General features: G+C 40.4%; 45 protein-coding genes and 1 other RNA gene. 13 read left to right on the forward strand and 33 right to left on the reverse strand.

Annotated features, from left to right (window positions below):
- Window positions 1-488: 488 nt before the first annotated feature.
- The 6 genes from nagP to H5203_RS08420 all read right to left on the reverse strand — a co-directional run bounded on the left by nagP (window position 489) and on the right by H5203_RS08420 (window position 11,059).
- The gene (gene nagP, locus H5203_RS08395; protein WP_182819585.1) at window positions 489-1,796 is read right to left on the reverse strand and encodes an N-acetylglucosamine MFS transporter NagP; all 1,308 of its coding nucleotides are present in this window, start codon (window positions 1,794-1,796) and stop codon (window positions 489-491) included.
- A 208-nt stretch (window positions 1,797-2,004) separates the two neighbouring features.
- Window positions 2,005-4,548 (reverse strand): family 20 glycosylhydrolase, encoded by a 2,544-nt coding sequence (locus H5203_RS08400; protein ID WP_182819586.1) that lies wholly within the window; start codon window positions 4,546-4,548, stop codon window positions 2,005-2,007.
- Entirely contained in the window at window positions 4,541-5,419 is an 879-nt protein-coding gene (locus H5203_RS08405; protein WP_182819587.1) for an ROK family protein, read from the reverse strand. The genes H5203_RS08400 and H5203_RS08405 overlap by 8 nt, the downstream gene beginning before the upstream one ends.
- A gap of 17 nt (window positions 5,420-5,436) precedes the next feature.
- A complete protein-coding gene (locus tag H5203_RS08410) occupies window positions 5,437-6,696 on the reverse strand; it encodes an MFS transporter (RefSeq protein ID WP_182758429.1) in 1,260 nt (419 codons plus the stop codon).
- 184 nt (window positions 6,697-6,880) lie between these two features.
- Window positions 6,881-8,389, reverse strand: a complete 1,509-nt coding sequence (locus H5203_RS08415) for a tryptophan halogenase family protein (protein WP_182758430.1) — start codon at window positions 8,387-8,389, stop codon at window positions 6,881-6,883.
- 36 nt (window positions 8,390-8,425) lie between these two features.
- On the reverse strand, window positions 8,426-11,059 hold the full coding sequence (locus H5203_RS08420) for a TonB-dependent receptor (protein ID WP_220495294.1): 2,634 nt from the start codon (window positions 11,057-11,059) through the stop codon (window positions 8,426-8,428).
- Between the two features lie 251 nt (window positions 11,060-11,310).
- On the opposite strand from H5203_RS08420, the gene H5203_RS08425 reads away from it, so the two are divergent.
- Window positions 11,311-12,180 carry an AraC family transcriptional regulator gene (locus H5203_RS08425; RefSeq protein WP_145241883.1) on the forward strand — a complete coding sequence of 290 codons (870 nt, stop codon included), beginning with the start codon at window positions 11,311-11,313 and terminating at the stop codon, window positions 12,178-12,180.
- Window positions 12,181-12,221: 41 nt separating this feature from the next.
- On the opposite strand, the gene H5203_RS08430 is transcribed toward H5203_RS08425, so the two are convergent.
- The 5 genes from H5203_RS08430 to H5203_RS08450 all read right to left on the reverse strand — a co-directional run bounded on the left by H5203_RS08430 (window position 12,222) and on the right by H5203_RS08450 (window position 17,738).
- On the reverse strand, window positions 12,222-13,349 hold the full coding sequence (locus H5203_RS08430) for a polysaccharide deacetylase family protein (RefSeq protein ID WP_182819588.1): 1,128 nt from the start codon (window positions 13,347-13,349) through the stop codon (window positions 12,222-12,224).
- 105 nt (window positions 13,350-13,454) lie between these two features.
- Window positions 13,455-14,621: an FAD-dependent monooxygenase gene (locus H5203_RS08435; RefSeq protein WP_182719172.1), complete on the reverse strand. Its 1,167-nt coding sequence runs from the start codon at window positions 14,619-14,621 to the stop codon at window positions 13,455-13,457.
- Window positions 14,618-15,802 (reverse strand): 2-octaprenyl-6-methoxyphenyl hydroxylase, encoded by a 1,185-nt coding sequence (gene ubiH / locus H5203_RS08440; RefSeq protein WP_182819589.1) that lies wholly within the window; start codon window positions 15,800-15,802, stop codon window positions 14,618-14,620. The genes H5203_RS08435 and ubiH overlap by 4 nt, the downstream gene beginning before the upstream one ends.
- 9 nt (window positions 15,803-15,811) lie before the next feature.
- Entirely contained in the window at window positions 15,812-17,143 is a 1,332-nt protein-coding gene (gene pepP / locus H5203_RS08445; RefSeq protein ID WP_145241892.1) for a Xaa-Pro aminopeptidase, read from the reverse strand.
- Between the two features lie 31 nt (window positions 17,144-17,174).
- On the reverse strand, window positions 17,175-17,738 hold the full coding sequence (locus H5203_RS08450) for a UPF0149 family protein (RefSeq protein ID WP_145241895.1): 564 nt from the start codon (window positions 17,736-17,738) through the stop codon (window positions 17,175-17,177).
- 194 nt (window positions 17,739-17,932) lie between these two features.
- Between H5203_RS08450 and ssrS the strand changes: the two genes are divergently transcribed.
- A non-coding RNA gene (gene ssrS / locus H5203_RS08455) (6S RNA) lies at window positions 17,933-18,116 on the forward strand.
- 15 nt (window positions 18,117-18,131) lie between these two features.
- Here ssrS and H5203_RS08460 read toward each other — a convergent pair.
- Complete coding sequence (locus H5203_RS08460; RefSeq protein WP_149983224.1) at window positions 18,132-19,055, reverse strand: DMT family transporter; 924 nt, start codon at window positions 19,053-19,055, stop codon at window positions 18,132-18,134.
- A gap of 149 nt (window positions 19,056-19,204) precedes the next feature.
- Between H5203_RS08460 and H5203_RS08465 the strand changes: the two genes are divergently transcribed.
- Window positions 19,205-20,107 carry a LysR family transcriptional regulator gene (locus tag H5203_RS08465; protein ID WP_182819590.1) on the forward strand — a complete coding sequence of 301 codons (903 nt, stop codon included), beginning with the start codon at window positions 19,205-19,207 and terminating at the stop codon, window positions 20,105-20,107.
- A gap of 29 nt (window positions 20,108-20,136) precedes the next feature.
- Here H5203_RS08465 and H5203_RS08470 read toward each other — a convergent pair whose 3' ends face one another.
- The 9 genes from H5203_RS08470 to H5203_RS22860 form a co-directional block, all read right to left on the reverse strand.
- Window positions 20,137-20,328, reverse strand: coding sequence for a DUF3185 family protein (locus H5203_RS08470; RefSeq protein WP_149983225.1), 192 nt, complete (start codon window positions 20,326-20,328; stop codon window positions 20,137-20,139).
- 100 nt (window positions 20,329-20,428) lie between these two features.
- The gene (locus H5203_RS08475; protein ID WP_182819591.1) at window positions 20,429-20,896 is read right to left on the reverse strand and encodes a nuclear transport factor 2 family protein; all 468 of its coding nucleotides are present in this window, start codon (window positions 20,894-20,896) and stop codon (window positions 20,429-20,431) included.
- A 446-nt stretch (window positions 20,897-21,342) separates the two neighbouring features.
- Window positions 21,343-21,705 (reverse strand): outer membrane protein assembly factor BamE, encoded by a 363-nt coding sequence (gene bamE, locus H5203_RS08480; protein ID WP_145241390.1) that lies wholly within the window; start codon window positions 21,703-21,705, stop codon window positions 21,343-21,345.
- 416 nt (window positions 21,706-22,121) lie between these two features.
- Entirely contained in the window at window positions 22,122-22,535 is a 414-nt protein-coding gene (locus tag H5203_RS08485) for a DUF4019 domain-containing protein (protein ID WP_145241388.1), read from the reverse strand.
- A 120-nt stretch (window positions 22,536-22,655) separates the two neighbouring features.
- Complete coding sequence (locus H5203_RS08490) at window positions 22,656-23,000, reverse strand: 5-carboxymethyl-2-hydroxymuconate Delta-isomerase (protein ID WP_182731460.1); 345 nt, start codon at window positions 22,998-23,000, stop codon at window positions 22,656-22,658.
- A gap of 114 nt (window positions 23,001-23,114) precedes the next feature.
- On the reverse strand, window positions 23,115-25,538 hold the full coding sequence (gene hrpB / locus H5203_RS08495) for an ATP-dependent helicase HrpB (protein ID WP_182819592.1): 2,424 nt from the start codon (window positions 25,536-25,538) through the stop codon (window positions 23,115-23,117).
- A gap of 175 nt (window positions 25,539-25,713) precedes the next feature.
- Window positions 25,714-26,208: a LuxR C-terminal-related transcriptional regulator gene (locus H5203_RS08500; RefSeq protein ID WP_257324018.1), complete on the reverse strand. Its 495-nt coding sequence runs from the start codon at window positions 26,206-26,208 to the stop codon at window positions 25,714-25,716.
- A gap of 59 nt (window positions 26,209-26,267) precedes the next feature.
- The gene (locus tag H5203_RS22855; RefSeq protein WP_310736549.1) at window positions 26,268-27,407 is read right to left on the reverse strand and encodes a DUF5666 domain-containing protein; all 1,140 of its coding nucleotides are present in this window, start codon (window positions 27,405-27,407) and stop codon (window positions 26,268-26,270) included.
- 6 nt (window positions 27,408-27,413) lie between these two features.
- Window positions 27,414-28,019: a DUF5666 domain-containing protein gene (locus H5203_RS22860; protein WP_259401925.1), complete on the reverse strand. Its 606-nt coding sequence runs from the start codon at window positions 28,017-28,019 to the stop codon at window positions 27,414-27,416.
- Window positions 28,020-28,410: 391 nt separating this feature from the next.
- Here H5203_RS22860 and H5203_RS08510 point away from each other — a divergent pair, with 391 nt between their 5' ends.
- Together H5203_RS08510 and H5203_RS08515 are read left to right on the forward strand one after the other, a co-directional pair.
- Window positions 28,411-29,043 carry an RpiB/LacA/LacB family sugar-phosphate isomerase gene (locus H5203_RS08510; protein WP_182731463.1) on the forward strand — a complete coding sequence of 211 codons (633 nt, stop codon included), beginning with the start codon at window positions 28,411-28,413 and terminating at the stop codon, window positions 29,041-29,043.
- A 332-nt stretch (window positions 29,044-29,375) separates the two neighbouring features.
- Entirely contained in the window at window positions 29,376-29,573 is a 198-nt protein-coding gene (locus tag H5203_RS08515; protein ID WP_145241378.1) for a CsbD family protein, read from the forward strand.
- Between the two features lie 64 nt (window positions 29,574-29,637).
- On the opposite strand, the gene H5203_RS08520 is transcribed toward H5203_RS08515, so the two are convergent.
- Entirely contained in the window at window positions 29,638-32,745 is a 3,108-nt protein-coding gene (locus H5203_RS08520; protein ID WP_182819593.1) for a VCBS repeat-containing protein, read from the reverse strand.
- Between the two features lie 211 nt (window positions 32,746-32,956).
- On the opposite strand from H5203_RS08520, the gene H5203_RS08525 reads away from it, so the two are divergent.
- Window positions 32,957-33,124: a hypothetical protein gene (locus H5203_RS08525; RefSeq protein WP_310736440.1), complete on the forward strand. Its 168-nt coding sequence runs from the start codon at window positions 32,957-32,959 to the stop codon at window positions 33,122-33,124.
- 64 nt (window positions 33,125-33,188) lie between these two features.
- Here H5203_RS08525 and H5203_RS08530 read toward each other — a convergent pair whose 3' ends face one another.
- From H5203_RS08530 to metA, 4 genes are all read right to left on the reverse strand, one after another.
- A complete protein-coding gene (locus H5203_RS08530) occupies window positions 33,189-33,947 on the reverse strand; it encodes a hypothetical protein (protein WP_182819594.1) in 759 nt (252 codons plus the stop codon).
- Window positions 33,948-34,273: 326 nt separating this feature from the next.
- Window positions 34,274-36,904 carry a methionine synthase gene (gene metH / locus H5203_RS08535; protein WP_145241372.1) on the reverse strand — a complete coding sequence of 877 codons (2,631 nt, stop codon included), beginning with the start codon at window positions 36,902-36,904 and terminating at the stop codon, window positions 34,274-34,276.
- 10 nt (window positions 36,905-36,914) lie between these two features.
- Entirely contained in the window at window positions 36,915-37,982 is a 1,068-nt protein-coding gene (locus H5203_RS08540) for a homocysteine S-methyltransferase family protein (RefSeq protein ID WP_145241370.1), read from the reverse strand.
- Complete coding sequence (gene metA / locus H5203_RS08545) at window positions 37,972-38,919, reverse strand: homoserine O-succinyltransferase (protein ID WP_149982020.1); 948 nt, start codon at window positions 38,917-38,919, stop codon at window positions 37,972-37,974. The genes H5203_RS08540 and metA overlap by 11 nt, the downstream gene beginning before the upstream one ends.
- A gap of 167 nt (window positions 38,920-39,086) precedes the next feature.
- On the opposite strand from metA, the gene H5203_RS23120 reads away from it, so the two are divergent.
- From H5203_RS23120 to H5203_RS08570, 5 genes are all read left to right on the forward strand, one after another.
- Window positions 39,087-39,986, forward strand: coding sequence for a DMT family transporter (locus H5203_RS23120; protein ID WP_145241366.1), 900 nt, complete (start codon window positions 39,087-39,089; stop codon window positions 39,984-39,986).
- Window positions 39,987-40,079: 93 nt separating this feature from the next.
- A complete protein-coding gene (gene ettA, locus H5203_RS08555) occupies window positions 40,080-41,753 on the forward strand; it encodes an energy-dependent translational throttle protein EttA (protein ID WP_145241364.1) in 1,674 nt (557 codons plus the stop codon).
- A gap of 325 nt (window positions 41,754-42,078) precedes the next feature.
- A complete protein-coding gene (locus H5203_RS08560) occupies window positions 42,079-42,441 on the forward strand; it encodes a PilZ domain-containing protein (RefSeq protein WP_145241396.1) in 363 nt (120 codons plus the stop codon).
- 66 nt (window positions 42,442-42,507) lie between these two features.
- Entirely contained in the window at window positions 42,508-43,416 is a 909-nt protein-coding gene (locus H5203_RS08565; RefSeq protein ID WP_145241362.1) for a histone deacetylase, read from the forward strand.
- A gap of 71 nt (window positions 43,417-43,487) precedes the next feature.
- Window positions 43,488-44,156, forward strand: a complete 669-nt coding sequence (locus H5203_RS08570) for a hypothetical protein (RefSeq protein ID WP_145241360.1) — start codon at window positions 43,488-43,490, stop codon at window positions 44,154-44,156.
- A gap of 4 nt (window positions 44,157-44,160) precedes the next feature.
- Here the strand turns inward: H5203_RS08570 and H5203_RS08575 are convergent, their stop codons facing one another.
- Entirely contained in the window at window positions 44,161-45,630 is a 1,470-nt protein-coding gene (locus H5203_RS08575) for a PLP-dependent aminotransferase family protein (protein ID WP_182819595.1), read from the reverse strand.
- A 115-nt stretch (window positions 45,631-45,745) separates the two neighbouring features.
- Between H5203_RS08575 and H5203_RS08580 the strand changes: the two genes are divergently transcribed.
- Both H5203_RS08580 and H5203_RS08585 read left to right on the forward strand, forming a co-directional pair.
- Window positions 45,746-46,321 (forward strand): GNAT family N-acetyltransferase, encoded by a 576-nt coding sequence (locus H5203_RS08580; protein WP_145241356.1) that lies wholly within the window; start codon window positions 45,746-45,748, stop codon window positions 46,319-46,321.
- Window positions 46,321-46,923, forward strand: a complete 603-nt coding sequence (locus H5203_RS08585) for an FMN-binding negative transcriptional regulator (protein WP_145241354.1) — start codon at window positions 46,321-46,323, stop codon at window positions 46,921-46,923. Before H5203_RS08580 ends, H5203_RS08585 begins: the two co-directional genes overlap by 1 nt.
- A gap of 79 nt (window positions 46,924-47,002) precedes the next feature.
- Here the strand turns inward: H5203_RS08585 and cyoE are convergent, their stop codons facing one another.
- The 6 genes from cyoE to H5203_RS08615 form a co-directional block, all read right to left on the reverse strand.
- A complete protein-coding gene (gene cyoE / locus H5203_RS08590) occupies window positions 47,003-47,887 on the reverse strand; it encodes a heme o synthase (protein ID WP_182819596.1) in 885 nt (294 codons plus the stop codon).
- A 46-nt stretch (window positions 47,888-47,933) separates the two neighbouring features.
- Window positions 47,934-48,293 carry a cytochrome o ubiquinol oxidase subunit IV gene (cyoD, locus tag H5203_RS08595; protein WP_145241350.1) on the reverse strand — a complete coding sequence of 120 codons (360 nt, stop codon included), beginning with the start codon at window positions 48,291-48,293 and terminating at the stop codon, window positions 47,934-47,936.
- On the reverse strand, window positions 48,293-48,913 hold the full coding sequence (gene cyoC / locus H5203_RS08600) for a cytochrome o ubiquinol oxidase subunit III (protein WP_182819597.1): 621 nt from the start codon (window positions 48,911-48,913) through the stop codon (window positions 48,293-48,295). The genes cyoD and cyoC overlap by 1 nt, the downstream gene beginning before the upstream one ends.
- The gene (gene cyoB / locus H5203_RS08605) at window positions 48,910-50,913 is read right to left on the reverse strand and encodes a cytochrome o ubiquinol oxidase subunit I (protein ID WP_145241346.1); all 2,004 of its coding nucleotides are present in this window, start codon (window positions 50,911-50,913) and stop codon (window positions 48,910-48,912) included. The genes cyoC and cyoB overlap by 4 nt, the downstream gene beginning before the upstream one ends.
- A gap of 2 nt (window positions 50,914-50,915) precedes the next feature.
- Entirely contained in the window at window positions 50,916-51,839 is a 924-nt protein-coding gene (gene cyoA / locus H5203_RS08610; RefSeq protein WP_145241343.1) for a ubiquinol oxidase subunit II, read from the reverse strand.
- A gap of 246 nt (window positions 51,840-52,085) precedes the next feature.
- Window positions 52,086-52,499, reverse strand: a complete 414-nt coding sequence (locus tag H5203_RS08615) for a hypothetical protein (RefSeq protein WP_145241341.1) — start codon at window positions 52,497-52,499, stop codon at window positions 52,086-52,088.
- Window positions 52,500-52,907 lie beyond the last annotated feature (408 nt).

Genomic DNA, 52,907 nt, shown 5'->3' on the forward strand with positions numbered 1-52,907 from the left:
AAGGCTAAAGGCTAAAGGCTAAAAAATTATAAAAGCCGTGTTTGATAAATCAAGCACGGCTTTATTATTGGTGGTGATTAATCACAAAAATGGCGCTTTAATAAAACAGATGAGTAAGCTCAAACCGCAGTGATTTTTCGGCTAAAGCCGAACCTACAGATAAACACCGAGCTAACTGTAGGTCATGATTTATCACGAAAATAGCGCTTAAATAAAACAGATTAGTAACCTCAAACTTCAGTGCTTTTTTCGGCTAAAGCCGAACCTACAGATAAACACCGAGCTAAATGTAGGTCGTGATTTATCACGAAAATGGTGCTTAAATAAAACAGATTAGTAAGCTCAAACCTCATTGCTTTTCGGCTAAAGCCGAACCTACGGCCATAAAAAAGCGCGGTATTAACCGCGCTCTTGGTCACTTACAAACTCTCTTAACTAGCTAGCTTTAATCTCGCTAACTTTACTCTCGCTAACTCGCCAACTTTAATCTACTTCCAACTTCTCATTTTATGGCCTTTAAGCGCATAGAATAAGATGAATAAGTAACTTGGGATCATCAAGGCGTAAGCACCTTGCGCACCTAAGCCTGCTACGTTACCTAAACCAATCAGTAATGGGCCTAATGCACCACCTGCAATACCCATAATAAGTAAACCGGATGCAGTGCCAGTTAAACGACCTAAGCCAGTTAATGCTAACGGCCATATTGCCGGCCACACCATGGCATTGGCAAAACCAAGTAGGGCAATACATAACAATGGATCTGGCAGCTCAGGGCCACCAAATGGTACTAATAATATGTTAGCAAGAATAAATGAGTCGTTACTTCCCATTATTACTGCAAGTACAGTTACAATACCTGCAAGCCCAGACATAACGAGCGCATTTTGCTGCGACATAAAACGGGGAATAAGTGCAATACCAATGGCATAACCAACCAACATGCACGCCATGGTGTATGAGGTCATCACTGAGTAATCGGCAATCCCAATCTGTAATGCGTAAGAGCCAATGGTATCTGCGGCAATCACTTCAACAGCAACATATAAGGCAATACCAATTACACCCAGCACTAGGTGAGGATGTTTTAGTGCTTCTTTTACTTCGCCTTTACCATTACCATTACCTTCAGACTCTTCAAAAACCAAATCAGGTAGCGATGAAAATTTAGCAAATGCTGCAAACGCAAAGATCAAACCTGCAATTGCCATATAAGGTAAAATAAGACTATTCGCCATCGCATCTTTTTGCTGTTGTGATAATTGCTCACCATCAGCGACTACACCGCTGACAACAACGGCAGCAAAAATAACAGGCACGATAACCCCGGCAAATTTATTCAGTAAGCCCATAATACATACACGAACTGCCGCTGATTTTTCAGATCCCATTTTAACAACATACGGATTTACCGCTGTTTGTAGGATTGTTTGCCCAACACCTATCATTAGCTGTGCGAATAAAAATATTTCAATCATCTGCATTTTAGCGGCAGGAATATACATCAAGGCTGACGCGGCCATTACTGCACAGCCAATTGCCATACCATTTTTGTAACCTACACGCTTAATAAGCATTGCAGATGGGATGCCAGCGACTGTTACGGCAATATAAAATGAGGAAATAATAAACGAGGCTTGCAGTGGCGATAACACCAACATTTGCTGTAAAAACGGTGTAATAGCGCCATTTAGCCAGGTTATACAACCTAGAATGAAAAACATTGATCCTGCCAATGTCATTGGCAGCCAAATACTATGTTTAGTGTTTGCTTCACACTCGACAGTTGCTTCCATAAATTTATCTCAACAGTTTATTTTAATTAATTATTTTAGCATTACGCCGTGAAAGCTCTATAAACCAAGGCGCTGCAATCCTAAAATCATTTTTATTACATTAAATTAATCATACACCAACAAAAATGACAGCGCTATCATTTTTAAAAAGCAAAAAATCGACCCTGTTTGTTATAAGGCTTTATAATAAGCAACGCTTAAAAGGCTTTTATTTCACCGCCAATGATCGCCCTTTACGGATACCTCTTTGAGAAAGCGTACGAACTTGCTTTACATTAGTGGCTTTATTTTCATCATCATAAATGAGCCAATTGCCAAGACTATTTTGATATTCGATGACAATCCCCGGATACAAAGTAAATGCATCTAAGCCTTCACTTTGTTGTTGTGCAGCTACGCTAGGTAAACGATAAAAGCGCCCTGCTTGCTCTAGCTTTGCAAATTCTTTAAAGCCAACTAACGCCGCAAAACGCTGCCAATCAGCTGCTTTTTGTTGCTTAAGCGTTGTATTAAAATGGCCTGTATTTTGATCATACTTAGCGCCTTGCCCGTTATAATCTAATTCCCATGGCGCTTTATGCCAAGCTCGCTCTGCAAGCGCTAATAACCGTGGATATAACATGTACTCAGCTTGCCTGTCACTGCGAATGAGCTCTGACCATAAATGCCCTTGCAAACCAATAAAAGGTTTTGTGCGCATCGTTTTACGATCATCAGCACTGTAATGATGATTGTTTACCGAACGCCAAATTTCAGCATGCGCAGGCAAATTATCCGGCATAAACTCAAACACTTTTTTACTGTCAATCGCGCGACTCGCCCAGTGATTCCCGGGCTCTTGCGGATGCGACTGATATGGGAAGTCAAAATAAGTTACATCCGGGCTTGATAACACCACATCCCAGCCTTGGTTAGCATGACGATGCGCAACCTCATGCCCACCATCGCTCAGCGTTGCCCACGCATTTGACTGCACATTTGCTGGCATGCTCTTTAGCGTAACGTCGTTCATACCGTCGCTCCATCCGGCCACTTTAAAGCCTTTTTTAGCGACCATGGCACTGACTTTTTCAATAAAATAGCCATTAAATGAATGCAGCGCCGGTTGTTGGTTTTGCAAACGCCGACAGCTTGGAGAGTCAACCCACGCACCAGCCGTCTCATCGGCGCCAATATGGTAAGTTTTAAGAGGCACACCGGCTTGCACATGTAATGCGTTTACTTCATCGAGCACTTTATCGATAAATTGATAAGTCGATTCTAAACAAACATTTAAGGTGTTATCTTGATAATGCTGGATTGAACTGTACTGAGTTTTATCAGCGGGTTCGACTAAACGATACTGAAGCGCCTGTTCGCTTTTGCCTTGGCCTATTAAACGGTTAAACCTTGCCTCCATTGCAACAATTGCCGCGCGCGAATGCCCTGGCATATCAAGTGATGGGATCACTTCAATAAAGTGCGCTTGAGCATATTTTAATATTTCAATATAGTCATTCTGGCTGTAGTAACCATTTACCGCTGATTGACTATCAAGTCCTGCGCCTAGCTGTGGTAACAAACAACGCTGTTCGGTTAAATCTAAGCAACGCTTGGCACCGACTTCCGTAAGCTCTGGTAAGTCGTTAATAGCCAATCGCCAGCCTTCATCATCCGCTAAATGTAAGTGTAATTTATTAAGCTTATAGGCGGCCATTTGCTCTATGGTATTTAAAATAAATGTTTTTGAACGAAAATTACGTGCTACATCAATGTGCATGCCTCTAAATTCATAACGCGGCGCATCAGTAATATTAAGTGCTGGGATAGTTAAATTATCAAGGCTGACTAACCCTGCGATGCTCTGCAACGCATAAAATATCCCTGCAGAACTCGTTGCGCTAATCGTTATTTGCTCATGTTGAATTTTTAACGTGTAAGCCTCTGGGTTATCAGCTGCTAAATCTAACTTGAGCGTGGTTTTAATCCCTTGTCTATGCTGCTTAATACCAAAACGTGCTAAGCGTGCTATTGCCGCTGTAAGTTGTACTTGATCAATATCATTCGCTAGCTGTAGATTTAGGCCTTGGCTTAAATCTACAGCCTCACCTGATAATAAAGTTAAAGCGACCGGCTTTGGGATCAAACTCAGCGGTGGCGTATTTAATATAGGCCGAGACTCACTTTCATATAAATACTCCGCATCCATCCATGGTGTCGCATCGTCGTTACTCGTTTGTAGTTGTTCATAGGTTAAAAATGGTGCTAAATATGGTTGTAACTCTAGCTTAGTGTCAGGATCAATCGCGGTTTTAGTACTGTTAATAACCCGGCTTGTTAAACCCGCACTTGCCAATATGTAATTAGGCATAAACTCAGCGCGAGTAATTTGCGATTCTTGACTATAAAACTCTATACTTATCGGCGTATTTTGTTTAAATCCGGCAAATGCCGAGGAGGGCTTTATTTGGTGTAAATCGCCATTGATATGCGTAATGGTAAACTGCGACGAGTCAGTGCTATAAATTGGCATTAGCTGACTAAAATAAATTGACCACTGTTGACTGTTTGCATCAAAAGGTGTGCTGAACGTCAAACGCGATAAGTAACACTGCTTTTGATGAGGTGCAGGGCAAGTATCGGGCTTTGCCGAAAGTAACTCATATTTTACCAATAACTGCTGCGCGAGGGTATCTAACTCAGTCTGCGATGGTGCTTTAGCAAAAACTGCAGCCGAACATATGACAAGCACCAATAATATAATTCTACGCATAGCTAGCTCCCAACGATTGCTCATAAGCCATGTCGTTTATAAATAACGCATGGCTGCCAAATAATGGAGCATCGTCGCCAAGCTCACTAATACGAATATCTAACGACTGCAAAATAACTGGGTTAACTAACTTAGCTAACTGAATATGCAAACTAGGTAAAAAGCACGCTGATGATTGTGCAACAGAGCCACCTAGTACAATAACGTCAGGGTCAAACGCGAGTATCACATGGTTTATTGCATGAGCGAGATGCTTGCCAAACGCATCAAATAAACGTTGTGCGTGTGCGTCATTTGCCAATGCCTCTTGGTAAGCTTGCTTGCCCGTTGTACCTTGATTAATAAAAAACTGCCCAGAGGTAAAGTGCTCAATAATCCCTTGTAAATAACTAAAACTGCCAAACTCTCCTGCGGCTGAGTGCTTACCCGTATATAATCGACCATTAAGCACCAGCCCGGCGCCAAGTCCAGTGCCTAGGCAAATGCCAATTAAATTCGTATCTGATTTAAAATTACCTTGAGTAAATTCTCCCATAGCAAAACAATTTGCATCATTATGCACCCGTACGGGCAGTTTAAAATGTGTGCTTAATAGCTGCTTTAACTGCACATTTTTCCAATTGGGGATATTAACCGTTTCGATCACTTCGCCAGTTTCCATCAGCACCATGCTAGGTACACCTACGACGATACCAATGCAAGTATTATCAACCACTTGCTTGATGATTCGACATAAAAAGTCGTTTGTTTGCTGCTTACTTGCTGAGCCGTCCACATCAAAATAGCGTTTTTCTATTACACCTGTTGCGGTTACTTTTGCGACCAGCGCTTTGGTGCCACCAAGGTCAACACATAATAAAGTTTGTGACATTACAACCTCTTTTGTCATTAGTTACTTTCAGCAAGCTTTGCTGTCTGTGGATTACTTTTAAGCGTGTGATTAGCAACCAGTGGGTTAGCCCAAATACCGACACTAAAAATATAACCAAGCGGCATTAACAGCAGTAATAGTGATATTTGTAAGCTACCTGTAAGCTCACTCACCGCACCAATAATAGGCGAGGCAAATGCACCGCCGACAATCCCTGTGCATAAAATACCAGATACAGTGCCATGCCCTTTTGCAACTGAGTTTAATGCCAACGAAAATATCACCGACCACATAATTGATAAGAAAAACCCAACCGCAGGAAACGCCCATAATGCCAGCTCAGTATGTGCAAATAATGCGGTAAATAGACTAACCGCCGCACCAACACTAAAAGTAAGTAACACATGTTTAGCATCAAAGAGTTTTAACAGCACGATGCCCAATAAGCAGCCTAATGTCAGTGATAGCCAAAACTGACTCACTATCTGTGCTCCGCCTGTATTTGGGTCAAGTTGGTGATAGGTTTGTAAAAATACTGAAATTGAATTAGCCACTCCTTGCTCAAGCGCCACATAAGCCACGATGGCAAAAAAGAACTTGATCACGGTGGGGTCTTTAAATAATTGTAAGCTTTGTTTGATACTGCCTTGTTGCGGATTTTCTGCTTGGGTGTTGTGTTTTATCGGTAACACGCTAATAACCACCAACATCACTGTGCATAACAGTGCAAATAATAAGTACATACTTAGCCAAGTCATATCGGCGGGTACTAATTGCAATAACCAGTTTTGGCTCTGTGCTTGTGAATCTGCTTTAACAAGCGCGCTATATACCAGCGGTGATAAGGTCGCTGCACCACCAAACATTAACTGGGCTGCGACCGAAAAAACCGCAAAATGTTTAGAGCCGCCACTGGCTCGAAGTAACGGATTAATTGCCACTTGCAATAGAGCCATGGCGGTACCGATCAAAAATAATGCTGACATTGCAACAGCAAAAATCGGCAAGCTAACAAATAACACACTGCCAAATAATGCCAGTGAGAATGCTATGAGCATGACCTTTTTTTCACCTAAGCTTTGCACTAACAACCCTGCGGGGATCGACATCACTCCATACGCGATAAAAAATGCAAATGGGAAAAAACCAGCAAGGGTTAAACCTATATTATAGCTTTGGATCAGAGCCGGAAATATCGGCGCTAATAAGTTCGTTATAAATGAAATAACAAAAAAGGTAACTAGTACTAGTAGCACTATCAAATAATTTCTTTTCATAATTGTTCTACCTGAAAGTCTCATTCTAAAAATAAATAGAGTGGTGATAGCCATCTGTTCGTGGGCATACAAACAAAATGATTCAAGGGAATAATTAATCACCACTCTTAATTAGCTAAGTCTGCCATCATAAAATGAGTTATGCGGCACTACTCTACGGCTTGTTGATACTTTTCAACTCACTTTATGCAGTCTTCATTGCATGTAGTTGCTCTGCATGTGGTTTACAATGCTTATTACACAGTTCATGCAAATACATTTTTGCGCCATTACAAATTGCAGCGCAAGCGGGTTCAAATGACTGCTGGCACAGCGAGCTTTGGTAGTCCATGCCACCAAGTAAGCAATACCAACTAGGTCTAAAATAAACTTGCTGTTGGGTAAGCTTTGACAAATACGCATCAAAATCATCGCCATTAAGCCATGCTTTTAGTAAAGACTTTAAAGCACTAGAGCTGTGATTCAGTTGCTTGGCTGTAAGCCAGTATTCACTGTCGGTGCGTAAGCTAGTTGCATAATGCGCAACCACATAATCTTTAATGCCATACACTAATTGATGGAGTTGTTGATTGACGTGTTCAGCTACTTTTAATGACTGCTCGTTGTTTTTTAGCTTTGTTAAGGCTTGGCTAAATAACTTAATACTATGTTGAGTAACCATCAAAGATGTCGCTTCGATGGGCTCAATAAAGCTCTGCGCCAACCCTACAGCCATGACATTGCTTTGCCATGCAGACTGCATACAGCCGACTTTCATTTTTAAATGCCGAAACGCGCTATTTTGTGGATTTATGTTTAATTGCAGGGCAAGCTCATACAGGGCTTGCTCATCAGTGATATGTTTTGAGCTATACACATAGCCGTTACCAATACGGCTAGTGAGCGGAATTTGCCAACACCAACCGGCACTTAACGCCGTAGATTGAGTGGCACATGGCATCACAGCATCGCTAGAAATTGGCGTCGCCACGGCTACAGCACGGTCGTTAAGTAGTTCATCAGCAAATGAATTAAAAGGTGTACCCAGTGTTTGCTCAATTAACAGTGCATTAAAACCACTGGCATCGATAAACATGTCGCCGTTAATTTGTCGTCCATCAACCAGCGTAATATCAGCTATATTGCCATTGTTGTTTATATGCGCGTGGCTAAACTCACCATCAATGTGTTCAACCCCATTCTCTTGTGCATAGGCTTTTAGCACACCCGCTAATTTTATGGCATCAAAATGATAACCATAAGTTTGCTCTTTGAGCATAGGTGTATGCACTTTTGGACTTAAATTTTGTTTTGCGATATGGCCTGTTAAAAAATACTCATCTGGGGCTTGCCAATCGCCATTACCGCGCCTTCGGGCATTAGCGTTTACAAAATAAACTTCGGCAGTTTTTTCATCCATGTCGCTATAAAATGGATGGAAATAACAACGTTCATCGCCATTCCAATTATTAAAGTAAATGCCTGCTTTGTAGCTTGCATCGCACTTGGGCATCCATTGTTGTTCACTAATACCGAGTGAATCCATAAAGTTTTTTAAGTGTGGTGTTGAACCTTCACCAACGCCAATACTGCCAATTTTACTCGATTCAATAACACTAATAGCTAATTCAGGATGCTGCTTTGATAAATACGCAGCGCACATCCAACCCGCACTACCACCGCCTAAAATTACTAATTTATTTATGATAGCCATAACTAAAAAAGGCCGCCAAGTGGCGGCCTATCTCCATTAGAATTTATAACTTACACCAAGGTAATAACGTGAACCAAACTCGATAGTATTTTGCGTTAAAGCAAAGTTAGTATCGTACGATTGCACCACTTCGTTGGTTAAGTTAACGCCTTCAAGGCTAACATCTAAGTTTTCCATGGCATGCCAGATGATTGACGCATCAATTTGTTGATAGTTATCGTTTTTAACTGCTTGGGCTGCACCAACACCAATCCATTCACTGCGCCAGTTATATGCTAAACGAGTGCTGATAATATCGTTCTCAAAGAACACTGATGCATTAAAACTGTTTTCAGAAACACCTGGTACCATTTCTTTTGAGCCATCTGGCGTGGTTGTTTCACTGTCTACGTACGTATAGTTAGTCACCACCCCAAAACCGTTAGCAAAGCTATGCTGTAGTTGCAGTTCAATACCATTTACAGAGCCTTCGCCGTTACTACGAGGACGAGTAACACGGCATTGCTCATATAGATCTGGACTGGCGCCACAGCCATCTACAAATTCAACCGCTTCAGTCGAAAAAACAACGTTATCAATTTGTTTGCTGAAAAATCCTGCTGATGCCATAGAAGCGCTTGTAAAGTAATACTCTATAGCAATATCGCCCTGGTTAGCTTCATAGGGTTTTAGATCAGGATTTCCCCCTGTGGCGCTACCAAAATTGGCATTAATTGCTAAGCCGGGTTTTAAATCACTGAAGTTTGCGCGAGACATAACTTGTGATGCTGCCGCGCGAATAATAATGTCATCCGATAAATCATAAGCAAAGTTTACGCTAGGGAGTAAGTTATTATAATCGACCGTCTCTTTGAAAACCGCGCCGTCGGCGTAGCCGCTCGATGTTTGCTCAGTCTCAACGTAACGTAAACCAATATTACCTCGGTAGTTTTCGCCACTAAAATCAGCCTTCGCGTAAATGGCGATCATATCTTCATCCACTGAAAAAGTATTACCTAAGTTAGCGACTTCGGTCAGTTCGCCAGCTGCATACTTACCGCTGATGAAATCCCACCATTTATCTGTATCAAGTGAGGCATATGCATCAAGCGTATGACCAGAGCTTTGTGAATGCAGCCCAGTTAATACGCCATCACTCCAATTTGATAAATTACCATCGGGAACAAAACCAAGTACTTCGTCTGGATTACGGTTAAATGCAATGCGCGAAAATTCGCTACTATTAAATTTAATGCCGGTCTTGATTGCAGTAAAGAAATTACCATCTAACTCAAATTTAACATCAGCTTGAGCATAACTCATATCATGCTCTTGCACTGTGGTATCAAAATTTGCTTCTTGCGCATGTTTAAATTGCGTTGCATCGGTAGCATCTAGCGAAGTTAGCCAAACTTGATAAGGACCAGTAGCATCATAAGTAAAACCACCATCAGTGCTGTTTTGTCCATTAGGAAATGCAGGATCACCTATTTTACCTCCTTCATCTGAGGCTGGGATCCACCATGAAGATGCGCCAAATTGCGTGCCGCCATCTGATGTTGATTTTCCAATTTCACCACTGAGTTCAAAGCCATCACCTTGAAACTTACCAGTTAGGTTTAGTACATCAGCTTTCATATTAACGGCATTACGCACTACTGGATTATAAATAATAGAAGCATATGCAGGTAATATAGTTGCTTGCTCGGTACCGCCTAATGCATTGTTGGTTACATTAGTAGAACCCGCACCACGGGCGCCAACCGTCAGAAAGTTATGGTTTACATGCGGGTTATCAAATTCAAAACGAAAATAATCAAGCACAAACTCCATATTATCGGTTGGTGCAAACTGCGCGGTTAATTGCGCGCTGGTCCGCTCACGCTCAGACTTAAATGCTTGCGAACCTAAACTCCATGCACCGACTGTCGATTCTTGTCCTGTTGCTTGGTTTTCTGCAAAGTACTCATAGTAGCCGCCAATAGACTCAAGTACATGGCGCCCTGAAGTTAATTGTTCATAAGAGTACGCAGCTAAAATACCAAATTTTTCATCTTCATTTTTCCAACTAGCAAGAATTGATGCACCAGGATCAGTCTCATCATACAATGAACTTTGTGCCAACTCTGCAGAGAGCAGTAACGTATTTGCATCTAACTCCAGAGGTTTACGAGTCGTTAAGTTAACGGTTCCTCCCAGTGCTCCTTCTTCGATATCTGCCTCCGGTGTTTTATACACTTGCACACCCGACACTTGCTCTGCTGATAACAATTCCATATTAAAAGTACGTGTCGCTGGGCCTAAATCGTACCATGAGGTGCTTGCTACTGTTTGACCATTGAGTAATATTCTTGATTGCTCTGGTGCAGTACCACGAATAGTTACGCCATTTACCTCACCATATTGGCGGTCAACCGTCACTCCTGAAATACGTTGTAGTGCATCACCAATGTTTTTATCCGGAAATTTACCAATATCTTCTGCGGTAATGGCATCTACCACTCCATCTGCAAAACGCTTAGTGTTCATTGACGCTTCTAAAGAGCGACGAATGCCACGCACTTCAATGGTTTCTATATCACTGTCAGCTTGAGTTTGAGCTGCAGCTAATGCCATTGGACTGACGTATAGTGCTGAGATACATATCGCCAATGTCGATAGTTTAAGCGATGCTTTGTTGATGTTTTTCATTCCTAGTCCCCTATTTATTGTTATTGAAAGCGTTACTAGGGTATCGCGCCGCATTCGTGTTAAGCAGTACAATTGACACTTTATCCGGTACTTTCCTATCAAAGGAATGTTAATTTTGATGGCAAAATGTTCAATGTCCTGTTAGCAAAGAATCGCGTGCAATAGATTAATACTAAAAGTGAATTGAAAAGTATTACTTAGACTGCTAAAAATTGTTCAATATAGGGACTAAAATAAATAAGGAGGTCGTCATGCGGGCAATGTGTGAAAAAGTCATTCCTAATACCAATTCATCGTGGCGCTATTGTAAATATACGCTTGATTACATTCCATTTAATTGGCATTACCATCCAGACTTTGAGATTTGCCTTACTTTAAACAGTCAAGGGGTATGCCATATTGGCGATTACATTGCTCCTTATGGCGAACTTGATCTAGTGATCCTTGGTGCTGATTTGCCCCATACTTGGCAATCGTCACCGAATATAGATAACAGTGTACAAGTTGTTCACGTTGCACAAATTCCAAAAAAATGGCTTAGTCAGCAAATTACTAGTCACCCTGAATTTGCCATACTTGAAGAGTTATTAATCGCTGCGCGACAAGGCCTTAAATTCTCGACTAAAACAGCGATGATAGCGAAATCATATTTTGAAAAAATCGAGGTCAGTAACCCTTTTGAGCAATATTTAGGTTTATTTAAATTACTGTATTTAATGAGCCAAGAAGCAGTCCCTCAGCAGCTTTCTAGCGCGAGTTTTTGCTACACTAATAAAACTGATCCCGCAAAAGATAAATTTGATAAAGTGATTGATTATATTTATCGCCATTACACTGAGGGCTTAAGCGCAGAACAATTAGCTAACATGGCGCATATGAGCACTAACCACTTTCACCGCTTTTTTAAAAAGCGCATGGAACGCACTTTAACAGAATTTATTAACCAGTTAAGAATTGGTCAAGCTTGTAAGCTATTGATCAATACTAACCGCGCTATTACGGCTATCAGCGATCAATGTGGGTTTAAAAATACCTCTAACTTTAATCGCCGCTTTTTAACACTAAAAGGGACAACACCAAGCCAATTTAGAAAGCGCTTAAAACAAAAATCATTAGTGTGAAAGAGTAAAAAGGTAGGGCTACCTACCTTTTATAAATACCGTTATTTTTCAAGTAACCACAATGCAGGCGTGTTTGAAGGCTGCCAATTACTTTGGGAATAATGTGCTTGTAACACAGAATAAATTTTATCTTGATAACTTACAAAATTAGTAGCTTCGTATTGCCTGTTTTGTTGCCATTGAGGCGCATAATTATCAAGTGTATCAAATCGATAACCTTCTGCTCTTGCGTGCTCAACAAAGCTTTTAATTTTGGGCAAGTTAATCGTCGCACCTAGCCCGCGCGGACCATCTTCAAACAAAAAGTCATGGGTGAGTATCACTACTTTATTCGCTGCTAATCCATCGCTGCAATCTAAGTTTTGCGTGCGGCTATTGACAGGATCCATTGTTTTGCCAGGGCAAGTATTGACGATTTGATTAATGCTTTCGACCATTTGAATACCATCTGCCATTGTTTCTGCAGGGTAATCAACGCCCCAGTTCACTGGGCCCCAATCAAAATCCCAACCATAAACCTTATAGTCTTCGCTTGCTAATTTATCAGATATTTTTACTGCGACTTGTGAGCTATTGGTAGAAACCTGTGGATCACAAGAAAAAGCTGGATCCCAAGGTGGTAAATTATCAGATGTTGCGCATAAACCATCACCTTTAAAAGTTTTCGTAACACGCCACGCATTGGTATACGGCAAGCGTGCCATTGTTCTCATTTTAAAGTTTGGGAAGCTTTCTGCATTAGGTAATAACGCCAAGACCTTTTGAGTATTAAGCTCAAAGTAATCATAATCGATACTTACATCTTGGTAGGATTTAACTGGCCATAAACCAACTTCGTTACAATAAACAGCACCAGAGCGCTCTCCATCCGTGCAATTATGCAACATATGGTCATAACTATGGTTAGCTAAAAGGTGACCGCTATTTAAAAGCTTAGCTAATGCTAATTGTGAGTGTTGTTCATTTTCATCGCCTTCACCATACATGTGAAAAGCATTGATAAAAAATGTCGCTTTTATTTGTGCCTCATCTAAAGCATCAATTAGCCCTGAGGTGGCATTAATCGGGCCATCATCAAACGTTAAATAGATAACCTTGTCGTCATCTGCAAAGCTGAAAGTTGAGCATAAACTTGCACACAATAGCGTTACCGCCGTTTTATTTTTCATTTTGTTCTCCATTAATTAACACCTAATTAATATTGCATGCTATTTAGCCATCGACTGATACGAAGCAATGCAATTTAGGTATTAATCAAACAAAATGAATCTCTGCTACTTCCCTATCGCTTGCTTGGCAAACAGGTGCTTAATTGGGCCTAAGTTATCAACCAAGCTTAAACCCACACCACGTACCAGTTTTTTAAGTGGGTTAGCGCCTGCAAATAATTCTTTTAAGCCTTGCATCATGGCAATATGCTTTTGTGCATCAAGCTTGCGGGTACGCTCGTAATCACGCAATAGTCGATTACTGGCAAACTCTTTATTGTCAGCAGTTAACAGCTCAATAAGGTAAGCGGCATCTTTAAGGCCTAAGTTCATACCAAGTCCTGCTAACGGATGAATGGTATGTGCGGCATCGCCCATTAATACCACTTTACCTGTCACCCATTGCTGCGCGTAACGCATTTTCAAAGGGAACGCTGTGCGCGCACTTTGTACCTCACATAAACCGCATTGGCCATCAAGGGCTGCCATAACTGCTTTATTAAAATCGCTATCATCCATGGCTAGTAACGTTTGGCAATGCGCAGGACTGGTTGACCATACAATTGAGTGCGTATTGGCATCTGGCAGCGGTAAAAACGCCAGTGGTCCAGTAGGTAAAAATACTTGGCGCGCAGTATTATTATGTGGCTCAGTGGTTCTTACCGTCGCAACGATGGCGTTATGATCATAATCTTTAAACGTAATGGGCAAATTAAACTGTTTCCGAATCGCTGAATTTGCGCCATCGGCTGCCACTAATAACTTGGCTATAACTGGCTCACCAGAGTCTAAGGTTATAAAGACGTCATTGTCACTTTGGTGTATTTGTTGATAGCGTGTATCAAACATAAGCGTTGCTTGGCTGTATTGTTCTAATTCATTGATCAGTGCATAACGAATGATGTCGTTTTCAACAATATGACCTAAATGAGGAAGGTCCAGTTCATCGCTGTTAAAAGCAATTTTGCCAAAGCTATCTTGGTCGCGCACATCCATATGGGTATAGGCGCGTGCTCTTTGAGCAATGATCTCAGGCCACACTTGCAAAGATTCAAACAAGTGTTGGCTGGCAAGGCTCAGTGCACTTACGCGCAAAGCGTATTCATCGCCTGGCAATACTTGTTTTGCTGCAGCATCAATTACTACTACACTTATATTGGCTTTAACAAGCCCCAGCGCGAGGGTTAAGCCAACACAGCCGCCCCCCACAACACATACTTGTGTCTGTTTCATAGTCGTTTACCTTGTTTAACCTGACCCATTAATTGCTTAGCTAAAGGTGTTTTTAAAGAAGCACACAAATCCATGGAGAATAGACCACAGCTGCGACCAAATGCGAGTATTCGTGATGAGTTTGAAAATAACCGCACTAAAGAATCTGTTAACGTCATTACAGTGGTTATATCTTGGTTACGTTGTTTGGCATATTCACGGGTAAATAGGTAACTGCCAATTGCCAATTCGCTATTTAATAATTCACATAGAAGTTGCACATCGCGCAGGCCTAAATTAAAGCCCTGCCCTGCAATAGGATGAATCGCATGCCCTGCATTGCCAATTAGTACCGTACGGTGAGCACTTAATGACTCTGCACGACCATACACCAGTGGATAGTTTGCACGCATGCCGACTTTAGTAAATTGCCCGCCACGATAACCAAATGCAGTTTGCAAAGCACTTACAAAAGCGCTGTCGTCAAGCTGCATATGCGCGTCAATATCGGCTTTATCCATACACCATACTAACGAGTAACGGTTATTACTCATCGGGAGTAATGCCATTGGTCCATGCTCAGTAAAGCGCTCAAAAGCATGGTTATGATGACCACCTGCCACTTCAATATTGGCAATGATCGCCCCTTGTGAATAAGGCTCAGGAGTAAAATTGATCTTTGCCAGCTGGCGAGTAGCCGACTGCGCACCGTCGGCAATCACCACTAATTGGCCATTAAGTTGAGCACCAGACTGCAAAGTAATACTTGCAAAGTCATGATGATAGGTAATATTTGCAACACTGTCAGGGCAATACATGACCACTTGGGTAGCTGCAAGTTGTTGATGTAAAGCACGACCAAACGGATTTACCTCAACAACATAACCTAGAGCTGACTGTGAAAACTGCGCACAATCGATCTGCGTTTTACCAAAGTGACCGCGATCCGACACGGTCACTTTTTTAATTGCCGCAGCAAATGAGGCATCAATATCAAAGGCATTAATGGTCTGTAAAAATTGCACCGATTGTTGTGCTAAGGCGATACTTCGGTCGTCAAAACTAGGATGGTGTTCAGTGCTTGGTTGATTTGCTTCAACCACCGCAATCGTTAATTTCGGCGCATGTTTCGCAAGACTCAGCGCACAACTGGCACCCGCTAAGCCACCACCGATAATAACAACATCAAACTGCTCTGCCACGTTATGCTCCTAGCGGTTAATTGCTTGCTTTTGCATTAACGCTTCAATCTCGCTGATACTTTTTGGCACACTCAAGGTAAGATTTTCGTGGCCTTGCTCGGTCACTAACAGGTTATCTTCAATACGAATACCAATGCCCTTATATTGCTCAGGTGCTTGCGCATCTAGGCTAACATACAAGCCAGGTTCAATAGTGAGTACCATACCAGCTTCAAATGGGCGTTCTTTTTCGTCTTTTTTATAGTCGCCTACATCATGCACATCAAGGCCAAGCCAATGACCAAGGCCGTGCATATAAAATGCTTTACATGCTTGGTTATCAAGTAACTCTTGTAACTCACCTTGCAAAATACCTAAATCAACTAAGCCTTGGGTGAGCACTGTCATCGCTAATTTATTAGCCTTTGATAAGCTACCACCGGGCTTTACTTCAGTAAACGCTGCTGCTTGCGCCGCTAGAACAATGTTATAAAGCTCAGCTTGAGGTTGACTAAATTGCCCATTAATAGGGAAAGTACGCGTAATATCTGCCGCGTAACCTTGCAGTTCAGCGCCAGAATCAATCAGCACTAAATCACCGTCGGTCAGCACATCACTGTTAGCAGTGTAATGCAATATATTGGCGTTATCGCCACCGCCGACAATGGTGCCATAGGCGGGATGACGCGCACCATGCATAGCGTAATGATGATGAAGCTCGGCTTCTAGCTGATATTCGGTAGCGCCTGGCTTTGCAAACTGCATAGCACGAATATGTCCTTGGGCACTTATTTCACACGCTTGGCGCATAATATTCACCTCAGCAGGTGATTTAAATAAACGCATTTCGTGCACTAAACCACGAATATCTTTAATCGTATGTGGCGCTTTATAACCTTTTTTAGGCGCGCCACGCAGCGTATTTAATAACGCCCACACTTTATCGTCAAACTGTGGATAAGTACCTTGTGCATAAAATAAAATCTGCTGGCCGTTCACCAAATTCAATAATTGTTCAGTTAGTTCACTCAGTGCACATGTTTGGTCGAATAAATAATCTTTTTTAGCTTTTTCAAAACCAATACGACGACCATGCCAAATTTCCGCCAGCTTATCTTTGTTCAAACAAAACAGCGTACTCGGTGTATCGCTGCTTGGGCAAAGCACTAACACTGCATCGGGTTCATTAAAGCCAGTTAGGTAGAAGAAGTCGCTATCTTGGCGAAACGCATATTCAGTATCACGGCTGCGGGTTACTTCACTTGCCGCTGGAATGATAGCCACACTGTTTGGTTCCATCATGGCAAGTAAACGATCTCTGCGTGCTTTAAACTCTGCTTTTTCTATTTTAACTGTTGGCATTATAAACCCTGTTTATACTGTTAATTTTAACTTAGTGAAGTGTTTTTTTAGTGCTTTTTGGCGCTTGCTCTTGACCAAGTTCAGCAAAACACAACAGCGCAGAAACTCGCACATATTCAATTACTTCGTGCAATGCTTGGCTGTCTTCTTCGGTTTCATCAAACATGGTATCTAAACGCGTAATTTCACTAAAATCACTGATCACTTCTTTTACATCAGCTGATAACTTGCCATAGTCTTTTTGCTTTAAGCCAAAACCAAGCATAAACCCAGCGACCCATGACACTAAACCATTCGCTTGATCTACTAAGGTTTCGTCATCACTTGGTAAAAATAAATCAAATTGAAACTCTTCGTTGTTAAAGCTTTCTACAACTTGCTTATAAATAATGGCAAAAAATTCTTTCAGATCATGGCTAAATGCTTGGCCATCATTAAACACATCGCTTAATAAGCCTAAGTATTCTTTGGCTTCAATACTCAAGCCGCAGGCTAATAATCCACTGATCACGCCGTGTGCTTCTGAAGGAGTGACAAATATTTCGTTTTTTTCCAATAGTAATTGGGCTTGTTGGTAATCTGGTAATTCGTTCATGCTGAGATCTTCGCTTGGCTAATTAAGTCAATGCTACCACTCGATAAATAGCAACTCCAATGAAAAGTATGATTGAGGTCAAAAAGCAATCCGAAAAGTAAATAGCCAGTTACCAGTGCTGGAAAATCACTCGAACAGTATAATTATTTTGAATTTGGGGTGTAAGGATTGGCTTATGTCTTATATACTGAATTTGTTCCCTAGGGTGTTGGAGCTTGGTTAAGTCCCTGAGCCGATAAATTTTATGTTAGGGTTTCTGTTCGTCTGCTATTGTGCAAGCTCGGCATGTACCGAGAAGCCTACGGCAAACCGCAGATTCCCGCCCTGAGACCTTATGGTTTCAGGACTGACACCGAGTGCCACATACTTGGGGAACACCTTTCTTACCTTCCTTTATACTATCTGCTGTTGTGCTTTAAACCATTGATAATAATATGAGCCAAATGTATTTAATAGCGTCGCAAATGCAATTAAGCTCGTACCCAGAATTTGCATCAAACTCATTACGGTACTAAAAAATAAAAACTGGAATAACACCGCAAAGATTAAGTTAGTATAAATTAAAGGCGCCAGCTGTGAGTTTGAATCAACTAATCTATATGCTTTGGAACGAAAAAACTGAGTTGCAGCAGTTGAAAGTCCTAAAAACAATAATAACAATAAGATCCCCTGCTCGAAATTGACTATCATTATTATACTTTGTTGATACTCAACTTGGCTGGTAAAAATAACCATCACAGGTAAAACAAACAATGCTGCAATTGCAAAACAGCACCCGTTTATTACCAAGATAGGTAAATTTATTTTACTGGCTCTAAATAAAGCAACTTGCGAGCAACCATTAAAAAAACCAGCCGCTAAACCTATTAATAATTCCCAGCGCCACGTTATCCCTTGTACGGTTAAGTTTTGCATCACCACGCCAATGCCCATTAATATTAAGGTAGGTAAAACCATTCGACTGATTTTGGTTTTATAAAAATAGCGCTCAAGTAGCGGAATAAATAACGGCCCAGTACTAAATAATACCACGGCCTCAATTAACGTTAAGCGACTTAAGGCCAACATAAAACAACCTTGGCAACTGGCAATAAAAATGGCACGTAAGATAAATGCACCCCAAGCTGCTTGATTTGGCATCACCCAGCGGCTGCATGCAGCAATAAACAACATAACTAACGCAGGAAGTAATAAACGCAACATCACTAATATTGCATCACTAAAATACTCAGTTAAAAGTTTTGAAAATAAACTATTCAACGCTAAAGTAAATGTGGATAACAGCATAAACATACTGGGTCGTAATAAAGCAGCCATAACAACTCCTTTCTCAACGAGAAATACGTTTCACATTGAGAATAATAAGCTTAACATTAATCTGAGGCGCTAAATTAGCGTAAATAGGTAGAATGAAAAAGCGAGTAATTATGCACAAACCTGTAAGTAAAACTTAACAAAGAGAAACTATGGCTAACTCTATTCCTTTAAAATCGCTTCATAGTTTTATTGCAGTCGCAGAAACTGGAAGTATGGTCCTCGCTGCTGAGCAATTAAATATTAGTCATTCTGCAATAAGCCAAGCAATTAAGTCTCTTGAATCGCAACTAAACACTCAATTATTTACTCGTATCGGCCGACGAGTTGAGCTAAATAGCACGGGTAAACGCTATTACCTGCGAGTACAGCCAGCTCTAAATGAGATTATAGCTGCAAGTTTTGAGATCTCTGCGAGTCAGCTCTGCGCGCACTTAACTTTAAATATGGTGAACTCGATGGCATTGCATTGGTGGATCCCACGAGTAGCGGAACTACAAGCTTACGCGCCAGAGTTAGATGTGCGTTTATCTAATTTAGTCGGAGAGTTTAACTTAGAGCAACATGGCGTGGATGTCGCTTTGGTGCATGGTAAACAACAAGATTGGGCGCAATATCACTGCGAAAAACTGGCTGATGATGAGCTTATTTTAGTATGTAGTCCTGAATTAATAAAAACCTTGCCCACAGATTGCCAAACTGGCAAAGAGCTACTTACTCGTTTCCCGGCTATTTTTGCCATAAACCCACGCCGCGATAACGATTGGCACGTATGGTGTAACGCCCATCAATTAGCAATACCGAAACAACATAAAAACCTCACTTTTAATATTTCAGTACAAGCAACGCAAGCGGCAATGCGCCAATTAGGTGTTTTGGTCACCCATAAACAATTTGTAAAAGATGATATTCAACAGGATATGCTGGTGCAAATAGGTGAGCCGGTATTAAACCCACATCAACAGTTTTATTTTGCTACCAGCCATAGCAAGCGTGAACAAGCCACTATATTGATATTAAAAAAATGGTTAAAATCGCAGTTTTCTAATCAATAAAAGTTTATCAGCCTACGGCTTACTAAAAGTTAATTTTTAACTTTTAGTGCACCTAATACGATACAGACAACACCACCGACCATTCCAGCCCAAGCCTCAATGGGTGTATCACCACTAAAAGTTCGCGTAATTTGCGCACTTGCAGAGTCATAAACGTCATAACCCCAAAAAGCCAGTGCAGCTCCAATACAGATCAGCACAATACCAATTACTTTATTCATTTTAATTCCTATTAAAGCTAACAGAGGTAATCTCTAAAAATACGCTAAGATATTGATTTAAGCAAAAACTAAAAATAACCTTCACACCGCTATTTAAAAATTACTCATGGTATTTACGGATCACCGCAATCTTACCGTTTTCAATTTCCAGAACATCCATCAACGTTTGGGTGTATTCAATCAGTTGCTTGTTTTGCGGGTGCACACCTTTCGCGTGTTGCGTGTAACGAATCGCAATCGCGGTATTATTAAATATGAAAGTATCAAGTAACTTTGCTTCATATTCAGTGTGGGCACCTAGATAAAAAGTCATACCTTTGCGCATCATGGCCTTACCGTCAGGTGAACGAGAATCATCGCTTTGATAAGGTAGGTGTTGATTAGCAACATCGTCAGTGAGTAACGCTAAAAAAGCTTCTAGTTCTTTACTGCTAGCTTTAGGCGCCTGAGTTGCCGACATGGTGGAAAAATATTGCTGGGCGAGTCCTTCTAGTTCGTTATTTTCGTCTTTTGCATGTAAGTTAAAAGTTGCGATAACAGCTAACAATAAAAAAGTAACGTATTTCATTATGCTCTCTTGCATTGTGTTTAATTATCACTCTATCAAAACAGCAACAAACTAAAATGTATAGTCTTTTTATAATAAATCACGCTTCGCCGGATGGTTTTATAAAATACTCTTATAAAATATCATCTAAAAGGCTGGCTTGTTCTGGACAATCTCAGTAAGCATGTAGCGAATCTTCTACAACTTAAGACCCATACCTTTTTAATTAAATTATTTTAATGTTCACCGGCACTTTCAATGCATAATAAAATTAACACACTCAATAACTTATTTAAATAAAAAGTCATTAGACTAACAACCAGCCTATAATTTACTTTAAAATAAATATAAAACTTAATGACCATTTAATATAAAAAAGTGATTGATTTAGGGAGAGGATAAATAATAGGGGTATTACGACTACTAAGCAGCCGTAATAGAAATGCGTTGAAATAGATAGTTACGAGTTATAGGTGTGAAGAACTACCAGCTGATTCATTGAATGATAAACCTGATACAATGCCTTTAGCATTAAAACGGATTGTTACATTCTTTGTCTCATTTTGAGAACCACCGACATGGCCTGCGTATGGAATAAAGCCTACACCACCGCCTTGACCTTCGCTGTAGCTGTATGTCCATACAACTTCGTCATTACCTATATCATTAACGCCCATAGGGTCGCCAATCGCTTCTTTGACTTGCTCTTGAGTTGTTTCGCCTTTTTTGAAGCCTTTTACAACTTCCATATCAAAATCACGGCCTTGTGAGGTGCTATTACATGCGGCCAAAACAAACGCCATTGCAATTGTTAATAATATCTTTTTCATGTCATTCCTTAATAATTATCTTTTAAATTCCATTTCAACGCGATTAAGCGCGTTAATTATGAACAAAAAAAATAAAATATCAACCCCAAATGGAAACATATTAAAGATAAAAAATTAATCAGTAAAAATGTATAATAAAATAAAAAAACAAATACTATAATTATAAATGTTTCAATCCCACTTATGATTAGATATTACTTTCCAACCCACTATAGCTACCATTTTATACCATGATTTCATTTGGATAACTTACTCACTAGTAGAGCGCAACAATCCACAACTAAAGTAAATTAATGCAACATCAGCAACAATAAATGTCATTATCATTATTTTATTTTTGTAAACTCCAATTTTTAATAATTATTTTATATTTTTTATTTCGTTAAAAAATACAGCTGTAGTAATAATAGGTTAATTCACTGGATAAAATAACCAATCACTTGCCATTGCTCAGCAGATTTTTTTAATGTCACGGTTTCAATCGACTGTGCTTTATTTTCAAAATCAGTTTGAAACTCTAAAATCACATAATCACCGTCGGGCAGTTGCGGTATTGAGGTTAACACTTGACGACTGATACCTTCGCGAGATGTAACAGCACCTAGCGGCGTACGAACTTGCTCTAACTTAGATACCCAAAGCGCTTGCGGTACATTTTTTTGAAAAAACGCCCCAGCCTGCTGCCAACTGTTTGCGTATTTACCACTATCAACAACTTCTAACCAGCTAGTCGCAGGGGCGATTTCTGTTGATACATCAACAACCCTTAGCGTCTGAGACCACGTTAATGTGCTTATAAATAAACATAAAACAACAATTATATTTTTCATGGTGAGTCCTTTTTTCTATCAAGTTATTTTGCCTCAAGCACAAAATCACTGTTCAACTTTGCCATAAATGATTTTCAAAAAACAATCTGCACTGTCGAAGCATCGCTCACTATGTTCTGCTTAAAGCTGGCTTTTATTACAATATGTTGCCTTTTCAAAGTCACTGACATTCATTGCAATATTGTCGATATGTGGGAACATCTGAGTAAGTTTAGTCACTATCGCTTTTGATAATTCAGCTTTTTGCTCAGTCGTTCGCCCCTCCATTATATATCCAAAAACATGAATAAATTCGTGCTGTTTATTACCCACTAAATAACGATTATACGGGTTTACTCTGACTTTAATTTCATGCTCAGCGAACAAATCCGATGCGTTTGCAGTGTGATGAATTTGTTCATTAATGGTATCTTCATCATGATGAGTCAAGATACTCTGCGAGCAATCTATAATAAAGTGTGGCATTAAATAACTCCTTATTTATGCAGTCAATAAGTATTTAACTTACCTTTTTTTAAACTATAAAACACTGCTTAATAGTCAATTTTACTCTTGCTAACTTTGTCCTTGCTAACTCCTTCACATCTTACTTTTAACTTTACTCGTAGCCGCACTGGTGGCGGGGTTATCAGGCCAAAAGTGTTTTGGATAACGACCTTTCATTTCTTTTTGCACCTCCCGATAGCTGGTTTGCCAAAAGCCAGCAAGATCTTGTGTTAGTTGTAAAGGTCGTCTTGCTGGTGAGAGTAGTTCCATTAATAAGGGTAACTTGCCTTGCGCTAATATTGGCGTACTGGTCATGCCGTACACTTCTTGCATACGAACACTGAGTTTTGCAGGGCCGTCGAGTTGATATTCAATACGAATATTTGAGCCACTTGGAACTGACACTCTCAGCGGGAATAAATCATTTAACGCATTTTGTTGTTGCCAATTAAAACAACTTTGCAAGGCATTAAAGTAGTTAAACTTTTTCAACTGTTCGAGGGTTTTTATATCTTCCAGAAAAGCACCTAACCAAAGCTGTGCGTCATCGATTAAGCTTTGTTTAGTGATGACAGGAAATTGCTCCGGCACTAAATTACTGGCTAAACACATACGAATAAGTAACTGCTCACTGTCGCTTTGCTCATTAAATAATTCAAAGCCTTGTTTTTGAAATAAAGTTAACCACGCTTTCGCCCGCTCACTTTTATCAAGCGGATGTTTACTCGGTTGGCTAGTAACTGTAATTGCCCCTAGTTTGACTTCATCTTGATGAATAAAGCGCCCTGTTTTTTCGTCAAATTCACAGCGCGTTTGTGCAGTAAATAAATGTGTCAGTTCATCCTCAATCTCTGCAGGAGTAAACGCAACAGCTGCAAAAATACGACTGCCTTTTTGGCCTCCCATTGAAGCAATTGCAAGGTAGTCATCGTTATGCCAATGCTCGTTGTTTAGCTCAGCACCTGCGCCATTGGCAAGCAAGTAACCATTGCCACGCTTTTTAGCTAATCGATCAGGAAAAGCAAACGCCACCAGCAAAGCCAAATAAGTGGTTTGTAGTTCGCGTACTTCAGTTAGCTTTAATCGCTTTAACCAAAATTTCAGTTGCTGTTTAAATACCGGATGTGGCCGAGCATGTTGGCTGTGTAATGCTAAGCTTAAATCTGCAGCATGACTAATCCGACTCTCTAATAACGCAATTAAATACGCCGCTAATGTATAAATACCTGGCATCTGAGGTTCGAGTTGCTGCGCTTTAATTAGCATGTGCGCTAGGCGAATATCCGCGCCAAAACTTAGCATACGTGTACCGAGGGGGGTCAATTTATTGTTATTATCGAACGCCTCTAACATTTGCAGTAATTTTGTTGCTTGCTGTATTTGTTGTGCTGTTGGACTATCTAACAAGCTTAGATCAGTTAACTCCGCGCCCCAGAATTTTGCCTCCAATAATAATTGGCTAATATCAGCACTTAAAATTTCTGGCGCATCATGGCTATTACGCCGCTCAAAGGTTTGTTTTGAACCAAGCCTATAAACTACACCGGGCTCAATACGCCCAGCCCGCCCAGCTCGTTGAATTGCCGATGAGCGAGAAATACTTTGTGTGGTGAGTTCAGTAACGCCAGTTTTTAAATTAAAACTAGCAGCGCGGCGCTTGCCACTATCAACCACAATACGAATACCTTCAATGGTTAAGCTAGTTTCGGCAACATTGGTGGTCAGCACCACTTTACGAGTACCTTTTGCCGCAGGGGCAATTGCAGCTTGTTGAGATGCTTTATCTTGTTCACCAAACAGAGTAACTACATGGCAATTTGCAGGCAAATCTGACAGCGCTTGTTGTACGCGGTTGATCTCATATTGACCGGGCAAAAAAACTAACGCACTGCCTGTTTGTTCAACTAAAGCTTGTTTGATAATACTGGCCATAGCGTCAAGCCAGCGGCTTTCATCTTTAATGGGTATGTAAATTTCATCGATGGGAAAGCTACGCCCGTGGGAACTAATAATTGAACAATCAAAAAACTGCTGATAGCGTTCGCTATCAAGGGTTGCCGACATCAATAAAATCGTTAAATCATCACGCAGTGCAGCTTGAGATTCTAATGCAAACGCTAATGCGGTATCGGCCGCAATAGAGCGCTCATGAAATTCATCAAATATCAGTAGGTCAACGCCACTGAGCTCTGGGTCGTTTTGTAGCATACGCGTGAGCATGCCCTCAGTAACAATTTCAAGGCGGGTATTAACACTGACTTTGGTTTCCTGCCTGATACGTAAACCAACGCTTTGCCCTACGGTTTCGTTTTGGCACTGTGCTAAATAGTTGGCAATATTACGTGCAGCTAAGCGACGCGGCTCAAGCATGACAATGTGCTTAAAGTGCCCGTCGCGCATCAACTGCAATGGTAACCATGTTGACTTACCCGCACCCGGCGGCGCTTGCAGTAAGGTAATCGGATCACTTTGTAATGTAGTAACGAGTTGTTGATATATGTCTTGAACCGGCAGCACAGCTATTTATCCTAAATTGCTTTGTTAGCATTGTAACAAAAAACAATTGTGTGGCAGCGATTGATACTATTAATATTTAATACACATCGGCGTTTTGTGTTATCAAATTAAATATTATTGAAACAGTAAACCGACTGAGCGCAACTACCTTTATTTATGAAAGACTTAAAAAAACTTACAATAACATTTCAAAAAATAGAGCCGCGAGCTCATGCCTGCCAGTTACATCAGCCTTTTTATAAATAGCAGACGATTGATTACTAATGGTTTTTTCTGATTTATTTCGAATGCTAGCAATCTCTGATGTTGATAATCCCTTTACTAAAAATAGTGCAATCTCTTTTTCAGCAGCCGTTAATCCCCACTTTTGGAACTGCCCTTCAATTTCATTAAAAAATGCGACTTTAGAGTCTTCTAATTGCTGATTAAGAAGCCTTATATTTTCTTTCGAGACCTTTAACTGCGCCAAGTTTAACTTTTCATTAATAGTGCGCTTATGAATATCAATCACTAAATAAACGAACAATGCTAACGATAAAGCAATTAGCGTGATTTCTTGCCAAATATGCTTAGGTTCTATATTGCTTGAAATATCAGTTGATAAATCAATCAACTTAAAAATAACGATCATAATCAATGTGAATGAAATTAACTTATCTTTATGCATCATTTTTACCTAGCCATAAAAAAGCCACAATAATGTGGCTTTATTTATTGTAATACGTTTCTTTACTTTAGCTCAGCTTCAGAAACAAGGATATATTTATTTTCCACCCATTGACTTTCAACTTCAATGGTACGACCCACGGCTAATGCCTCCATAAAAGTTATCAAATTTACATCTCGATCATTTAGCTCTAATTCTGCATTTTCCGATAACTGCACTTCGTAACCATTTAGCATAAAGCTCTTATTTGTTAAAAGCTGAGTAATGGTTCCTTCTAATTCAACATAGCCGACATGCTTATCATCGTTGCCATTGTCATCATCACCATCGTCACCTCGGTCTGCATCGCCTCCATCATCGTCGCTGCCATCATTATCATTGCGGCCAAGTTCAACCTTACCAAGAATAAATAAGTTATTAGTGTCGTATTGCCCTTCGACTTCAACACGATCTCCAACAATTAGTTGACTTAAAAACGTTGTAAAAGAAACTAATGCATCATCTATGATATATTTTGCATCAGTAACTAACACTATTTCAGCACCGTTAACCGTAATTATATTGTTTGAAATTGCAGTTACTTGCCCTTTCATTTCCCATTCTTGTTGATATTCGTGTTGATCTTCTTTTTCAATTTTTAAAACACTAGGCAGTGGTGATGTTTGCAGGTAGGCAATTTCAACATAATCATTAATATTTAAAGTGGCAAAACTAAAGTACTGCTCATCATCATCTTCAAAACGGCTAAATTCATTAATTACATATACCACAGCATTAACGGTGATAGTTTTGTTTTCACGGTCTATATCTTCTATAACGCCTTTTACTTTACCGTCTGATGAATAAGAAGACTGTTTAAATTCGATAGAAGTGACTAAATTGTTATTAACATAAACCTCAACAAACATACCCACAGTTAAATCATTCAGTGCAGCCCCTTCAATCTCAACATCATTTGCATAGTCAAATATTTGCCCATTAACCCCAATAGATGTTGCGCTTACTTGGGTAATTAACCCCTCTATTTGGTAACGTAATACGCTATCATCATCAATATCAAGTGACTCTTTAACGGTTCTAGCATCAACCTTATTGGCAACCATTACCCCGTCAACTAAATTGCCTTCAACTTTAACATAGGTATTGTTTGCTAATACGCCATCAATTACAGCCGAGCTATAATCAATAACAACGCCATTAATAGTAAACTATAATGTTGCCTCGTCTAAATTAGATACAATCCCAGCAGTATATTCATGCCCATCATTACTTTCATCGGTGTCGGCTTCAATGTATGACGCTAAAAAAGTACCGTCTGCTTGCGGGTAGCCGCTTATCTCGACCCTTTGCCCAACACCAATCAGTGTCTCTGAAGTATCAATAAAGTGCGTTAAATCATTATAAAAAACAACTGTATTCGCAATCTGTATTTGACTATTGTTACGATCAATACTTTGAATTACACCTTCAACTTCAGTGTCGTATGCCACGTCTTGCGCAACCCATTCGTCTGAGTCATTTTGTTGCGCTGAAAAACTAATTTTCATACCAACACTAAGCGCGCTTAATTGAGTGTTTAAGCCATTTTTCCTAATATTACTCGTATCAGTATTATATTTAATACCATCAACATAAATACTCCCAAAGCCAGTGATCGTACCTTGTGTTACAACAAGCTTAGGAGAAATTGAAACGGGAGGGGTTATCGGATTAACAACTATAGAGTCTGGTTGTTCACTTTGATTAGAGCCACCGCAAGCGGTCAATATGGTAAGTGCGCTTAAAGTGAATATATGTTTACTCATTTTTTTCATACTAATAATCCTAGGGTTAATTGTATTTACTGAATACATACTTCAACAACACTATTGACCTAGATATTGCTTTAGTAAATAGGTAATTTTACCTACGTTTTTAACATACTGTTTTTTATAAAAGAAAAAGCAAGCTAGGGGTATTAGGATTAAGGTAACCACAATAATGAATAAAAACATCTGCTGTTATGTAATTAACAAAAAACTGAAAACATCGAGTTATGCATAGCCACTATTTAGAAAAAGGGAAGCAAAACTCAAAGTTCGAATAGGTTACTAATTATTCTCAGGCAACTTACATAAGTAATAATATGTAATAGACAACAATATTTGCCACCGGTAGCATTGATATGTAGAATCAACTCAACGTTAACAAAATTGGTAGAGTCAAATGAAAATCGCATTAATGAACGAATTCAGTCAAGCGGCAAAAAACCCTACAGTACTTGAACAGCTTAACACTGTGGCTAATGCCCAAAATCACCAAGTATTTAATGTAGGTATGGATGGCGATAACGATCATCGATTAACCTATATTCACCTTGGGATCATTGCAAGCCTACTGCTCAACTCAAAAGCGGTAGACTTTGTAGTTACCGGTTGTGGTACTGGCCAAGGCGCGTTAATGGCGAGCAATGCATTTCCTGGTGTAACATGTGGCTACTGCATTGACCCATCTGATGCCTACCTGTTTGCGCAAATAAACAATGGCAATGCACTCGCTTTACCCTATGCCAAAGGCTTTGGCTGGGGCGCTGAGCTTAATATTAAATACATATTCGAAAAAGCATTTACCGGCGAAAAAGGCCAAGGGTATCCTGCAGAGCGTAAAGAATCTCAAGTAACAAATGCAGGTATTTTAAATCAACTAAAAGCAGATGTAGCTAAAGATTACTTAAGCGCACTTGAAGCTATTGATCCTGAGCTGATTAAACAAGCCATTGGCGGCCCACGTTTTCAAGAGTGTTTTTTCACACATTGCCAAGACGACGCAATTGCTGCATTTGTTAAAGCGCGTATTTAAATATATCCGGTATTCGTACTGACTCTAATTAATACGCACACGCCAATGTAATATATAAATTTCATTGGCTTTTTTATATGAAATAGTTAAAGGAAAATTCTAAAAAGTGAATTTCCCACACAAATATTAATAATCAATCCCTACTTTTCAAGGTCGTAATAATTACACACATTAACGTAATAATTAAGCACACAATCTAATAGCTACCGAGAGAATAGATCGTAAAGCAATGATTTAAAATGAAATAAAATAAATATCTAGCATGGTATAGAGTTTGCTCTTTAATAACTGAACACGACAAGAAAATCACTTATCTATACAAGGAGTAAATTATGAATAGCGATCGTATTGAAGGTAATTGGAAAGAACTTAAAGGTAAAGCGCAACGTAAATGGGGCGACCTTACCAACGATGATTTAGATAAAATTGAAGGTAGTCGTAAAGAGCTTGTTGGTAAAATTCAACAAGCATACGGTAAATCGAAAGAGGAAGCTGAGCGCGAAGTTGATGAGTTTGAGAAAGGCCATTAACCTAAAGCATAGCAACTGCTTTTATAAAAAAACCGCCACTTGGCGGTTTTTTATCTATAGTAAGTTATTTTCTATAAATTTGTCGGCGTCTACCAAGAAGAGAAAACGATAGCAATGCAATTAGATAATAGATGCCACCACCTGAGCTTGAACTAGACTCAGATGAAGGCGCACCTTGCTTACCTTCAACATTCACGGTGACAGTTTGAGTCGCAGAGCTAGCAAACTTATCTTTAGCGATATAGCTAAAAGTAATCGTATGACTTTCTTCTTCAGTTGGAGTTAATTTAAACAACCCAGTATCAGCTTCAAAGCTAAAACTCCCTGAATTAGGCTCAGTTACTAGCTCATATTCAATCGTATCATCGTCATTATCTAGTGCTGAAAAACGGCCATTTACTTCGCTATTATAAGACGTTTTATAGGTTAAATTTTGAGCTTGTGGAGTCGTGTTTTTAAACTCGATAACTACATTATGTATTTGGGTTTCTATTAAAGAATCTCTGACTGTATAGCTTACTGACACTGGCTCAAGTGACTCCCCACTTGGCGAAAATGTAACACTCCCAGATGCAGCATCGATTAACTGAATCTGCCCATGCGCAGGCGTATTTTTAATATCAAATACCAGATTTTCTTCATCTTCATCTAGCCCCTCAAGGTTAAAATTAAGTGGCGTATTCCAATGTGTTTGCAGTGTCATGTTATTTGCAACCGGAGCCGTATTTGTCAAATCTAATGTTAAACTTGCTACAGCCGAACGCGCACGCCCTTTAACTGTATAGTAGTTAAGCACATCAGTACCGGTTGTAACTCCAGAAGGAACATAAGTCAACAATCCCGCTTTCCTATCACTGAACTCTACTTTGCCTAAGGTTGGTCTTTGATCCAATACAACATAATCAATATCATCAGCAACAGGTAAATCTATTTGAATACTTGATAACACGTGACCTGAATAGCTAATATTATCTGGTTTAGTTAAAGGTACAGCCGTTTGGTTAGAAAACACTTCTAATGACTTACCTGACAACAGTGTATAGTCAACATTATTGAACGTCGTACTTGCTAACCAACTAGCTTCGTTAGCTCTGTCGATCCTATATGAAATCGTATTATTATCTAAATCGTACTCACCAAATTGATCTGAACACGAATATTGCACAAATCCCGCTCTTACTGATACCAAGTTATTTAAAGTGCCTTGGCACACTTCAGCGATTAATGTTTCTTGACTGTTTAAAGCTACCTTATACAGCGACCCACTAGAGCTAGACGCTACTAAAGATTGTTCTCCGTTAGCAATAACATTAACTAAACCGTTAAAGCTTTGGCTTAGGGTAACCTTCATAATGGTATTGTTAGAATAATCATAACCAACTAGAGAACCATCCACTAAACTAACAATGTCGATATTGTCATTGTTAATAAAGCTTCCAGTTACTATTGAGCTCATTCCACGCCAAGAAAAACCCAAACTGGGCGATATTTTTAACACTTCCCCTGTTTGTCCATTTAAGACCTTGAAAAAATTCCCTTCACTGCCGGTATGTTCAGCACCATTGCCTACAATTATTTCTAGCTTGCCATCATTGTTGATATCAAACGCAGTTAACGCACTGACATAATCACCGCTACCAAGCTTTGTTTGAAATATCTCCTCACCACTATCAGGAGAAAAAACCTGAACATTTGCATCATATATTGCAGAACTACCAGAAATTATATAATTTTTACCGTCATTGAATAAATCAGCGGTAGTAATCAAAGTATTACTATCCCAGTCATTTTTCAGCTCAATATTTGTAAGAATTCTAGTTTTTGCTTCTGTATCAACAACATATAGAGAATTACTATCAGTTAGTGTGTAAAGTACATCTAAACTTCCATTATTATTGATATCAGCAAGCGCTAAAGATTTATTAGAATATTGCTTAATTTTTTTAGACCATTGCTTAGTTTTATCATCCACATTATGGATCTGAAACTCATCTTCACCTGAAGATGAATAACCCGCTCCCCAAGCAATATCCTGTTTGCCGTCACCGTTAAAATCGTCAACGACAATACCTGACACACCATGTCCAGGATTTTTTATACTCCAAAACTCAATACCAGTTGTAAGTGAAAGCGCGTACAACTGACCCCACTGGCCGTCACCGTAAACTAAATCATCGATGCCGTCTTTATTGATGTCTGCAACAATAACTTTATCAATATCTTGGCCACTCTGAGCTGTCCACAAAACTTTTTCTGTACTTGGGCTCAACATCTCTATGCTTTTCCAACTCTGCCCATTAATTACTTCGTCTAAGCCATCGTTATTTATATCCACTGCTATCAGGTGTTCGCCACTAGCATTTAAATTAAGTTGTTTATGCAGCACAAACGTATCATTTTCAAACCGAAAAACCGCACCATCACTAAATAGGATTTCTTTAACGTTAGCTTGAGTAAATGATCCCAGAACAAATTTTTGCTGTGCATTTTTAAGTGCTGCTAACTCAGACAGATCAAGAGCATTGAGCACTAACAGCTCATTGTTTCTATAAACAATAATCTCATCTTTGCCATCATTATTTATATCAAAAGCATCGACTGAATCAGCATTATAATAATCAAAAGTTAGCTCCGTGCTTAGTTCAACCTTTTGAGTGACTAAATTAACCTTTTTTAAAAATTTACCTTCTAATACATATAAATAATAGGTATCAGTCACATTATCCTTTAACAGTGCTGTATCTTGAATACTGCTGTCAAAATCATAACGAGCTGTTACCTGATACTCATCCTTCGTATATTCAATGATATTAAAGCTGCTCTGTTGGGCAGATATAATATGCATACTATTCAACCCTGTTAGCGCTGTAACATATAAGCCTTTTTGACCCATAGAGTTGTCTAATGAGAAATCACGAAATACACTTGTAAGTTCAATATTTTGGTTGTTAGTAGCAGTTTGAAAAGATGTATTATTTTTTGAAGGTGTAGATAATTTAGCTTTTGTAGTTAAGCTATCGAAGTGTGACTTATCAAAATTTATTTTTTGACCGTTAACTAAAACAGCATCACCATAGGTATTTTCTTGAGTATTTTGTAAGTGTTCTGCATCAGTAGCATTTACTGAATAAGCACTCATCATGAGTAAAGTAAAGCAAGATAATTTAATCAATTCCCTAATCCTTTGTATTTTATTTTTAATTATAATGATCCATTAGCACCAGCATTATATAACCAAACATTTAAAAATAAAGAACCCATTAACAAAATTCAACAAAGGTTAACAAAGTTAAAGCGTGGCTAGCACCGAGTAATGCATAACCATAACTTCGCAAATTTAAAACCAAACTCAATGGCCAATAGGTAACGAACTATTTATATGTATCTTAAATCAACTAAAAGCAGATGTAGCTAAAGATTACTTAAGCGCACTTGAAGCCATTGACCCTGAGCTGATTAAACAAGCCATTGGCGGTGCTCGTTTTCAAGAGTGTTTTTTCACACATTGCCAAGACGATGCAATTGCGGCATTTGTTAAAGCGCGTATTTAATAAAATAGCGCCCTATATTTAAGGGAAGCACACTCCCCTTTTTTGCATCTAAGATAATTAGCTTTTAACTTCCAGTGTTTATAATATCCTGAAACAAAATACGCTTATCGTCTTTGTATACTTCAAGCCAACCTGGTGGCGAGGTATCACAGCCGATCACTGTAACTTGTAATACATAGCTGTAACGGCCATTGTTAAATGTGTAGCTATGGTTACCACCGCTACCGTCAAACTTTATATCGCCATTAACTAAAACAATATCTGGTTTATCACTGAGTTTTTTATCAATACTCCACGATACATAGCGGAAGTTTCCATCCCCTAAGTCATCGATACGAATACGGAATTTAGCCGTTTGCCAATCTAAAATAGGCTCTGCAAAAGTATTAACACTTGGGTGCAGCGCTTGTTTATCAGCTGCTATTAAACGTTTCGCTAGCAACTGCTCTTTGGCTGTTTGGTAATTTATACCGATAATTTTACCGTCGGTATCAACCCAAACGATGCCACTATTTAGCATAATGCCGCGCCAGCCTATCTTATCCCAATCAGTATCGATATTTGAATTAGCAATCTGTGCAATCAGCTGCGGATCAAATACCTGCTCGAAACGTTCGACTAACTCAGCTTGATTATTAATAGCAGGCACTGGATAGCTGCGCTTTAACGGATAACTAACCAGCGCAGCAACCGCCGCTTTATCATCATCTTTAAACGCGGCAATAATAGATGATATATTTTGATGATACTGCTGCTCAAGCGCAAACGTATTTGATGCGAAAAGTAGAGATAAGCACAGTAAAGTGAGATTTAGAAACTTCATGTGTAGCCCTTTAGTTAAAATATTGATTAATAAGGAGACGTAAAGAAACTAGGCGTTAGGTAAAAGTCAAAGACAAGAAACAATCCCCTTATACCTACAGTTATAATTACAGTTTTTAAGTCGTTGCGAATCATTATAAGTTTACGCCTAGATAAATTCATAATGCTATTTTAGTGACTTATCCCCTACCAACATGACTTAAATTGCATCATTGAATAACTCCACCAAACAAAGGTAATAAATCACCAGCTCATACAATTATTATTCATAAAAAAACGAGCCTAATTTGACTCGTTTTTACTTATCACTTACCGCTTAAAGCTGCCCTATTCCGGCTCATACCCCAAATTAGGCGACAGCCACCTTTCGGCCTCTTCCAGCGTCATGTTGGTACGTTTAGCGTAGTCTTCAACCTGATCCTTTTGTACTGCCGCTACTGCGTAGTATTTAGCCTCAGGGTGAGAGAAGTACCAGCCTGATACCGCAGCACCGGGCCACATGGCGTATGAGCTGGTGAGCTGCATGCCAATGCGCTTTTCAGTGTCGAGTAGTTGCCAGATTTTCTTTTTCTCAGTGTGCTCTGGACACGCTGGGTAACCGGGTGCTGGGCGAATACCTTGATAGTTTTCACGAATAAGATCTTCATTCGCAAGGTTTTCGTCTGGGGCAAAACCCCAATATTCTTTACGCACTTGTTCGTGTAAGTACTCAGCAAAGGCTTCGGCGAGTCTATCTGCCACCGCTTTTACCATTATTTTGTTGTAGTCATCTTGCTGTGCATCGAACGCATCAGCTAAGTCGTCTTCTTCAAGACCGCCGGTTACCGCAAATGCACCAAAGTAATCAGGCGTGCCTTTCGGAGCGATATAATCAGCTAAGCAGTAGTTAGCAAAGTCGGTTTTTTCTGTTTGCTGACGTAAATGGCACGATGTGGTTAATAGTTCAGAGCGAGTTTCGTCTGTGTATATTTCAATATCGTCACCCACGCGATTAGCTGGGAATAAACCAATTACGCCAAGCGGTTGCAAACTGCCTGACTTTTCAAGGTCGTCAAGCATGTCGTTAGCGTCTTTAAATAAGCTTTGCGCCTGCTCGCCAACCACTTCATCAGTCATGATACGTGGGTATTTACCTGCGATTGACCAGGTCATAAAGTACGGCGTCCAGTCTATGTATTGTCGTAAAGTGGCTATCGAGACATTTTTAAACTCTGTCACGCCCAGCTTTTTCGGCACCGGTGGAGTGTAATTATCCCAATCAAGCTTGGCGGCGTTGTCGCGGGCACGTTGAATAGTAACCGGTTTTGAACGTGGTTTTTTGCGTGCTTGCTGCTCGCGTACTTTGACATATTCAGCGCTGGTTTTTGCTAAAAATTCAGCTTTATGCCCTTTCGACAATAAGTTAGAAACCACGCCTACAGCGCGACTGGCGTTATTTACATAAACCACGCCTTTGTCATATTGTGGCTCGATTTTAACGGCAGTATGCGCTTTTGAGGTAGTCGCGCCACCAATCAATAGCGGTAGTTCAAAACCACGGCGCTTCATTTCTTTGGCAACATGTACCATTTCATCAAGCGATGGTGTAATCAGCCCTGATAAACCAATGATATCGGCTTTTTCATCAATCGCGGTTTGCAGTATTTTATCGGCAGGCACCATTACGCCTAAGTCGATAACTTCATAGTTATTACATTGCAGTACTACGCCAACAATATTTTTACCAATATCATGTACGTCACCTTTAACGGTGGCCATCACGATTTTACCGTTAGTAGCCCCTTCTTCTTTTTCAGCTTCAATGTAAGGGTCTAGGTAGGCCACTGCGCGCTTCATCACTCGCGCTGATTTAACGACTTGCGGTAAGAACATTTTACCTGCGCCAAATAAATCGCCTACCACGTTCATGCCGTCCATTAACGGCCCTTCAATCACATGAATAGGCTTATCGGCAGCAGCGCGGCATTCTTCGGTGTCTTCATCTATAAAGGTAGTAATGCCTTTAACAAGAGCATGTTCAAGGCGCTTTTCAACTGGCCATGTGCGCCATTCTAAATCCTCTACGCGTTCTGCTTGCGCCATACCAGAGTATTTTGGTGCCAACTCTACTAAGCGTTCACCGGCACCTGGGTCGGTATTTAAAATAACGTCTTCAACCGCTTTTCGCAGCTCTGCTGGAATATCATCATACACAGCGAGTTGCCCTGCATTAACAATCCCCATATCCATACCCGCTTGAATTGCGTGATATAAAAATACTGAGTGAATAGCCTCTCGCACGGGGTTATTCCCACGAAACGAGAACGATACATTCGACACCCCGCCCGACACTTTACAGTGTGGCAAGTTTTGCTTAATGCGACGTGTACCTTCAATAAATTCAACTGCGTAGTTGTCGTGCTCTTCAATACCAGTTGCTACCGCAAAGATGTTGGGATCGAAAATAATATCTTCTGGCGCAAAGCCAATTTCATCCACCAAAATGCGGTAACTACGCTGACAAATTTCAAACTTGCGATCAGCGGTATCTGCTTGGCCGTCGGTATCAAACGCCATAACCACTGCAGCGGCGCCAAAACGTTTAATAATTTTAGCTTGGCGAATAAATGGCTCTTCACCTTCTTTTAGTGAGATTGAGTTTACAATTGCCTTGCCTTGAATACACTTTAAGCCCGCTTCAATGACTTCCCACTTAGAAGAGTCAACCATAATTGGCACGCGAGAAATATCAGGCTCGGAGGCAATCAAATTTAAAAACTTCACCATGGCGGCTTTTGAGTCCAGCATGGCTTCATCCATGTTGATATCAATAACCTGTGCGCCGTTTTCTACTTGCTCGCGGGCAACATTAAGCGCACTCTCGTAATCTTCTTCCATGATCAAACGTTTGAACATGGCTGAGCCGGTCACATTGGTACGTTCGCCAACGTTGGTAAATACTGCTATTTTTTGTGTCATCTCGGCTACCTTAGTTTAAATTACACGCTTCAAGGCCTGATAAGCGCATACGCACTTCAAGCTCTGGCAATGGCCGAGGTTTAACACCTTCAAGCCCTTTCGCAAATGCCCTGATGTGTGCAGGTGTGGTACCACAACAACCACCAACAATATTGATAAAGCCAGACTTGCCCCAATCGATAATTTCTTTCGCCATTTCAGGTGCTTCTAAATCATATTCCCCAAACTCATTGGGTAAACCGGCATTGGGGTGCACTGAGGTGTAAGTTTCACAAACACGCGATAGTTCTTCTACATATTGGCGCAGTAAATCTGGGCCAAGGGCGCAATTGAGACCAATTGAAATTGGCTTAATATGACGAATCGAATTATAAAATGCTTCGGTGGTTTGCCCTGACAGCGTACGGCCCGAGGCATCGGTTATGGTGCCAGAGATCATCACAGGTAACTTGCGACCGGCTTGCTCAAACGCTTCTTCAACCGCGAATGAAGCCGCTTTTGCATTTAGCGTATCAAAAATTGTTTCTATTAAAATGAGATCAACACCACCTTCCATTAAAGCAAGGGTTGATTCAACATACGCGGTGACTAACTTATCAAACGTGACATTGCGATAACCGGGGTCGTTCACATCCGGTGAGATTGAACAGGTTTTTGAGGTTGGCCCTAAAACACCCGCAACATAGCGTGGTTTAGCTGGATTTTTAGCAGTAAACTCATCACAAATACTGCGTGCTAATTTAGCTGACTCTAAGTTTACTTCACGGCTGATGCTGGCCATATCGTAATCTTCCATCGAAATTGTAGTCGAATTAAAGGTGTTGGTTTCGATAATATCGGCACCTGCATTTAAAAAGCCACGATGAATATCAGCAATAATTTTTGGTTGTGTAATGCTTAATAAATCATTATTACCTTTAATTAGCACATGCCAGTCTTTAAAGCGCTCGCCACGGTAATCGTGTTCTTCTAATTTGTGTTCTTGGATCATGGTACCCATAGCACCATCAAGAATTAAAATACGCTGTTTTAACGCTTCAATTAACTCGGCGCTTTTGTTTTCTAAATTATTCGGCATAGTTGTTAGTCCTTACGGCTTGGCTAACTAAATTAATATCATAGGGTGTGGTTTGGTACACATAATAATTTAACCAATTCGAAAACAGTAAAAAGGCATGGCTTTGCCAAGTTTTCGACGGTTCGTTATCTGGGTTGTTCTCTGGAAAGTAATTTTCAGGCAATGGCGCATCAGGGCCTTTTTCTAAATCGCGCTGATATTCGCCTTTTAAAGTGTCTGCATCATACTCAGGATGCCCGGTAATATACACTTGGCTGCCGGATTTATTTTTTATTAAGTAAGCGCCTACTTGCTCTGAACCTGCCAGCACAACTAAGTCATCACAAGCGTTAATTTTTTCAATATCAATATGACCATAACGCGAGTGAGGCACTACAAAGGTATCGTCAAAACCACGCGTTAAGGCTCCATGTTCAAAGTAACACTTATGGGTAAACACGCCACAGAGCTTATTTTCTTTTAGTTCACGCTTTAGATTATAATGATGAAATAAACCCGCGTGAGCCGCCCAACACGAAAATAATGTTGAGGTTACATGCTGCTCCGCCCAATCTAAAATTACTTTTAGTTCATCCCAGTAGGCTACATCGTCATATTCTAAATGTGCCAATGGTGCGCCGGTAATGAGTAATGCATCGTAATTGTTGTCTTTCACTTCAGAGAAATAACGATAAAAAGTGTCTAAATGCTGCTCTGAATTGCTACTGCTGCGATGAGTGTCTAAACGTAGTAGCTCTACATTCACTTGTAAGGGTGAATTAGCGAGCAAACGAATAAATTGCACCTCGGTTTCTACCTTATTAGGCATTAAGTTTAAAATCGCCAAGCGCATCGGACGGATCTCTTGGGTTTTAGCGCGGCTTTTTGGCATTACGAATACGTTTTCTTGACGTAACTTCGCAATTGCGGGCAATTCATCTTTAACGGTAATAGGCATACTCATCTCCAAGGCATAATTAACCAATGGCTAATTATGAACGGATAGCTGGAAATTTCAACCTCTAGATGTTTAGATGTCCAAATGAGTTTATTTTAACTATTCTTTTGCATTCTAAAAACCGCTCGCCATAATGCGCCTGTTGATTTTATTTTAAGGTGGTAAACGTGATTGATTGGCTAGGCTTAGGAGAATTTTTTGCTATATTAGCAGCTATTGTTTGGGCGCTTTCGACCATTTTATATAAAGGTTTTAGCCATCACTTAACGCCTATGCAGCTAAACATCAGTAAAGGCGTGTTAGCAAGTGCCATGATGTTAGTGACTATTGCGATTACTCAAGACGCTGCACTACCACATCATCTGACAAGCTGGCTTTGGCTAATTGCTGGCGGGGTGATTGGGATTGCGATTGGCGATAGCGCCTATTTTACTGCGCTGCGAAATATTGGCCCTGCTCGCACGTTAGTTATTGAGTCCCTTGCTCCAGCCCTTGTGGGGGTTTTTAATATCCTGCTATTAAATCATTATTTATCGCCATTTGCATGGTGCGGTATTGTACTTACAACCATTGGCGTAGTAATAGCAATCAAGCCTGAAAAAACATTGCCACAGGTTGATCATCAACATTATCGCAAAGGTGTTTTATGTGCCCTTGCAGCTGCTATCTGCCAAGCGCTCGGTATGGTGATGTCTAAAGGCGCACTCAATAATGAGCATATGAGTAGCTTATGGGCGGCATTAATTAGATTAGCAGCAGGTACGATGACTGTGGCCTTAGTTGTTGCAGTGTTTAAAAGCAGTGAATTTAAACAAGCACTAACTCTAAGGGGAATTAGCGGCAAACAATGGTTTTTTGCGGCTGTGTTTTTAGGCACTTTCCTTGGTTTATGGCTTCAACTTGGCGCAGTTAAATATACCGATCCAGCCATTGCACAAACGATTTTCGCAACCGCGCCATTAATTGTAATGAGCATTGGTTTTATAAAGCGCGAGCCCGTTACCAATAAAATGTTAATAGGCGGCTTGCTTGCTTTAATCGGTGTAGGAGTATTGCTCGCGAATTAGCACATTGTTATTTGGTTGATTCGTTGACTGTTTCACCTGTGAGCCACTACAATACAACATTGAAATTTTTATTATTATTTGAAGGCTCCCTCCATGGTTTTACCTGATAAGTTTATTTTCTCGATGAGTCGAGTATCTAAGGTTGTGCCACCTAAGCGCACTATCTTAAAAGATATTTCTTTGCATTTTTTCCCGGGCGCAAAAATTGGTGTACTTGGTTTAAACGGTTCTGGTAAATCAACGTTGCTACGTATTATGGCCGGCCTTGATCAAGAGTTTGAAGGTGAGGCATATCCTCAACCGGGCACTAAAATTGGTTACTTACCGCAAGAGCCTATTCTAGATGAAAGCAAAACGGTTCGTGAAACTGTGGAAGAAGCAGTCAGCGAAGTTAAAAACGCGCTTAACCGTCTTGATGAAGTATATAACGAATACGCGATGGAAGATGCTGACTTTGACGCACTAGCCAAAGAGCAAGGTGAGCTTGAAGCAATTATTCAAGCCCACGATGGTCATAACATCGACAACGTATTAGAGCGCGCCGCAGATGCCCTGCGCTTACCTGAGTGGGATGCTAAAATTGAATTCTTGTCAGGTGGTGAGCGTCGCCGAGTGGCTATCTGCCGCTTATTGCTTGAAAAACCAGATATGCTTATCCTCGATGAGCCGACTAACCACTTAGATGCAGAATCTGTAGCATGGCTTGAGCGCTTCTTGCATGATTACGAAGGCACTGTTGTGGCGGTAACCCATGACCGTTACTTCCTCGATAATGTAGCTGGCTGGATCTTAGAGCTTGACCGTGGTGAAGGTATTCCATGGGAAGGTAATTATTCTTCTTGGCTTGAGCAAAAAGATGCGCGCCTGCAGCAAGAGCAAAAGTCTGAAAAAGCCCGTCAAAAATCAATTGCACAAGAACTTGAGTGGGTACGTTCAAACCAAAAAGGTCGTCAAGCTAAGTCAAAAGCGCGTATGTCGCAATTTACTGAAATGCAGCAGTCTGATTACCAAAAACGTAATGAAACCAACGAGCTATTTATTCCACCTGGACCACGTTTAGGTGATCAAGTTATTGAAGTTAAAAACTTGAAGAAAAGCTTTGGCGATCGCGTGTTAATTGATGATCTAAGCTTTACTGTGCCTAAAGGCGCAATTGTTGGCATTATCGGTGCCAATGGCGCAGGTAAATCAACGCTGTTTAAAATGCTCAGCGGTGAAGACAAACAAGACAGCGGTGAAATTAACCTAGGTGAAACGGTTGAACTGGCAACCGTTGATCAGTTCCGAGGCAATATGGATGACAGCAATACTGTTTTCCAAGAAATTTCAAACGGCCAAGACGTACTAAAAATTGGTAACTTTGAATTCCAAAGCCGTGCCTATGTTAGTCGCTTTAACTTCAAAGGTAACGATCAGCAAAAATTTGTTAAGGACTTGTCAGGTGGTGAACGCAACCGCTTACACTTAGCTAAGTTATTAAAAGCCGGTGGCAACGTTATCCTGCTGGATGAGCCAACCAATGATTTGGACGTTGAAACATTACGTGCCCTTGAGAACGCTATTTTAGAATTCCCAGGCTGCGTTATGTGTATCTCGCATGACCGTTGGTTCTTAGACCGTATTGCAACACATATTCTTGATTACCGTGACGAAGGCCAAATTAACTTCTTCGATGGTAACTACACTGAATATGAAGAATGGCTTAAAAAGACCTTAGGCACTGCGGCTACGCAACCTAAGCGTATTAAGTACAAAAAGATAGGTTAAGTTCTAGGTTCTAAACATTTTTTAAGCCCCACATTTATGTGGGGCTTTTTTTATTAACCTGGAATATAGATCAGAGATTCACGATCCAGAGTTCAGCTTATACCAATCGTGTTAAGTTACTGACCATTTATAGCGACAGATAAATGGAGTGATAACAAGACATAAATTTTGACATGTAGTTGTTCTACATGAAAAATTTATAACGCAGTTAGCGCTTTATTTAGCTCGCTAGAATGGTTAAATATTTAAGTCGATTGGTATTAATTACACATACTGACTAAAAAATAGGCTACACTTAATCCCAATACTCCTACAAGGAATAATGATGGAAAACCGCCGACATTACACGCGCATTTTATTTTCAACTCCCGCGCATTTAACCAATAATTCCCATAGTTATCCGTGCCAGTTGCTCGATATCTCATTAAATGGCGCTCTGGTTAGTCGCAATAATAACTTTAACTTTACAAAAAACAGTAGTGCTATTCTTGCCTTTAAACTCCCGCAAAGTGAAGTAATCATCGCGATGACTGTCACTATTTGTCATATCGAACAGCAACATATAGGTTTAAAATGTACCCATATTGATATAGATAGTATTACCCATTTAAAGCGTTTAATTGAGTTAAACCTCGCTGACGATACACTACTGCACCGTGAACTTGAGGGTTTGATCCATAGTGCGTAAAGCAAGTAACTGGATTGAAATTGCCCTGTAGGTTACCCTAGAGAAAATTCGCAACGCAATCTGACTATGGCTCTTAATCAACACTTACCGCTGGTTTATCACCCTAACTATTCGTTTAACTTTGATCCTAACCATCGTTTTGTAATGAGTAAATTTGCCCATTTATACCAACAAGTAAAAGCACTTGGTTTGGCGAATAGCAACCTAATCACACCTCAACTTGGCAGCCCTGAGGCGCTTGAATTGGTACATTGTAATAATTACATTCAAGATTTATGGCATAACCGCTTAGATGATAAAGCGATGCGTCGTATTGGGCTACCTTGGTCAGAACAATTAATGGCACGAACTTTTACCGCACCTCAAGGCACGTTGCAAACTGCGCGCTTAGCTCTTGAGCACGGCATTGCATGCCATTTAGCCGGCGGTACACACCACGCTCACAGCGATTTTGGCTCTGGCTATTGTATGGTCAACGACTTAGCCTTTACTGCTCAAACGCTGATTCAATCAGCTGAAGTGACCAATGTATTGATTTTTGACTTAGATGTACACCAAGGCGATGGCACCGCAGCCATATTACAACACCAACCTTATGCATATACCTGCTCGATTCATTGTGAAAAGAATTTTCCATTTCGCAAATCCGCCAGCGATCTCGACATTGGTTTAGCTAATAATATGCAAGATGATGAATATTTAGGGGTTGTTGATGATACCTTGCGCTTTTTACTCAGAGAACTTAACCCTGATTTAGTGCTTTATGATGCAGGTGTCGACATTTGGCAGCAAGATGGTTTAGGTAAACTTGATATTAGCTGGCAAGGCATTGAAAAACGAGATCACTTAGTGTTTAAGCGCTGTATTGAGCACAATACGCCAGTGGCAAGCGTGATTGGCGGAGGTTATGACAGAGATCACTTGCGCCTTGCAAAACGCCACGCAATTGTTATAGAGCAAGCTGCGCTGTTTTAAAAGCAGAGTATAAAACTGCTAAAACAGTATTTTTGACTACACTTTAAATTCATACCTTTATTGAGATCATTATGCGACTGTTGTTTATTTTGTTACTTACATTTATGTCAAGTATTGCCAACGCCGAAGAAGAAGCTGTAAAAGAAGAGCTTCCGCCGATTAACCCAGCTTACAATGCAGAGCATGCTATGGTGCTCGTTAATCAAGGCTCGCGTATTTTTGCTGTTAACCTACCGACTTATAAATTACCTCACGATGTGCAAGTTGTTTATCAAATTGAAAACCCAGATGTCGCTTTTTTAAGCCTGGTACGTGATGCAGAGCTTATTACTATCAAACCACAACCATTTAATATTCAACGGCTAATGCGTGGCGAAGAACTAACAATTACGGCAGATGTGTATGCCGGACACTACCAGCGCGATGGCAGTTTGGTTTATCAACATAGACCTATTGTAATGAGTAAATTACTTTATGCGCGGGAATTAACTGATTTGAACGAATCATCGCAGTGGCAAGAATACGACATGATCACCCTCAAAAATAATGAGCGAATTTATATCCATAAAATTACCCAAGCACCGAGTTTTAATCACCTTATTTTTGCAGATTTAACCAATGCCTGTTTGCAAAAATTTCGCACATCAAAACGCGTCCCAAGTATTGGGGAACTCACCTATAAATTTGCCAACTGTGGTACTTTAAAGCCGCTCTATTTTGATGTTGAAGGTTTGCAGTAAAAAATTATTTACTCGAAAATAGTTGCATAGTTATAAACTTTAACCCTTGCTGCATCTTCTCACTCGATTGTCCTGCAAAACCAAGCCGAGCATAGCTATAGTTTATGGGTTTTAAGCTACGTACTGAGTTGGTAAAGTAAAACTCGGCTTGGGTTTGTAAATATATACCTTGCTTTGCTAACTGCGCTTTTAAGTGCTGAGTGTCTTTATTAAAGTTGACCCACATCGCCATGCCGCCGTCGGGCTTTTTATATTCTATAGGATGCCCAAGTGCTTGTAGCTCTATTAAATAGGCATCCATCGCTTCATAGCGCTGTTTATACAGTTTGGTCATACGCTTTAAATGGCGTTCAAAGCCACCTTCTTTCATCCAGTGCGCCACAGCTAATTGCATGATCACATCGTTCTTATGGTTCATCAGCTGCTTCCACGCAGTTAATTGCGCTAATACTTCAGGCGCTGCGCAGATATAACCGATACGTGCGGCTGAAAACATAATCTTTGAAAACGTCGATAGATAAATAACAATGCCCGCGGGGTCATCGGCGGCCATGGGTTGTAATGGCTGACAGCGATAATGAAATTCATGGTCGTAGTCATCTTCGATGATCATCACGTTATGGGCATAACACAGTTGATAAATTTGCAAGCGCCGCGTTGGCGATAAGGTCACGGTAGTTGGGTATTGGTGCAGCGGCGTTAAGTACAGCATTTTAATTGGATAACATTCCAGCTGGGCTTTTAAATCATCAACACATAAGCCTTCATCGTCTTGTTTTATATCAATCAATTGCGCGCCACAAGCTGCAAATGCTTGCCTTGCTGGCGGATAACCTAACGTTTCTACTGCGACAAAGTCATCTTTTTTTATAAACGCTTTTGCGATTAAAAACAGTGCTTCTTGCGAGCCATTGCAGATCAATACGTCGCTTACGTTTAAATTACGCGCTTTGTATAAGTAATCACAAATATGAGCTTTTAATTGCTCGTTACCACTGACCTGCCCATAATGCAGTTGATTGATATCTAAGTGATTACACACATAGCTGACGGAGCGTTTAAATTCTTTTTGTGGGAAACTGGCAAGATCAGGCAAGCCACCAGCAAAGTTATATCTATACGCAGTTAAATCCATTCCAGCAGCGGGCACAGCCAATGTTTTAGCAAATTGATAAGGTTTTGCTTTCAGTATTGGAGTACTTGAGGTACTAACACTACTTTGAATGGGCAATGACTTGGTGATCCGATAACCTGAGCGCTGCCGAGATTCAAGCCAGCCTTCCGCTACTAATAATTGCAATGCATTCATCACTGTATGGCGATTGAGCTGATAAGTGTTTGCCATGACACGCGCCGAGCTGAGTTTTACCCCTGGCGCAAGCTTGCCTTGCATTATGGCACTGCGTATCGCGCTGGCTAGTTGCAAATATTTGGCAGGCTCTGACTCATCAAATTCAATAACTAACGGCTGCATTACGACTCCAAAAACACTCTAAACTGGTCTAGTTAAAAAGCTAAAACTGGTTGTTTATTACTGACCAAAGTAGCGTACCTTTGTTATTCATAAATAGCAAAATATGGGGCTTATCATGTTTACAAAACACATTCATCAAACCAATAAGCTGGCTTTAGAGCCACTGACACAAAACCACCTAGAGGGGCTATATCAAGCAGGCCAAGATCCACAAATATGGCGTTGGGTTTTAATGAATTACACCCAAACCCGTGCAACTCTCGATGATTGGTTTATCAATACAGCGCAGTTTAATGCCGAACAACAAATAGTCTACGCCATAGTTGATAAAGTAAGTAAGCAGGTGCTTGGTACTACACGTTTATTTAGGTTAGATAAACAAAATTACAGCGCCGAGATTGGCCACACATTTATTGCTAAAAAGTGGCAACGTAGCTTTGTAAATACCCACGCTAAATACTTGCTACTGCAATATGCGTTCGAAGAATTAGGCTTAGTCCGTATTATTTTTAATACCCATGAACAAAACCAAAAATCGCGTAATGCTATAGCACGCCTTGGCGCCCGCTTTGAAGGCATTAGTTATAAAGACAGGTTACTTGCCGATGGCTCATACCGAAACACCGCTCAGTTCAGTATTATAGACGAGCAATGGCCGACAATAAAATCTCAGTTAGAAGGAAAACTATAATGTACCCAGCGGCCCATTTTCAACAACATGATAGTAAGCAATTACAACAGTTAGTAAATAGCTATCCACTGGCGACCATTTTAATGCCTAATACACAAAACCAACTCAATGATATATGCCGCGTGCCATTATTATATGACCCAGCTCGCGAGGTTTTTATCGGCCATGTGGTCAAATATAACCCCCTGTCATCATTTGAAGGTCAATCAGTGAAGCTATTATTTAGTGGCGATGATTGCTATTTATCGCCCGCTTACGCACACAATAAAACCCTACCTAGTTGGCTTTATTCGAGTGTTTATGTGACAGCTAAAGTACGTATTGTTAAAGACCAACAGCACAAAGAACAGATCATGCAACGATTAACCGATCACTTTGAGCAACACTTTACCCAACCTGATACAACTAAATGGCAACTTGATGAAGTACCAGTAAAGCATCGCCATGTAATGTATCAACAATTAAGTTTTATTGAATTTATTACCATTCATTGGCAGGGCAATTTTAAACTTAGTCAAAACAAGCCAGCTGAAATACGTGCAGCCATAAAGCAAAGTTTAATGTTAGCGGGGAAACTCAGTATTGCTGAGTTAATCAATTAGCGGTGCTATAAAAATGAAAAAAGGCTCCTCGGAGATCTTAGAGCCTTTGGTTAACTTTGAAATAAACTCGGTTTAGTAATTAGTTAAAAGCAAACAGATGCGGGGCAATATTTTGGTAATCAACTGCCATGGCGATACTCAGTGCAGTGATATTCACAATTGAAAACGCAAATACTTGGCGTGCCCAACCACTAATATCAATATTACGACGATAACCTCGCAGCGCCATTAATAACCACCAAAAACTAGTAGTGCAAGCAACAGCTAAAAAAGCCATACCGGTATAACCGCCGATGGTTAATAACATTACCACTAACGCATATACCGCGATATACAACACAATATGATGTTTAGCTTTATCAATACCTTGCGCTACCGGTAATACCGGAATACGCGCAGCTTGGTAGTCTTTATAGCGAAAAATAGCAATCGCATAAGAGTGCGGCATTTGCCACAAACTGAACATTACTAATAAGATCAACGCGCCAACATCAAACTGTGCTGAAACAGCGCAGTACCCTACCACTGGTGGTACTGCTCCTGATAAACTACCGATAAACGTGCCATACACTGAGCGACGCTTCATATATAAGCTGTAAACACCCACGTATATGACATAACCAAACACAGCAAAAAATACCGCAATCCAGTTAGTAAAAACCATTAGTAAAGCAAAGCCTAGTAAGCCAAGTACTGTGCCATGCAGCAAAGCCGTGGTTGCAGACATTTCACCGGTAACGGTTACCCGTGTTCGCGTGCGCGCCATGCGAATATCAATATCACGGTCGATCACATTATTGATCACGCAACCTGAGGCTACCATCAGCGATAAGCCAACTAATGTAGCAAGCATTAGCCAGCCATCAATATCACCACGCGAGGCGAGTAAAAACCCACCCGCAACCGAGATCAAATTACCCATGATAATACCGGGCTTAGTGACCTTTAAATAACGACGAAACATCTGCAGTTCCCCTATTCTTTGCTTTACGAAAACGTACTAGCTGGGGCTAGTACATCATCATGGCGTTCGATTCGTAGATGATCCATACAGACAGGCCAACCACCATGACGATGATCAGCGCACTGAAGATGAACGATAACGAACTGGCTTTACCGTCTTCGGTGGTAAAGTTCAGGTGCAAGAAGTATTTTAAATGCACCCAAATTTGCACAATGGCCATTACGACAACACAGGCAAATGTGGTTGGTTTTGACAATGTACCGCTCATCACCGCCCAAAATGGAATGGCCGTTAGAATGATTGATAAAACAAAACCTATTAAATAGTCTTTAACACTGCCATGTGAAGCATCACTATGGCTTTGTGTATGTAGCTCATTAAATACATGTGATTCACTGTGGCTCATTACATCACTCCCATTAAGTAAACAACGGTAAATACGCAGATCCATACCACATCTAAAAAGTGCCAAAACAAACTTAAGCAACTTAAACGTGTAACGGTTGCTGGGTTTAAACCACGACGTGACACTTCGAACATCATCGTCGCCATCCAAATCAGACCAGCGGTTACGTGCATACCGTGTAAGCCAACTAAAGAGAAGAACGAGGTTAAAAATGCGCTGCGCTGCGGGCCATTACCATGGGCAATTAAATGATGAAATTCATAAATTTCCATACCAATAAACACAGCACCAAAAGCAAAAGTAATTGCCAGCCACGTTAATGTAGCGGCCTTCTTTTGCGCATGAGCTGAGATCATCGCAAAACCAAAAGTGATACTACTTAGTAGCAATGCAGCAGTTTCAACCGCTACAAAGTCCAGTTCAAAAATATCTTTGCCAGATACGCCACCCGCTGTATTCATATAAAGCACAGCGTAGGTGGCAAAAAATGAGGCAAACAATAAGCAGTCGGTCATTAAGTAAAGCCAAAAACCAAATACCGTATCGCCACCAGTATCATGATGCTCGTGATCATGGGCATCATGATTGATGATATTTATATCTGCAGAGGTAGCACTCATGCGCTGAACTCCTTACCTTGGTTAAATGTTGTTGCACTTTTATTATGTGCACTTTCAATTTCAAGAATTTCTTCTGGTTGCACGTAGTAATCAACATCACTGGTGTAACAGCGCTTAAAGAATACCGTGATGCCAGCAATAACACCGACAATTGCCAACCACCAAATATGCCAAATCATGGCAAAACAGAATGTGGTAAAACACGCACTCATCATCACCCCTGCCGAAGTATTTTTTGGCATATGAATAGGCGCATAGCTTGCTTGTTGTTGATACGCTTGGCCTTTTTCTTTCATATCAGTCCAAGTATCGATATCGTGTACATGCGGTATAGTAGCGAAGTTATAGTATTGTGGTGGTGACGATGTTGACCACTCAAGTGTGTGTCCATTCCACGGATCGCCGGTTGTATCTTTTAATGCTTCGCGATTTTTAAAGCTCACAATAAGCTGTACAACTTGGAACAAAATACCAAACATAATGATCACCGCACCGACAAAGGCAATGTACAACCAGATATTCCAATCTGGGTTATTGGTGTGGTTTAAGCGACGTGTCATACCTAAGAAACCAAGTACGTATAACGGCATAAATGCAACAAAGAAACCAATTAACCAACACCAGAAAGACGCCTTGCCCCAACCTTCGTGAAGTTTAAAGCCCATTGCTTTCGGGAACCAAAATGCGAAACCAGCCAAGTATCCAAATACCGCACCGCCGATGATGGTGTTATGAAAATGTGCAATCAGGAATAGGCTGTTGTGTAATACATAATCAGCACCTGGGATTGCTAGTAGTACCCCTGTCATCCCGCCGATGGTAAAGGTCACCATAAAGCCAAGTGTCCAAAGTACAGGAACTGTGATGCGTAAACGACCACGATAAATAGTAAATAACCAGTTAAACAGTTTCACTCCGGTGGGCACCGCAATGACCATGGTCATTACGCCAAAGAAGGCATTAACATTAGCACTGGACCCCATAGTGAAGAAATGGTGTAACCAAACAATAAAACCTAAGATAGAAATTGCACCGCTGGCATAAACCATAGATTTATAACCAAATAAACGTTTACCAGTAAAGGTCGAGATAACTTCAGAGAAAATACCAAACGCAGGTAAAATCAAGATATACACTTCAGGATGACCCCAAGCCCAGAACAGGTTGATGTACATCATGGCGTTACCGCCAGCTTCATTAGTAAAGAAGTGGAAATCTAAATAACGGTCTAGCGTTAACATAGTCAACACCGCAGTTAAGATTGGGAATGACGCAGCAATTAAGATATTTGCCCATGTACATGTCCAGGTAAAAATTGGCATTTGCATTAAACGCATACCAGGGGCACGCATTTTAAACACTGTTACTAAAAAGTTTACTGCCGTTAATAGTGTACCAATACCTGATATTTGCAGTGCCCAAATATAATAATCGACCCCGACTCCAGGGCTAAAAGACATCTCCGATAGCGGCGGATAAGCCACCCAACCTGTTTTTGCAAATTCACCACAGAACAATGAAATATTAATTAATATTGCACCACCGGCAGTAAGCCAAAAACTTAGATTATTTAAAAACGGAAATGCTACATCGCGCGCACCAATTTGCAGTGGCAATACAATGTTCATTAGACCAATCATAAATGGCATCGCCATAAAGATGATCATGATCACCCCATGCGCGGTGAAGATTTGGTCATAATGCTCTGGCGGCAAATAACCCGTTGCGCCTCCTGTAGCAAGCGCCAATTGTGCCCGCATCATAATGGCATCTGAGAAACCACGAAACAGCATGATCAAGGCAAGGATAATGTACATCACACCTAAGCGTTTATGATCGATTGAGGTGATCCAGTCGTGCCATAGCACCCCCCATTTTTTATATTTTGTGACTAAAGCTGCAATCAATGCCCCTGCAATCACTACTACCGCCATTGTCACCATCAAAATAGGTTCATGAAACGGAATGGCATCTAACGATAATTTTCCAAATAACGACATAATTATTCCTCGCCCTCGCTGTGCATTGTGTGATTTTCATGACCGCTGTGCTCAGGCATTGCACTGTGCATTTTGTTCATATCACCATGTGCTTGCATATATTTCATAATGATGGTGTGGAACAAGCCATCATCAACATCAGCAAAATAAGTCACCGGGTTGTTTTCACTCGGTAATGCTAGTGCATCATAATTCGCTTTAGTGAGCGTATTAGCTTGGCTTTTCACCTTGTTTACCCACGTATCAAAGTCAGCTTGCGTTGGCGTAGCTATGGCATTAAATTTCATACCAGTAAAACCTGCGCCGCTGTAGTTAGCAGAAAAGCCTTTAAACGTACCCGGTTCATTAGCAATCAAATGCAACTTAGTTTCCATGCCCGCCATCGAGTAGATTTGGCTACCTAGTTGTGGGATGAAAAATGAGTTCATGGTACTTTCTGAGGTGATTTTATATTCCACCGGTACATTGGCTGGAAATACCAATTCATTAACCGTAGCAATACCTTGCTCAGGATAAATAAACAGCCATTTCCAATTCAGTGATACCACTTCAACTGTTAAGTGTTTGCCTTTACCTTCAAGCGGTTTATAAGGGTCAAGCTGTTGCGTTGATTGCCAAGTAATGACACCCAGTACAATCACTATCACAATAGGAATGGCCCAGACTGCGGCTTCAATTTTTCCTGAGTGTGCCCATTTTGGCGCATAAATTTGCTGCTCTTGGCCATCACGATATTTCCACGCAAAGTACAAGGTCATCACAATCACAGGAATAACCACAATTAACATCAGCACAGTGGCAATGATGATCAGATTTTTTTCATCTATCCCAACTTGCCCTTTTGGATCAAGCACCCCGCCTTTACAGCCAGTCAGTGCGAGCACAGTTGTGCCCAGAGCAATATTACAGAGGTTTCGAATTAACAAAGGACTATCCTACAACCTAAAATTTGATATGTGCTGCCCCTACAACTCTAAATAAAAGCGTAAAAACAACGGTTTGAATATTCCTCAGGTAACTTTTTAGCGCCATAAAAAATACTAAGCATCAAAAAAGCAATAAAGGAATTTGAGGGTGTTGGTTGAATCGCAGGTACACTGCGGCTAAGCGTTATTACAGCGGACAGAATCAGCAGAATAGTTAAAAGCCAAACTATCTATAACGAGTAGCGTTCAACCATTAACAAGAGGTGGAGCACGACAACCATGAGCGCTGTGTACTACTAAAGATGTTTTTGTTTGACGAAAAGCAAAGGCTGCTTTGCGTAAAATAACCCCAGCACGACGCGCTGGGAAAAAGTGAAAAATCAACCAACATAAACCAATGAGTAACTGGCACGACACAACTGGATATGCCAAAAAGCCCAATACATTAATTAAAGATGACTCATATACAGCCCCTTCAGTTAATAAGCTTTTTAGCTCTGTCGCATCTTCAATACTACCATTTACCAGCATGGCTGAATTAATTAATAAAATAACTAATACAGAAAATAGCTCTCGTCCGGCAAAAAGTGCACGCGCACGCAACTGCCATCTACTAAGCGTAGAGTGCGTTTTTGCTGGCGGACAATTTTGCGAATTCAAACGTATATGGCCTTATTGGTTATATATTACGAAGTAAAGAGATTGGCTTTACGCTATTTTCCACTTCGTTGTTATGATCTTAATCAATAAAGTTTCAGTAATTACTGAAATTTCGGGAGGATTATAACAAAGTCAACACAAGCTACAAGTATAAAACAACATAGCGGGCTAACTTTTTATTAATATATTGAATTACAGCTATAAAAAAAGCGCCATACTGGCGCTTTAAAAATAACTTAAATGATAATTGGCGGCTTTTATAAAATAAAAAGCAACTCAAGCTAAGTTATCCCCTAACTTGAGTCGTCTTTTTGACAACATCTTCACACACAATTATAAAGATTCGTTTAATAGCGTATTCGCTATTGAATTTGGTATTGGCTGCTTCGCCATCTAACTGCATGTCGG

Origin of the sequence: Pseudoalteromonas sp. SG41-1 (assembly GCF_014164575.1) — a bacterium.
GTDB classification, from domain to species: Bacteria; Pseudomonadota; Gammaproteobacteria; order Enterobacterales; family Alteromonadaceae; genus Pseudoalteromonas; species Pseudoalteromonas rhizosphaerae.

Bases quoted from the DNA above. Each gene is read 5' to 3' on its own strand.
- nagP (WP_182819585.1), bottom strand. From the start codon at position 1,796: ATGGAAGCAACTGTCGAGTGTGAAGCAAACACTAAACATAGTATTTGG.
- H5203_RS08400 (WP_182819586.1), bottom strand. From the start codon at position 4,548: ATGCGTAGAATTATATTATTGGTGCTTGTCATATGTTCGGCTGCAGTT.
- H5203_RS08405 (WP_182819587.1), bottom strand. From the start codon at position 5,419: ATGTCACAAACTTTATTATGTGTTGACCTTGGTGGCACCAAAGCGCTG.
- H5203_RS08410 (WP_182758429.1), bottom strand. From the start codon at position 6,696: ATGAAAAGAAATTATTTGATAGTGCTACTAGTACTAGTTACCTTTTTT.
- H5203_RS08415 (WP_182758430.1), bottom strand. From the start codon at position 8,389: ATGGCTATCATAAATAAATTAGTAATTTTAGGCGGTGGTAGTGCGGGT.
- H5203_RS08420 (WP_220495294.1), bottom strand. From the start codon at position 11,059: ATGAAAAACATCAACAAAGCATCGCTTAAACTATCGACATTGGCGATA.
- H5203_RS08425 (WP_145241883.1), top strand. From the start codon at position 11,311: ATGCGGGCAATGTGTGAAAAAGTCATTCCTAATACCAATTCATCGTGG.
- H5203_RS08430 (WP_182819588.1), bottom strand. From the start codon at position 13,349: ATGAAAAATAAAACGGCGGTAACGCTATTGTGTGCAAGTTTATGCTCA.
- H5203_RS08435 (WP_182719172.1), bottom strand. From the start codon at position 14,621: ATGAAACAGACACAAGTATGTGTTGTGGGGGGCGGCTGTGTTGGCTTA.
- pepP (WP_145241892.1), bottom strand. From the start codon at position 17,143: ATGCCAACAGTTAAAATAGAAAAAGCAGAGTTTAAAGCACGCAGAGAT.
- H5203_RS08450 (WP_145241895.1), bottom strand. From the start codon at position 17,738: ATGAACGAATTACCAGATTACCAACAAGCCCAATTACTATTGGAAAAA.
- H5203_RS08460 (WP_149983224.1), bottom strand. From the start codon at position 19,055: ATGGCTGCTTTATTACGACCCAGTATGTTTATGCTGTTATCCACATTT.
- H5203_RS08465 (WP_182819590.1), top strand. From the start codon at position 19,205: ATGGCTAACTCTATTCCTTTAAAATCGCTTCATAGTTTTATTGCAGTC.
- H5203_RS08470 (WP_149983225.1), bottom strand. From the start codon at position 20,328: ATGAATAAAGTAATTGGTATTGTGCTGATCTGTATTGGAGCTGCACTG.
- H5203_RS08475 (WP_182819591.1), bottom strand. From the start codon at position 20,896: ATGAAATACGTTACTTTTTTATTGTTAGCTGTTATCGCAACTTTTAAC.
- bamE (WP_145241390.1), bottom strand. From the start codon at position 21,705: ATGAAAAAGATATTATTAACAATTGCAATGGCGTTTGTTTTGGCCGCA.
- H5203_RS08485 (WP_145241388.1), bottom strand. From the start codon at position 22,535: ATGAAAAATATAATTGTTGTTTTATGTTTATTTATAAGCACATTAACG.
- H5203_RS08490 (WP_182731460.1), bottom strand. From the start codon at position 23,000: ATGCCACACTTTATTATAGATTGCTCGCAGAGTATCTTGACTCATCAT.
- H5203_RS08500 (WP_257324018.1), bottom strand. From the start codon at position 26,208: ATGATGCATAAAGATAAGTTAATTTCATTCACATTGATTATGATCGTT.
- H5203_RS22860 (WP_259401925.1), bottom strand. From the start codon at position 28,019: ATGAAAAAAATGAGTAAACATATATTCACTTTAAGCGCACTTACCATA.
- H5203_RS08510 (WP_182731463.1), top strand. From the start codon at position 28,411: ATGAAAATCGCATTAATGAACGAATTCAGTCAAGCGGCAAAAAACCCT.
- H5203_RS08515 (WP_145241378.1), top strand. From the start codon at position 29,376: ATGAATAGCGATCGTATTGAAGGTAATTGGAAAGAACTTAAAGGTAAA.
- H5203_RS08530 (WP_182819594.1), bottom strand. From the start codon at position 33,947: ATGAAGTTTCTAAATCTCACTTTACTGTGCTTATCTCTACTTTTCGCA.
- metH (WP_145241372.1), bottom strand. From the start codon at position 36,904: ATGACACAAAAAATAGCAGTATTTACCAACGTTGGCGAACGTACCAAT.
- H5203_RS08540 (WP_145241370.1), bottom strand. From the start codon at position 37,982: ATGCCGAATAATTTAGAAAACAAAAGCGCCGAGTTAATTGAAGCGTTA.
- metA (WP_149982020.1), bottom strand. From the start codon at position 38,919: ATGCCTATTACCGTTAAAGATGAATTGCCCGCAATTGCGAAGTTACGT.
- ettA (WP_145241364.1), top strand. From the start codon at position 40,080: ATGGTTTTACCTGATAAGTTTATTTTCTCGATGAGTCGAGTATCTAAG.
- H5203_RS08560 (WP_145241396.1), top strand. From the start codon at position 42,079: ATGGAAAACCGCCGACATTACACGCGCATTTTATTTTCAACTCCCGCG.
- H5203_RS08565 (WP_145241362.1), top strand. From the start codon at position 42,508: ATGGCTCTTAATCAACACTTACCGCTGGTTTATCACCCTAACTATTCG.
- H5203_RS08570 (WP_145241360.1), top strand. From the start codon at position 43,488: ATGCGACTGTTGTTTATTTTGTTACTTACATTTATGTCAAGTATTGCC.
- H5203_RS08575 (WP_182819595.1), bottom strand. From the start codon at position 45,630: ATGCAGCCGTTAGTTATTGAATTTGATGAGTCAGAGCCTGCCAAATAT.
- H5203_RS08580 (WP_145241356.1), top strand. From the start codon at position 45,746: ATGTTTACAAAACACATTCATCAAACCAATAAGCTGGCTTTAGAGCCA.
- H5203_RS08585 (WP_145241354.1), top strand. From the start codon at position 46,321: ATGTACCCAGCGGCCCATTTTCAACAACATGATAGTAAGCAATTACAA.
- cyoE (WP_182819596.1), bottom strand. From the start codon at position 47,887: ATGTTTCGTCGTTATTTAAAGGTCACTAAGCCCGGTATTATCATGGGT.
- cyoD (WP_145241350.1), bottom strand. From the start codon at position 48,293: ATGAGCCACAGTGAATCACATGTATTTAATGAGCTACATACACAAAGC.
- cyoC (WP_182819597.1), bottom strand. From the start codon at position 48,913: ATGAGTGCTACCTCTGCAGATATAAATATCATCAATCATGATGCCCAT.
- cyoB (WP_145241346.1), bottom strand. From the start codon at position 50,913: ATGTCGTTATTTGGAAAATTATCGTTAGATGCCATTCCGTTTCATGAA.